The 57,671-nt window shown below is 37.8% G+C and carries 46 protein-coding genes, 3 pseudogenes and 2 riboswitches (2 of these 51 running past the window's edge); of the genes and pseudogenes, 18 read left to right on the top strand and 31 right to left on the bottom strand.

The window, feature by feature from the left end; all coding sequences use genetic code 11:
* A protein-coding gene (locus ESZ26_RS00875; RefSeq protein ID WP_146796224.1) for an LPP leucine zipper domain-containing protein crosses the window boundary here: on the top strand, positions 1 to 214 show its 3' portion. It extends 47 nt beyond the left edge of the window; 214 of the gene's 261 nt are visible here — the last part of the coding sequence; the start codon falls outside the window, past its left edge; the stop codon is at positions 212 to 214.
* 278 nt (positions 215 to 492) lie between these two features.
* Here ESZ26_RS00875 and ESZ26_RS00870 read toward each other — a convergent pair whose 3' ends face one another.
* The 13 genes from ESZ26_RS00870 to ESZ26_RS00810 all read right to left on the bottom strand — a co-directional run bounded on the left by ESZ26_RS00870 (position 493) and on the right by ESZ26_RS00810 (position 14,395).
* Positions 493 to 1,881, bottom strand: coding sequence for a cbb3-type cytochrome c oxidase subunit I (locus ESZ26_RS00870; protein ID WP_146796221.1), 1,389 nt, complete (start codon positions 1,879 to 1,881; stop codon positions 493 to 495).
* A 4-nt stretch (positions 1,882 to 1,885) separates the two neighbouring features.
* Positions 1,886 to 2,326 (bottom strand): c-type cytochrome, encoded by a 441-nt coding sequence (locus ESZ26_RS00865; protein WP_146796219.1) that lies wholly within the window; start codon positions 2,324 to 2,326, stop codon positions 1,886 to 1,888.
* Between the two features lie 135 nt (positions 2,327 to 2,461).
* Positions 2,462 to 2,842: a hypothetical protein gene (locus ESZ26_RS00860; protein ID WP_146796217.1), complete on the bottom strand. Its 381-nt coding sequence runs from the start codon at positions 2,840 to 2,842 to the stop codon at positions 2,462 to 2,464.
* Positions 2,843 to 2,926: 84 nt separating this feature from the next.
* A complete protein-coding gene (locus ESZ26_RS00855; RefSeq protein WP_146796215.1) occupies positions 2,927 to 3,181 on the bottom strand; it encodes a cytochrome C oxidase subunit IV family protein in 255 nt (84 codons plus the stop codon).
* 18 nt (positions 3,182 to 3,199) lie between these two features.
* A complete protein-coding gene (locus ESZ26_RS00850; RefSeq protein ID WP_223813303.1) occupies positions 3,200 to 3,838 on the bottom strand; it encodes a cytochrome c oxidase subunit 3 family protein in 639 nt (212 codons plus the stop codon).
* Positions 3,807 to 4,625, bottom strand: a complete 819-nt coding sequence (locus tag ESZ26_RS00845) for a CbbQ/NirQ/NorQ/GpvN family protein (protein WP_146796212.1) — start codon at positions 4,623 to 4,625, stop codon at positions 3,807 to 3,809. Before ESZ26_RS00845 ends, ESZ26_RS00850 begins: the two co-directional genes overlap by 32 nt.
* 115 nt (positions 4,626 to 4,740) lie before the next feature.
* The gene (locus tag ESZ26_RS00840; RefSeq protein WP_146796210.1) at positions 4,741 to 5,997 is read right to left on the bottom strand and encodes a hypothetical protein; all 1,257 of its coding nucleotides are present in this window, start codon (positions 5,995 to 5,997) and stop codon (positions 4,741 to 4,743) included.
* A gap of 188 nt (positions 5,998 to 6,185) precedes the next feature.
* A complete protein-coding gene (locus ESZ26_RS00835; RefSeq protein WP_146796208.1) occupies positions 6,186 to 7,526 on the bottom strand; it encodes a sensor histidine kinase in 1,341 nt (446 codons plus the stop codon).
* Positions 7,519 to 8,919, bottom strand: a complete 1,401-nt coding sequence (locus ESZ26_RS00830; RefSeq protein WP_146796205.1) for a sigma-54-dependent transcriptional regulator — start codon at positions 8,917 to 8,919, stop codon at positions 7,519 to 7,521. The genes ESZ26_RS00835 and ESZ26_RS00830 overlap by 8 nt, the downstream gene beginning before the upstream one ends.
* 80 nt (positions 8,920 to 8,999) lie before the next feature.
* Complete coding sequence (locus ESZ26_RS00825) at positions 9,000 to 11,423, bottom strand: FtsX-like permease family protein (protein ID WP_146796202.1); 2,424 nt, start codon at positions 11,421 to 11,423, stop codon at positions 9,000 to 9,002.
* Positions 11,424 to 11,431: 8 nt separating this feature from the next.
* Positions 11,432 to 12,166: an ABC transporter ATP-binding protein gene (locus ESZ26_RS00820; protein ID WP_146796200.1), complete on the bottom strand. Its 735-nt coding sequence runs from the start codon at positions 12,164 to 12,166 to the stop codon at positions 11,432 to 11,434.
* Positions 12,167 to 12,222: 56 nt separating this feature from the next.
* Complete coding sequence (locus ESZ26_RS00815; protein ID WP_146796197.1) at positions 12,223 to 13,479, bottom strand: efflux RND transporter periplasmic adaptor subunit; 1,257 nt, start codon at positions 13,477 to 13,479, stop codon at positions 12,223 to 12,225.
* A gap of 601 nt (positions 13,480 to 14,080) precedes the next feature.
* The gene (locus tag ESZ26_RS00810) at positions 14,081 to 14,395 is read right to left on the bottom strand and encodes a cupredoxin domain-containing protein (RefSeq protein WP_244947059.1); all 315 of its coding nucleotides are present in this window, start codon (positions 14,393 to 14,395) and stop codon (positions 14,081 to 14,083) included.
* Between the two features lie 448 nt (positions 14,396 to 14,843).
* On the opposite strand from ESZ26_RS00810, the gene ESZ26_RS00805 reads away from it, so the two are divergent.
* Entirely contained in the window at positions 14,844 to 15,518 is a 675-nt protein-coding gene (locus tag ESZ26_RS00805) for an alpha/beta hydrolase (protein WP_146796192.1), read from the top strand.
* Positions 15,519 to 15,594: 76 nt separating this feature from the next.
* Here ESZ26_RS00805 and ESZ26_RS00800 read toward each other — a convergent pair whose 3' ends face one another.
* Positions 15,595 to 16,956, bottom strand: a complete 1,362-nt coding sequence (locus ESZ26_RS00800) for a hypothetical protein (RefSeq protein ID WP_146796190.1) — start codon at positions 16,954 to 16,956, stop codon at positions 15,595 to 15,597.
* A gap of 17 nt (positions 16,957 to 16,973) precedes the next feature.
* Here ESZ26_RS00800 and ESZ26_RS00795 point away from each other — a divergent pair.
* Positions 16,974 to 17,252: pseudogene (locus ESZ26_RS00795) on the top strand (LysR substrate-binding domain-containing protein); the annotation flags it as partial.
* A gap of 20 nt (positions 17,253 to 17,272) precedes the next feature.
* Here ESZ26_RS00795 and ESZ26_RS00790 read toward each other — a convergent pair.
* Positions 17,273 to 17,749 carry a sensor histidine kinase gene (locus ESZ26_RS00790; RefSeq protein ID WP_146796185.1) on the bottom strand — a complete coding sequence of 159 codons (477 nt, stop codon included), beginning with the start codon at positions 17,747 to 17,749 and terminating at the stop codon, positions 17,273 to 17,275.
* Between the two features lie 3 nt (positions 17,750 to 17,752).
* Positions 17,753 to 20,959: a ligand-binding sensor domain-containing protein gene (locus ESZ26_RS00785; RefSeq protein WP_146796182.1), complete on the bottom strand. Its 3,207-nt coding sequence runs from the start codon at positions 20,957 to 20,959 to the stop codon at positions 17,753 to 17,755.
* A gap of 150 nt (positions 20,960 to 21,109) precedes the next feature.
* Between ESZ26_RS00785 and cobA the strand changes: the two are divergent.
* A pseudogene (gene cobA / locus ESZ26_RS00780) lies at positions 21,110 to 21,904 on the top strand (uroporphyrinogen-III C-methyltransferase); the annotation flags it as partial.
* A 34-nt stretch (positions 21,905 to 21,938) separates the two neighbouring features.
* Positions 21,939 to 23,534, top strand: a complete 1,596-nt coding sequence (locus ESZ26_RS00775; protein WP_146796179.1) for a cytochrome D1 domain-containing protein — start codon at positions 21,939 to 21,941, stop codon at positions 23,532 to 23,534.
* A gap of 396 nt (positions 23,535 to 23,930) precedes the next feature.
* Here ESZ26_RS00775 and ESZ26_RS00770 read toward each other — a convergent pair whose 3' ends face one another.
* The gene (locus tag ESZ26_RS00770) at positions 23,931 to 25,139 is read right to left on the bottom strand and encodes a lytic murein transglycosylase (protein ID WP_146796176.1); all 1,209 of its coding nucleotides are present in this window, start codon (positions 25,137 to 25,139) and stop codon (positions 23,931 to 23,933) included.
* Positions 25,140 to 25,291: 152 nt separating this feature from the next.
* On the opposite strand from ESZ26_RS00770, the gene ESZ26_RS00765 reads away from it, so the two are divergent.
* Positions 25,292 to 25,618, top strand: coding sequence for a DUF6172 family protein (locus ESZ26_RS00765; protein WP_146796173.1), 327 nt, complete (start codon positions 25,292 to 25,294; stop codon positions 25,616 to 25,618).
* Between the two features lie 24 nt (positions 25,619 to 25,642).
* Positions 25,643 to 26,500, top strand: a complete 858-nt coding sequence (locus ESZ26_RS00760; protein WP_146796170.1) for a PA4780 family RIO1-like protein kinase — start codon at positions 25,643 to 25,645, stop codon at positions 26,498 to 26,500.
* 10 nt (positions 26,501 to 26,510) lie between these two features.
* On the opposite strand, the gene ESZ26_RS00755 is transcribed toward ESZ26_RS00760, so the two are convergent.
* From ESZ26_RS00755 to ESZ26_RS00745, 3 genes are all read right to left on the bottom strand, one after another.
* Complete coding sequence (locus ESZ26_RS00755) at positions 26,511 to 27,281, bottom strand: pseudouridine synthase (RefSeq protein WP_146796167.1); 771 nt, start codon at positions 27,279 to 27,281, stop codon at positions 26,511 to 26,513.
* A 107-nt stretch (positions 27,282 to 27,388) separates the two neighbouring features.
* Positions 27,389 to 27,766 (bottom strand): hypothetical protein, encoded by a 378-nt coding sequence (locus ESZ26_RS00750; protein WP_223271690.1) that lies wholly within the window; start codon positions 27,764 to 27,766, stop codon positions 27,389 to 27,391.
* 107 nt (positions 27,767 to 27,873) lie between these two features.
* A complete protein-coding gene (locus ESZ26_RS00745) occupies positions 27,874 to 28,230 on the bottom strand; it encodes an EF-hand domain-containing protein (protein WP_146796164.1) in 357 nt (118 codons plus the stop codon).
* Positions 28,231 to 28,595: 365 nt separating this feature from the next.
* Here ESZ26_RS00745 and ESZ26_RS00740 point away from each other — a divergent pair, with 365 nt between their 5' ends.
* The 6 genes from ESZ26_RS00740 to ESZ26_RS00715 all read left to right on the top strand — a co-directional run bounded on the left by ESZ26_RS00740 (position 28,596) and on the right by ESZ26_RS00715 (position 36,703).
* Positions 28,596 to 30,083, top strand: a complete 1,488-nt coding sequence (locus tag ESZ26_RS00740; RefSeq protein WP_146796161.1) for a HAMP domain-containing sensor histidine kinase — start codon at positions 28,596 to 28,598, stop codon at positions 30,081 to 30,083.
* Positions 30,083 to 30,670 (top strand): hypothetical protein, encoded by a 588-nt coding sequence (locus ESZ26_RS00735; protein WP_146796158.1) that lies wholly within the window; start codon positions 30,083 to 30,085, stop codon positions 30,668 to 30,670. Before ESZ26_RS00740 ends, ESZ26_RS00735 begins: the two co-directional genes overlap by 1 nt.
* A gap of 2 nt (positions 30,671 to 30,672) precedes the next feature.
* A complete protein-coding gene (locus tag ESZ26_RS00730; RefSeq protein ID WP_280526038.1) occupies positions 30,673 to 32,082 on the top strand; it encodes a sigma 54-interacting transcriptional regulator in 1,410 nt (469 codons plus the stop codon).
* A gap of 14 nt (positions 32,083 to 32,096) precedes the next feature.
* On the top strand, positions 32,097 to 32,546 hold the full coding sequence (locus tag ESZ26_RS00725; protein ID WP_146796155.1) for a MarR family winged helix-turn-helix transcriptional regulator: 450 nt from the start codon (positions 32,097 to 32,099) through the stop codon (positions 32,544 to 32,546).
* Positions 32,547 to 32,953: 407 nt separating this feature from the next.
* A riboswitch (cobalamin riboswitch) is annotated at positions 32,954 to 33,124 on the top strand.
* 30 nt (positions 33,125 to 33,154) lie between these two features.
* Positions 33,155 to 35,218, top strand: coding sequence for a TonB-dependent receptor plug domain-containing protein (locus ESZ26_RS00720; RefSeq protein ID WP_223271689.1), 2,064 nt, complete (start codon positions 33,155 to 33,157; stop codon positions 35,216 to 35,218).
* Entirely contained in the window at positions 35,219 to 36,703 is a 1,485-nt protein-coding gene (locus tag ESZ26_RS00715) for a cadherin repeat domain-containing protein (RefSeq protein ID WP_146796152.1), read from the top strand.
* 713 nt (positions 36,704 to 37,416) lie between these two features.
* Here ESZ26_RS00715 and ESZ26_RS00710 read toward each other — a convergent pair.
* The 8 genes from ESZ26_RS00710 to ESZ26_RS00675 form a co-directional block, all read right to left on the bottom strand.
* Complete coding sequence (locus tag ESZ26_RS00710) at positions 37,417 to 38,256, bottom strand: cobalamin-binding protein (protein WP_146796149.1); 840 nt, start codon at positions 38,254 to 38,256, stop codon at positions 37,417 to 37,419.
* A gap of 41 nt (positions 38,257 to 38,297) precedes the next feature.
* Complete coding sequence (locus tag ESZ26_RS00705) at positions 38,298 to 39,794, bottom strand: cobyric acid synthase (protein ID WP_146796146.1); 1,497 nt, start codon at positions 39,792 to 39,794, stop codon at positions 38,298 to 38,300.
* Positions 39,794 to 40,396 carry a bifunctional adenosylcobinamide kinase/adenosylcobinamide-phosphate guanylyltransferase gene (gene cobU, locus ESZ26_RS00700; protein ID WP_146796138.1) on the bottom strand — a complete coding sequence of 201 codons (603 nt, stop codon included), beginning with the start codon at positions 40,394 to 40,396 and terminating at the stop codon, positions 39,794 to 39,796. Before cobU ends, ESZ26_RS00705 begins: the two co-directional genes overlap by 1 nt.
* Positions 40,393 to 41,229 carry an adenosylcobinamide-GDP ribazoletransferase gene (locus ESZ26_RS00695; protein WP_146796135.1) on the bottom strand — a complete coding sequence of 279 codons (837 nt, stop codon included), beginning with the start codon at positions 41,227 to 41,229 and terminating at the stop codon, positions 40,393 to 40,395. The genes cobU and ESZ26_RS00695 overlap by 4 nt, the downstream gene beginning before the upstream one ends.
* On the bottom strand, positions 41,230 to 42,312 hold the full coding sequence (gene cobT, locus ESZ26_RS00690) for a nicotinate-nucleotide--dimethylbenzimidazole phosphoribosyltransferase (protein ID WP_146796132.1): 1,083 nt from the start codon (positions 42,310 to 42,312) through the stop codon (positions 41,230 to 41,232). It abuts the gene before it with no gap.
* Positions 42,313 to 42,323: 11 nt separating this feature from the next.
* On the bottom strand, positions 42,324 to 43,343 hold the full coding sequence (locus ESZ26_RS00685) for a FecCD family ABC transporter permease (RefSeq protein WP_146796129.1): 1,020 nt from the start codon (positions 43,341 to 43,343) through the stop codon (positions 42,324 to 42,326).
* Positions 43,336 to 44,199: an ABC transporter ATP-binding protein gene (locus ESZ26_RS00680; protein WP_223271688.1), complete on the bottom strand. Its 864-nt coding sequence runs from the start codon at positions 44,197 to 44,199 to the stop codon at positions 43,336 to 43,338. The genes ESZ26_RS00685 and ESZ26_RS00680 overlap by 8 nt, the downstream gene beginning before the upstream one ends.
* 148 nt (positions 44,200 to 44,347) lie before the next feature.
* A riboswitch (cobalamin riboswitch) is annotated at positions 44,348 to 44,495 on the bottom strand.
* 73 nt (positions 44,496 to 44,568) lie between these two features.
* Positions 44,569 to 45,180: a histidine phosphatase family protein gene (locus tag ESZ26_RS00675; protein ID WP_146796126.1), complete on the bottom strand. Its 612-nt coding sequence runs from the start codon at positions 45,178 to 45,180 to the stop codon at positions 44,569 to 44,571.
* Positions 45,181 to 45,488: 308 nt separating this feature from the next.
* Between ESZ26_RS00675 and ESZ26_RS00670 the strand changes: the two genes are divergently transcribed.
* The 3 genes from ESZ26_RS00670 to ESZ26_RS00660 all read left to right on the top strand — a co-directional run bounded on the left by ESZ26_RS00670 (position 45,489) and on the right by ESZ26_RS00660 (position 50,227).
* Positions 45,489 to 45,836 carry a DUF2946 domain-containing protein gene (locus ESZ26_RS00670; protein WP_146796123.1) on the top strand — a complete coding sequence of 116 codons (348 nt, stop codon included), beginning with the start codon at positions 45,489 to 45,491 and terminating at the stop codon, positions 45,834 to 45,836.
* 96 nt (positions 45,837 to 45,932) lie between these two features.
* Positions 45,933 to 47,057: an efflux RND transporter periplasmic adaptor subunit gene (locus ESZ26_RS00665; protein WP_146796120.1), complete on the top strand. Its 1,125-nt coding sequence runs from the start codon at positions 45,933 to 45,935 to the stop codon at positions 47,055 to 47,057.
* A 14-nt stretch (positions 47,058 to 47,071) separates the two neighbouring features.
* The gene (locus ESZ26_RS00660; protein ID WP_146796117.1) at positions 47,072 to 50,227 is read left to right on the top strand and encodes an efflux RND transporter permease subunit; all 3,156 of its coding nucleotides are present in this window, start codon (positions 47,072 to 47,074) and stop codon (positions 50,225 to 50,227) included.
* 114 nt (positions 50,228 to 50,341) lie between these two features.
* On the opposite strand, the gene ESZ26_RS00655 is transcribed toward ESZ26_RS00660, so the two are convergent.
* The 3 genes from ESZ26_RS00655 to ESZ26_RS00645 form a co-directional block, all read right to left on the bottom strand.
* Positions 50,342 to 51,886 carry an EAL domain-containing protein gene (locus ESZ26_RS00655; RefSeq protein WP_146796114.1) on the bottom strand — a complete coding sequence of 515 codons (1,545 nt, stop codon included), beginning with the start codon at positions 51,884 to 51,886 and terminating at the stop codon, positions 50,342 to 50,344.
* Between the two features lie 341 nt (positions 51,887 to 52,227).
* Positions 52,228 to 54,309: an EAL domain-containing protein gene (locus ESZ26_RS00650; RefSeq protein ID WP_146796111.1), complete on the bottom strand. Its 2,082-nt coding sequence runs from the start codon at positions 54,307 to 54,309 to the stop codon at positions 52,228 to 52,230.
* A 271-nt stretch (positions 54,310 to 54,580) separates the two neighbouring features.
* Positions 54,581 to 55,603: a carbohydrate porin gene (locus ESZ26_RS00645; RefSeq protein ID WP_170246276.1), complete on the bottom strand. Its 1,023-nt coding sequence runs from the start codon at positions 55,601 to 55,603 to the stop codon at positions 54,581 to 54,583.
* A gap of 452 nt (positions 55,604 to 56,055) precedes the next feature.
* Here ESZ26_RS00645 and ESZ26_RS19605 point away from each other — a divergent pair.
* Positions 56,056 to 56,403, top strand: a pseudogene (locus ESZ26_RS19605) (two-component regulator propeller domain-containing protein); the annotation flags it as partial.
* A 51-nt stretch (positions 56,404 to 56,454) separates the two neighbouring features.
* A protein-coding gene (locus tag ESZ26_RS00635; protein ID WP_146796105.1) for a ligand-binding sensor domain-containing diguanylate cyclase crosses the window boundary here: on the top strand, positions 56,455 to 57,671 show its start. The gene runs 1,444 nt beyond the window's last position; only the first 1,217 of its 2,661 coding nucleotides appear in the window; it begins with the start codon at positions 56,455 to 56,457; its stop codon lies off the right edge, out of view.

Here is a 57,671-nt window from a genome sequence, read left to right as displayed (position 1 = left end):
AGGCTGTGCTAACACCGACGCTTTAGAAGCAAGTGTAAGTAGCCTAAACCAAAAGGTTGATACACTAACCAATAAAGTTAATGCCTTAACGGATGAAGTTGCCGATGTTAAAAGTCAGCAAACAATGAATACAGAAACAATAGAAGGTGTTAAATCATCTGTTGCTAATGCTAATGAACGTATGGATAACATTGCATCTAGCTATAAAAAATAACAGCTAGACCATAGGTCTATGAAATAAAACACGAGATTGATTATATCAGCCTCGTGTTTTTTTATGCCTGCTATTTAGTATCAGTAAACTATGATCAGTGACGTACACGGATGTACTCTTGTCTTGTAAGGCATGAGCCTGAGAAAGACCATCCTGAACATCGTCGCTCCTTGCTATCCATGGCATTACGACATACCGTTCATCCTGAACATAAAAACCAGTTACTTTTTAGTAACTGGTTTTATTTTCTGCTGATTAATATCAACTCATCGTGGTACTTAGCTAGCTATTTTTTCTTTGACCCAAAAACTTGAGATATAAGAGATTAAACCAATTAAGAAAAATACACCGGCAATTTCACGCAACCAATAAAATATCGCGAGTTTATCTTGAGTGACCATAAAGCTTAATGCTTCACCACTTTCTGGTATACGTTGTAACCAAACTTGCAAGACACCAGCACCTGTTAAGAATAAGGTGATGAAAACCATAGCAACAGTCATCAACCAAAAACCCCACATTTCACGCACTTGAGCACGGTTACAGTTAGCTTCACCGATACCACGTAACTTAGGCATTGCATATGAAATAATCGTCATTACGATCATCGCATAAGCGCCATAAAAAGCCATATGACCATGAGCAGCAGTAATTTGTGAACCATGAGTATAGTAATTAACCGGTGCTAACGTATGTAAGAAGCCCCAAACACCTGCACCTAAGAATGCCATGACTGACGTACCTAATGCCCAAAGTGTTGCTGCCTTGTTAGGATGTTCACGGCGGCGACGATTAACCATATTGAAGGCATATAAGACCATGGCAAAGAAAGGTAAAGGTTCTATTGCTGAGAATATAGAGCCCACCCACTGCCAGTACTCTGGAGTAGTTAACCAGTAAAAGTGATGACCTGTACCTAAGATACCTGAGATTAACGCCATGGCGATAATGACATATAACCATTTCTCAATAACTTCACGGTCTACACCCGTAACTTTAATTAACACATAAGCTAAAATTGCGCCCATGATTAATTCCCAAACACCTTCTACCCATAAATGAACAACAAACCACCAGAAGTACTTATCAAGTGCTAAGTTAGTTGGGTTATAGAATGCGAATAAGAAAAATACCGCTAAACCAATTAAACCTGTCATCAGTACCATGTTAATAGCTGTTTTACGGCCTTTTAAAATGGTCATACCTAAGTTAAACAAGAAGCCTAAACAAACAATAACAATACCAATTTTTGTGATGGTAGGTTGTTCAAGAAATTCACGTCCCATCGTTGGCCACAATTCATTTAAGGTATAATGAGCTAAAGTTGAATAAGGAACTAATAAGTAGCCTAAGATAGTGGCCACGCCCGCGGCGGCAAAAATCCAGAACAAAATAATAGCTAATTTAGGGCTATAAAGTTCAGTTTCGGATTCTTCTGGAACCATGTAGTAGGCAGCGCCCATAAAACCAAATAATAACCAAACAATCAGTAGGTTGGTATGCACCATACGTGCAACATTAAAAGGAATAGCGCCAGCAAGAAAATCACCAACAACATATTGTAACCCCATAACTAAACCAAATAGAATTTGGCCAACAAAGAGTATTAATGCAAAAATGAAATAAGGTTTTGCGACCGCTTGAGATTGATATTTTAAAGTATTCATCGCATTATCCTTCAATATTCGGTGGCCAGTCATTAGTATCTAACTCTGACGTCCACTTCAAAAATTCTGCTAAGTCATCAATTTCTTTATCGCTAAGATGAAAGTTTGGCATTTGACGACGCCCAGGGATATTTAACGGTTGAGCTTTCATCCAACCATTTAAAAAGGCTTTAAAGCCAGCTTCACCGCCACGGCGTTTATAAACATTACCTAGTTCAGGCGCAAAATAAGCTCCCTCACCAATTAATGAATGACAACCGATACAGTTATTTTCTTCCCAAAGTTCCTTACCGTGAGCAACAGCTTCGGTAATATTTTCACGGTGATCCCTTTCAGGCATCACTTTAGTGGTGTGGTAGGTCAAAGCTAGAAATATTAAGAAGAAGAATACACTTCCACCGTAATAAATATTCCGAGCCATGCCTTTAGTAAAACGCTCTGACATGGTGTTTTCCTTAGTAAAAACGATAATAAAGCGAGTGAATAGTAAACCGCTCTTAGATAAGGAGACTTGATTTCTATCAAGTTTTAAAGAATGTGTAATAATTTGTGACTAAAAAAAAGATAAGTATGCGTTACATCAAAAAAGTGGAAGTTTTTTTGCCATTGCCCTAGAAACATTTAGCATTCCCAGCAAGACAAAAGCGGCATGCATAGTAACAAAGTAAATGATCATCACCATTAAAGACACTTCAAAAGCATCAGTGGTCAGTAAGACAACAAGCGGAATAATGATGATAAAAAAACCGGCTAAAATAGACAGCTGAATGGAGCGGTATAGATGAATACCTTGCCAGCCTTTATGAGGCTTTTTTTTAATAAATAACCATATTAAAATTAAAAAAGACAGGCCAGGTATAAGTAATAAATTCATCAAAAATAATGATTGATAAATAATAGCATCTCGGCCATCTTTGGCTGAATGGTTTTCGCTCGATAACTGCTCAACTGAATTTTTCACATAAACCTCTCTTAACTAAAAGTAACACTATTGCTTGCGGCGATGATTGATCTTAAGAGAGAGCCCTCAACAGCTTAAACATCACTACAAAAGATAAATGACACAAATAACAGCCGGAATTATAAATACATAGCCAAGTAATAATAGCCGCCACATTTTAGGAGCTGTGCGTAGTTCCATGAACACATCTGTAACTTGCTGTCCTTTGAGGAAGACAATTAATAAGACCAAAGCGATTAAATACTCAGGAGTTTCTATAACCTGCCCGATATAAACAGAACTAAAGGTCAATATAATTAAAAACAGCCAACTTATAATGGTTTGTTTCAAAGTGATCATAGTGTCAATACCGCCTCTTTAAATAACATAGATAAGTGGAAACAAAATAATCCATAGCATATCAACCATATGCCAATAACTTGCACCCGACTCAAAGCCAGAAATGTCTTCTTGATAAGCGCCTTTTTTAGCATTTATGCCAATAATAAGCAGAATAACCATACCTAAAAGTACATGCATAAAATGGAAAAAGGTAATAAGAAAATATAATGTAAAAAAAGTGTTTGTCTCGATATCAATGCCAATGTTGAAAAGGAACTGATATTCCCAAATTTTTACCACCAAATAAACACAGGCAATAACTTGTGAAATAACGAGTAAGTTAATTGATCGTTTAACTTGATTAAGATGAATAGCGCGAACAGATAAAGCAATAAATAAGCTGCTGGTGATCAAGGCAATCGTATTAATTAAACCCGCAATCGGGTGAAGCTTAGCTTTACTGACGATGAACATATCACTATGTAGTTGTTCAGCAATAGCAAAACCAATAAAAAATATTGCAAATACCGTAAGCTCAGCAAGAATAAAAAACCACATGGCTAAATCACCCGGCAGTCTTTTATTAGCAAGCTTATCGATAATTTTTACCTCGAGAAGCTCAGGCACTGATATAGAAAGAGGACTATGACTCATCAAAGTAGATTCTAGCGACATCCATTAATGCATTAACCGTATCAATATCATCTGATAATGGCTCAGCTAAACAACAACGACAGACTTCAATAGGATCCATACCACTTGACATCATTTTAGCTGCATATATTAACAAACGAGTTGAAGCAACTTCATCGAGATCGTTCTTTTCTAAGCGGCGTAAAGCTTGGGCAAGCTCAACTAATTTAAAAGCCAAATGGGGGTCTACCCCTGCTTCTTTGATTAAAATTTCTTGTTCTAATTCTGCGCTAGGGTATTCAAAACGTAGTGCCACAAAACGCTGGCGAGTACTTGGTTTCATACCTTTTAATAGGTTTTGATATCCTGGATTATAAGAAACTACCAGCATAAACCCTGGTGCAGCTTCTATTAACTCTCCGGTACGTTCGAGGGGTAACACGCGACGATCATCAGCTAAGGGATGCAATACAACGGTTGTATCTTTACGAGCTTCAACGACTTCATCTAAATAACAAATACCGCCTTCGCGTACAGCCTTTGTTAAGGGACCATCTTGCCAATAGGTACCATTAGGACCAATTAAATGGCGACCCACTAAATCAGCAGCGGTTAAGTCATCGTGACAAGAAACAGTATAGAGGGGCTTATTGAGTTTTTCTGCCATATGGGCAATGAAACGCGTTTTACCACAACCTGTTGGCCCTTTAATTAATACGGGTAATTGATGGTGATAAGCATATTCAAATAAGGAAACTTCATTCTTTTGTTCTTGATAATATAAAGAATCGTCAGTATTTGTTGAAGGTTTAAGATTAACAGTGTTCATAAAAACTCAAAGGCGTAATTTAACTTAACGTTAAAGTACGCCCTAAATGAGTTAGCTGCAAATTTGAATGGACCTAAGTTGATTCCGATCAATTGAGCATGAAAATAGCGATTAATTAGCCAAAAATTGCGCGCATTAAACCGATAGCTTGTTCAACACTTTTACCATTTTTTACTTGAATAATAATTGAGTCACGTTTGCCCTGTAAGTACGCAGGAAGATCTTCTGAGGTAAGCGCTTTGTCCACTAATATTTCAGCTGACTCTTTACTACGTTTTTTAGGCGTAGCCTTTGATTTCGACTTTGCTTTGTTAAGCATTTTTTCACGTAACTTAATGTAGTTTGAATTTGGTGCTAAATCAGCATCAGCAAATAAAAACAAATCAATTAATACCGCACGATTTTTCCAAAGGGTCAGTTCACGATTTTCTTTGTTGCCAGCAACTTCATCTTGCTCGCTTTCTTCGCCCTCACTTGCAACGCTGTTTGCTTCAACCATTTCTGGCTGTGCCTGATGCCACCATGCGAATGTACGCATAGTACCAATCATGTCATGCCAGTAAGATGAAAAATCAGTGTTTTTTAGCTTAGCGATCGATAAGCCTTGGCAAAGAATATCAATTTTATTGTTGTTTAACGCAATGAATTGATCAGGTCTACGCATTGCTAACAAACGTGTTGCTACCGCTAAAGGTGCTTTTTCACCTTGAGCTTTTATTTGCGTATATTCTTTAAAAATTTGTTGAAAGTCATTAACAAAGCTTTGATAGTCGCTATGGCTTACCTCTCCAGTTAAAGGAATGTGCGCTAATGCCACATCAAACTTTTCTGGCGACTGTTCAAGCAAGGTATGAAAAACTTTTGCCCCTTTAGTGCCAGCAAACCATTCAACATCAAAATTATAAATGCTGTAGTCGTGCTGAGTTGTGTGTTTACCTGAAAAAGCTAAACGGTCTTCAACAATTAAGTCTGCTAGAGGTTGTTGACGAATTTCGTCAAGGTAATTTAATAAACGTAAACGTTCATCTAAGGCATGAATCGTGCTCTGTTGTTCAATAAAATTGGCAAATATAGACCAAGGAGCAATTCTAGCCATTTTAAACTGGCTAAGCGTAAAGCCAGCTTCAAGAATATCTTGTAGCTTCTTAAGCGGTAAAAGTTGCTCATCTTCTAAAAGATCCTTATTAAGTTCTTCACGACATAGTCGGGCTAACTCGCCACACCATCCTAGGAAATCCTCTGGACGGTCTGTCACTTTTACCGCCATTAAGTTTAAACTTAGTGGCGTGACATATTTAAGGGCATTTTGATAAACCTGATTTTCAGCATCAGACAAGGGCATATTAACCGGTGAAGATAACAACTTTCTCATGAAACTATATAAACTCCGTATAAGGAATTATTGCTAATAATACTGTTAAGCATAGACTAGAAATAATGTAGAAAAAGCGCGAATCGTACGCGCTTTTATTAAGGCATTGCAAATAATTGTATCGATTATAGCAAATGAGGGAGTGTTTTGTTGATTAAATCTGCGAAAATAAAAAGGGCTCACTAACTTTAATATTTAGGAAGCGATATTATTGCCTCTGCCCCAGCAGAATTCGCGTTGTTTTTTAAGGATAAAAGCCCACCATGATTAAACAGTATTTGCTTGCATAAGGCTAGACCAATGCCACTACCTTTTGGCTTTGTACTGTAAAAAGGCACAAATAAGTTATTTTTGTTAGCGATACCACTCCCCGAATCACAAATATGGATATGAAAATACTTATCATCCGTTTGGCAAAACACTGTAATAATTTTGTCTGTGTTGTTGTTAATTCCTTCCATCGCCTCTTTTGCATTTTTCAATATATTAATAAAAACTTGTTCAAGCTGCGCTTTATCTGCACTGATATTCACATAAGCTAATTCGATATATTTCTCTGGAAATAAAATACGGCAATCACTAAAGAGTGCAGCGCAATTGTTGATAAAACCTTGTAAAGCAAAAGTGCGTTTATTAGGCTCAGGTAAATGAGAAAGCTGACTATAACTGGCAATGAATAAACTAAGGGAGCTTGCTCGTTCATTAATAATATCTATACCCGTTAATAAAGATTCCCTATTTAACACTTTATGTTCATCTTGTAATGTAGTTCTCATTGATTGGCTAATACTGGAAATTGGTGTTAATGAGTTATTCATTTCATGACTTAATACGCGTAATAAACTTTGCCATGACTTTCGTTCTTTTTCTAATAACAACCGCTGTGCTGAGGTGATCAAAAAGAGTTGATGCTGCTTGCCTTCACTCAAAAAGTATTCTTTAAAGAGGAAATGCTCACCACTTAGCTGAGGTTGTTCAAAATCAATAATTCCGCTTTGTGCTTCACTGATAACTTTTCCTATCGCTAAGCTAGTGAACAATATGTGAGCTTGTTGTGGCATATTAATTTTTAATAGTTTTTGTGCTGAATTATTAGCCATAACAATACGGCCTTGTTCATCAACGGCTAATACCATCGCGTCCATTTGTTGCATTATGCGTTCAAGCAACTGTCGGCTTTCTTTCGCTTCAATTTTACTTAACGCCAATGTGTCGGCGAGATTGTTAACTAAGGTTAATAGTTCCTGAAAAGCTTTATTGTCTTGCTCTCGGCCACGTAAACTATAATCACCATCAATCATAGATTCTAGAATATTAGCCAAGGTTCTAATTTGTTGTTGAGAACGTTGCTGAGAAATCACAACAATAAACACCGCTATTAGCGCTAAAATAATAATAATAAAAGCAATTAAATAAGCTGAAACATTCGCTATAAAAAGTGCTGCTGTAGTAATAATCAAACAAGGCAAGCATAAAAAAAAAGCTAACAAGCTATGATCGTTTTTTTGTTTTCGTTGTGATTTAGTCAAGACCGTATTTACTCATACGACGGTAGAAGCCACTGCGGCTTAAACCTAAAGATTTTGCAGTTTCAGTGGCATTGCCCCGATGATGTTTCAAACGATTAATTAACGACAATTTTTCGATTTCATCTAGGGATAATGACGAATTATTAGCTAATTTATCATCACTATCTTCATCAAGTTCACTGGCAGAATGATGAATATTCTCAAGTAATAAATCACGTCCACCTATCGTTGTTTTTTTACACGTGAAAAGCAATTTTTCCATCAGATGGCTTAGCTCTCGAATATTACCCGGCCAAGTATACTGTTGTAATTTATCAATAGCTTCTAATGATAATTCAGGTGCAACAATATTATACTTTCCACTAAAACTTTGTAAAAAATGATTTGCTAAAGGTTCTATATCTTCAATACGTTCACGCAATGACGGAACGCGTAATTGAATAGTATTTAAACGGTAAAATAAATCTTGTCTAAATTGCTGTTCGCTGATCGCTTTTGCCAGATCGCAGTTGGTTGCTGAAATGATACGCACATCAGCATTAAGCGACTTGCTACTACCAACAACTTCAAATTTCTGATCTTCTAAAACTCGCAGCAACTTAGCTTGCTGAGCCATTGGTATGTTCGCGAGTTCATCTAAAAATAATGTCCCCTGCTCTGCCATTTCAAAACGGCCAACCCTGTTTTCTTTAGCATCAGTAAATGCACCTTTAAGATGACCAAACATTTCACTTTCGAATAAACTTTCTGGAATAGCGCCCATATTTACCGGGACAAATGAATTATCAGCTCTTGATGAACGCTGGTGCACATAAGCAGCTAACATGCTTTTCCCCGTGCCATTATCACCAGTCAGTAGGATACTCATATCACTTTGGGCGAGTTCTTCTAATGACGATAGTAATGTTTTCATCGCTAGAGATTGCGCAATAATGCCGGTACTTTCAGGGAAAGATTGCGAGCGAAGCAGTTTATTTTCTTGATTAAGTCGATTCAGTTTTTTATCGATACTCACTAATTTCAATTGCGTATTAATCGCGCTGAGCATACGCTCATTGTTCCAAGGCTTTTGGATGAAATCTTTTGCGCCAGCACGCATTGCATCAACGGCAATATCAATGGTTGCCCAGCCGGTCATCACGATAATAGGTAGGCTTTCATCAAATTGTTGAATAGCCTCGACTAACTGTAACCCTTCACTGCCCGAGGTAGTGTCTTGTTGAAAGTTCATATCAATCAAGACAAGATCAACACTTTCTCGCTTTAGGTTTTCCAAAACAGCTTCAGGCGTCGTCATCGCTAAAATGTCGAAATTTTCTTCCGATAACATATATTTTAAGCTGGCAATTATATTAAGGTCATCATCAGCGATTAAGATTTTTTTATTTTTCACAATATTTATATTTAGCCACTAAGGTTAGTTTGAGTATATCGCCCTAATCATAAGGGCGATAGTATTTACTTTATGCCGATTTATTCATAACGAAGTGCTGAACTTGGTTCCATTTTAACAGCACGTTGCGTTGGCGCATATATCGCTAACATGACAATAGCAGACAAACCTATAACCACGGTTATAGCAAGCACAATATATAAATAAGTAGGGAATAATCCTTCCGACATTTTATTAAAACCAAAGGACATTAATGCAAAAATTACTAAGGCTAAACCCAGTCCTTTAATTAATTGTTTCGCGCCTTGCTTTAAAAACATGTTAACAATACTTTTATCAGTAGCGCCTACTGCGCGCCTAATACCAACTTCATGAGTACGTTGTGCCACTGAATTCGCTGTTAAACCATAAATTCCCACAAGCGCTAACATCAAAGCAAAGAAACCCGTACCAAAAGTTATGTTAGACGTTAACTGCATCACATCACGCATCATACCTCTATTTTTCTCTGCCGGTTGTACCGCATAAAAAAGATCAATATTTCGGTCAATTTTATACAATGCCTGATAAAATATTTCTTCCGTGTTAATCAACTCCCCCTCTATTAAGTAATATAGATTCTGATAAGCCGTCATGAACTGTAACCCCGAAGTATAAATTTCGTCAGCACTATCAAGCTTGCCTAGCATAGATTTAGGATTCATACGATTGGTTACCACGCCAACAATAAATAGCTTTTCGTTTTTGTCATTTATCTTAAGTTGAAAACTTTTACCAATCACAGATTCTCCCGGCCAATACCGACTCGCCATCGACTGGCTGATCATAGCCACTTTACGGTTACCTTCTTTGTCTTGATGAGTAAAAAAACGTCCGTCAACCAGATCAACACCAATGGCATCGGTTTTCCCAATAACACTCAGCGTATCAATAGATGGCTTACTATTTTCATCGGTATAATCAAACCTCTCTAATGTTAATGGAAAGTCTCCCAACCAATTGTTCATCACTACATCGACAACTCGAGGATGGCTTTTAACATCGGCTATTAAGCTTTGATAAAAAGCAATTTGCTGCTGTGGTTCTGGATACTTATTTTCGGGTAGGCTGAGTCTAGCTTTCATTACATTAGTGTAATTGTCGCCAGTTTCTAAATTGACTAATTTATGAGAGATATAACCTGACATCGCGCCAACAAGCATTAATATCGCCACAAGAAATACTTGAGTCGTCACTAAAAATCTTGATAAACGCCCTGCTTTCTTCCCTTGTGCACCCCGTGTACCATCACGTAATGTGGTATTAATATCTTGATTTGCTGAACGCCAAGCAGGTAAAAATGATGATAAGAAAATTGTCACTAAAGTGAATGCGACTGCCATTAATAACGTTTCTTTGTCCATCCCCCAGTGCCACCAGAACACCAGCGTTTGGACATTCCATGAATGAAGAATAATATCAGTGTAATGTAAAGCTGCGCCAACAAGTAGAACGGATAAAACACCGCCTAATACAGTAATAATAATTCCTTCCCACATGAGCTGACTGACTAAACGATTATTTGATGCGCCTAAAGCCGCTCGTATTGCGGTTTCTTTTTGACGTTCTATAGAACGAGCAAGTAACAGATTGCCAACATTTATACACGCAAGCAAAAGGATCATTCCAGCAATAACATTTAAAAAGGTAAACATTATCGTACCTTCACCGCCCATTTGCGCAAAAGGGAACGACCATAAACGTACTGATTTATTACCTTTTTCTAAATTATACTGTGTGGCACTTTGTTGATATATCGTATTAATTTGCTGGCTTAGCGTTTGCTCTGCTTTAGCCTTACTCATACCCGGCTTAATACGACCATAAAGGTAGACATGATTAGAGTTATTCGCCATATTTTTTATCATTGATGGCTTTATGGGTAGCCAAATGTGGCTTGATCCTGGGAAGCGATACCCCTGAGGCATAACGCCTACAATTTCGGTGACAATATCATTAGCAATAATCGTCATACCAATGACATTTTTATTTGATGAAAAATCATTCATCCAAATTTGAGTACTGATAACAGCTACAGGAGAAGCCCCCGCTGCCATATCTGCAATTTGTAATGTTCTTCCTAAAACTGCTTTCGTGCCACTGAAATTGAGAAAACCTTCATCAACATAGGTGCCGTAAACATTTTTACCGCTATCTTCAAAAGACAATCGAATGTCTTTTTTATCATAAATGCCAAATTCACTAAATACCGTTTGTTGTTCCTTTATCATAGAAAATTCATACGAAGTGAGTAACTGAAAATCACCATTAAATTCTGCATTCACTGACAGCATAGTATCACCGTTAGGTAAGGGTAGATCTTTGTACATGGTTGAATATAAGAATGAAAAGGTAAATAAACTGATCGAAAGACCACCAATAAGCACCGCTAATGTCATCGCGGTAAATTTAGGCGATTTAAATAACAATCTAAAGGCATATTTTATATCGATAAATGTAGACATATTTTCTCCTAACCTACCGCTAATTCAGGAGCAGGCATTGCTTCCATGTTATTTTTGATATTGATATTGTCTGCAATTAAGCGTCCATCGAACATTTCTAAACAGCGATCTGCCCGTTTTGCCGAAGCGGGATCATGCGTCACCATACAAATGGTTGAACCTTCTTGATGAAGTTTGTCAAGCAAGGTTAATACGGCTTCAGCATTTTTTGAATCTAAATTACCAGTAGGTTCATCGGCAAGAATAATAGCAGGGTCGTTAACTAGCGCACGCGCTACGGCAACACGCTGTTGCTGACCACCAGAAAGCTGTGATGGAAAATGATCTTTTCGGTGAGACATCTCAACTTTCTCTAAGACTTGCTGTACTTTGGTTTCAACCTCACTTTTTGATAAACCTTTTTGGTAAGTTAACGGTAACATTACATTTTCAAAAACGGTCAAATCTGAAATCAAGTTAAATGACTGGAAAACAAAACCAATTTGTTCACTGCGAATTTTTGCCCTTTGATCACGTGATAATGATGAAACATCAACGCCATCGAGTTCATAACTGCCCTCTGTGGGTGAGTCAAGTAAACCGAGCAACGACAATAACGTAGATTTACCACAACCAGACTGGCCACTTAATGAAATATACTCACCTTTATTAATTATTAAGTTAACGCTATCAATAGCGCGTGTTTCTATTTCTTCGGTCAAAAATCTTTTACTGATTGTTTTTAATTCGATTAAAGTGCTCATTTTATTCCCTTTATTTTGTCTATTACTTATATCTTGTCTTTTTAAAATAATGATTGTTAGTTAATCATGACTTCTTGATGCTCTTGCCAACTAGAGGTGTCTGAAATAATAATTTCATCGCCAACTATTAAACCAGAAAGTATTTGAATTTGGTTCACTGAACTTTGCCCTAACTGTACACTTTGCTTTTGCGCAAATTCTTTATTATTAGTGAGTTTATATAAACCTGCATCGCTGTAACGAGGAGCAAATACAGGACGTTTAACATAAAGTGCGTCTGCAATATTACTCACTTCAATTAGCCCATCTACCGTTAAATCAGGGCGTGCATCATTGGGTAATTCACTACTGAGTTGTACATCAATTTGTACCATGCCAGCATTTACTGCTGGGTCAATACGAATAACTTCACCAAAAATTTTATTACTTCTGGTATCTACAACAACGGTTTGTCCTAATGCAATATCACTGACTTTATTTTCTTGTACTTGAAGTTCAGCAAAAAGTGAACGCTGATCAGCAATCAAAGCAACACTGCCTCCAACTTGAACTTGTTCACCCAAAGCAAGAGAAACTTGCTGAACCACACCATCAGTAGTAGCTCTAATGGCTAAAGCATCGACTTGATCCTTGATACGCTGATAATTATTTTCCACTAAACCTAAACGCGCTTGCTGAGCTGTTTTAGAGGCAAGTAAACTCGCTTTCATTTTTTCAACTTTTTGCTGTTGTGATAACCAGTATTGATTTTGTTGTTTAACGGATAATTGGCTGCGCTGATAATCAAGGGCTGATACTGTGGCATTTTTTTGTTCTATTAATTGCGTTTCTGCATCAAGTTTTAACTTGCTACTTTGGTAACTGTAATCAGCTTCAACAACTGAGTTTTCTAGATCAAGTAATTGAGATTCAAGTGCAATATAAGCGGCATAGTTTTCAGCCTTTTTTGCTTCAAATTCCCATCGGGCTTTCTCAAGCTCTCTATGTAATTCGGGATTAGAAAGTTGCATGAGGATCTGTCCTTTATCCACATGTGCTCCTGCTTTAACAAAGGCTTGTTCAACACGGCCAGAAACTTGTGCTGAAACCCAACGAATATAAACGGGCTTTAAAACACCGGTTGCGCGGACATTCACTTGAAAACGTCCTTGCTCAACAACAGCTGTAACCAATTCATTTTGTTTAACAATAAATGAAGCGTTTCCCATGAAACTTTTAAATTTGTAGGTAGAGAAGATGAGTAATATCACTACTGGCACGTACCAATATTTTCGCCACAAAGGTGTTGGTATTTTTTCTCTTTGTATATCCATACTTTTTATTACTACATTTTATTGAAAATAATGAAGTAGGTATTACAAGAGACATGCCAACAACGAACAAAACCTAAGCGGTTGTTATATAAGTATAAAGTTGACTTTTGTTTTTTTTGTGAAATGAACTTGTGCCGGAATCGACACAAGTTATAGATGGAAATGTTGCATTTATGGAACAGCTCAAAATTCGACTTAAAAAGTAACTTATTTTACAACAGTGACTAGCCCTTGCATTTTAGGGTGAGGACCGCACTCGTAAGTAAACTCTCCTACACCAGAAAAACTTCGCTGATAGCGTTCATTAGGAAAAATATAAACAGGTTCTTCTTTGACTAGTTGTTTAAACCATACGTTATGATAATCAACACGTTATTCAATTAACGCGTTATATAATTAACACCTTATTCAATAACAGTGACTAGCCCTTGCATTTTAGGGTGAGGACCGCACTCGTAAGCAAACTCTCCTACACCAGAAAAACTTCGCTGATAGCGTTCATTAGGAAAAATATAATCAGGTTCTTCTTTGACTAGTTGTTTAAACCATACGTTATGATAATCAACACGTTATTCAATTAACGCGTTATATAATTAACACCTTATTCAATAACAGTGACTAGCCCTTGCATTTTAGGGTGAGGACCGCACTCGTAAGTAAACTCTCCTACACCAGAAAAACTTCGCTGATAGCGTTCATTAGGAAAAATATAAACAGGTTCTTCTTTGACTAGTTGTTTAAACCATACGTTATGATATTGACGTTTTTCAATATTTTTCCAAATCACAGTATCACCGACATTAATGGTAATATGGGCAGGAATAAAATTTTTCTTATATATCTCTACAACCACTTCTTTTGCATAAACTGAAAATTGAATAAATAGTATTAACATAATCACCAATAACTTTTTCATTAGAATATCCTTACTTTTTAATTTGCAAAAAATTATTTAACCGTGCAGATTTTACCTTTTATATTTATGGCTAACCCTGTTCTATCTCAAGTTTATGAGCTTTACTTATTCATTAATTTTATGCAAAAAAACTACCAATAAAGGTTAATTAAGAAACGCTGGGGGTAAATATATTATAACTATTTTATGATGATGGCGAAGTAATGAGCACCTCATATATTGTCAATATTACCTCAGGAAAAACTAACTTTTTTGGCAATAGCGTTATTTTAAAAGAATCGATGAAACTAATGACATTGTCGTGAGCAACTTAATCATAAATTTTAAAGCAAGCGATGAAGAAAAATTAAAAAAATAATTAAAACCTTATTAAAGTAACCACTACAGGAAAGTGTCAGAGACTGTTATTATATTAGGCAATTAAACATCCTTAATATAAGTAAACTACATGCCAATAAAATCTTTAGCACGCGTCACTATAGATCCTAATTCTCCAGCAACTTCATGTGTTATTTGGCTACATGGGCTTGGTGATTCGGGCGATGGATTCGCTCCCATTGTTCCGGTATTAAATTTACCTAAAGATCATGGTATTCGTTTTATTTTTCCGCATGCTCCTGAGCAAGCGGTCACCATTAACCAAGGCTATGTAATGCGTTCTTGGTACGATATCAAGAGTATGGACTTGCATAATCGTGCTGATATGCCTGGCGTACTTGAATCTGAACAAGCGATTCATGCACTTATTCAACAGCAGGTAGATGCAGGTATTGCTGCTAATAAAATCGTGCTAGCTGGTTTTAGTCAAGGTGGTGTTATTAGCTTATTTACTGGTCTTAGGTATCCAAAAGCCTTGGCGGGTATTATGGCTTTATCATGTTATTTACCCACTGCAGATAAATTACCCGATAACTGTCACGCGGCCAATAAGCAAACCCCTATTTTGCAAAATCATGGCGAACAAGATGATGTGGTGCCAATGAGCTCGGGTAAAATGGCCAATCAACTACTGATTAATGCTGGATATAAGGCAAAATGGCAATCTTATCGTATGCCACACAGCGTATTACCAGAGCAACTTAGTGATATTTCAGCTTGGCTGGTGAATACCTTATTAAAGTAGCCATAGTTACTTGAGCTAAAAATAAAGCCGACATATTGTCGGCTTTATTGGTTTAGATCAGGCAGTCAATAACACATTAGTTATTTACCACTAATTCTATACTGCTGGTATCTTGCATAGAATTTTTGAATAACCCAGCCTCATCAAAAATCACGCGGTCTTCATAACCACTAAACAAGATTGCATCAGGGTTACGTCCAACGATTGCAACCTGCCCTTTATTATGAGCACCAGCTGCACCACGTAATAATTTAAAAATCACTACGCCATTTTCAGTACCTGGTACGCCAGGCATAGGTTCATTAGTAACAGCTACAACTTCGGTTTTCCCTAAGTAATGAGTGATTGATAATCGCGCATGAGCTTCAACACCAGAAAGACCTTTTTGTGAATCATTCAATAATTTCCACGCATCTTCGATAGGTAAGCTAAAAGATTTATGACCAATAATATCGCGATCACAAAAGAAATAATGATTTTCAATGCTATTACGCTTTAATTCACGTTGCATAATACGAATTGCTCCAGCGTCGTTACTTATACCTTTAATAAATGGCGCTTGGTTTTCAATAGAAATCCATTTACGACTTGCCAATTGCGATACCGCTCTTTCAGCACTTTCAACCCACACTAAACCGCCAGCAGGATTTTCAATATAATTGCCTTGCTCATCTTTTGCTAAGAATTCATCAGGATGATTAAAGTGCACCATAATACGAAAGCGAATGCCAGGGTACGCTGCGTGGAAATTATCCATCATGGCAAAAAATTCTTTATCGAAACGGTCAGGGAAAAAGGCGAGTTCTTTAGTACCTATACGAATATTCTCTATACCCGCATCAGCTAGTGCCGAAAACCATTGCGCCAAGTTTTTATTAAGTAGCACCATAGGATCGCCACCTGACATTAAAATTTCGCGTAGCTTTTCACGACCTGTTTCAGGATGAATACCACCATTGTCAGCAACAATTTTATTATGCTCATTAATATAGTTAACAAGTTCAGATATTTGTGCCAAACCTTTACGCTCGGCAGTTCCATTTTCTCGGGTGATCTCTTTTTTGGTAATCAACTCTTCGCGGTAACAAAATCGACAATGGGCAGAACATGTCGAGGCAACATAAATAAGGCCTAGCTCATATTTGTATATTAAGCCTTCAATTGGGCTATAGCTCATTTGATTACCAGGGTCTGGTGCACCTTGCATATCAAAAGTTTCAGCTGGGCTCGCTTTAACTAACGTTTGTAGTGGTAAACTATTTTTTGCTAAATCGTAATAATGACGGGTAATTTTTACCGGCATACGAGACTCAATATCTTGCTCAGTCCCTTTTATCGCGATCAATGCCTTCTTCTCATCTTCACAATAAAAATTCAACATATCCTCAGGAGCACGATCATCAAGAAACTTTTTTAAGCCATTGATGTTTAGCAACACGCCCTCAGGCCTGGCAAGATTGGTTTTTACAAAATGAAGCCAAACCACCAACCAGTCAGGGGATGCTATTTGAGCAAGTATCCATTATTGCTAAAGCAGCGACTGCAGAGTTAGGTATTGCATTACTGCCTAAATTTTTAATTCAAAGTGAGTTAGATAAAAAAGAATTAGTACCCGCGCTTGATTTACCGGTAACAAGCAGTTTTGGTTATTACTTAGTAACACCACATGAACAACTAACCTACCCACCCGTTGTCGCTTTTACAAAATGGTTGTTAAAAGTAGCTAAAGACTAGCCGTGTATTATCGAGTAGGTTTAGCCGGATTTTGGGAATTTGACAATAATCTCAATTCCTTCATTAACTTTTGACTGACATTGAATTTCACCTTTAAAAAGCTGAGTAACCAAATTAAAGACAATATGCATACCCAAACCACTACCGCCTTCATTGCGCTTACTGGTAACAAAGGGATCATAAATTTGTTTTAACATGCTTTCACTCATCCCCTTCCCGTTGTCAGCATAAATTATCTGCACATGTTTTTGCGTTTGAGCAAGGGTAATTATAATATTTCCCTCATCCATGTTATCAAAACCATGCTTTAGGGAGTTCTCAATAAAGTTACTCAGAATTTGAAATAAAGCACCTGGGTAAGTAGTAACAACAATGTCTTCAGAGCCTTTAATATTAACTGTAATATGCTTATCACGAAAATCAGTCCCATTAAATAAAGGTTTAAGAGAATCATGTATTTCATGTGCATAATTAGTTAAATTTATTTCACGCTTCATTTCTTAGCTCTGATCAACAGCAACTTGTTTAAAGTTACTAATCAGTACATTGGCTCGGTCTAGGTTTTTCAATACCATTTGATACCCCTTGCTCTGGGCTTCAATGGCTTTTTGTAAATCTACTTGTCGTAACGTTTTGTCCTTTAACATTTTTTCAACATCAAACAATGAGTCTTGGTTATGACTTATTGCTGTTATAGAAATACCTAAAGGCGTATTTATTTCATGAGCAACACCGGCAACCAGCCCTCCTAATGCAGCCATTTTTTCATTTTCGATCAAGCTTTTTTGCGCGTACTGTAATTGCAACAATGCTTGCTCAACTTTTTCATTTTTTGTAGATAATTCTTGAGTACGTTCAGCAACTTTTAGCTCTAGCTTTTCATTCATTTCTTCTAAAGAGTATTCATGTTCTTTTAAACGATTTATATCTTTAAAAGCCCCCGCTATTCGGGTCGCTATACCTTGCTCGTTTCGTTCAATTACTTTACCTTTATCTAAAACCCAGCACCAAATATTAGTTAAGTCCTTAACCCTAACAGGTATTTCAAAACTGTTACTGCCATGATAAATACATTGTTCAAGTAGATAGCTATATTCGGTTTGCTCATCAGGATGAATAAAGTTACCGATATTGTGGTGGTTAATCAGATTATCTTCTTGACCATAATCAATACGTGGAACAACACTATGGCGATACACCTGATTATTAACAATATTCCACTCCCATAATTCATCACCACTTGCCCAAAGAGAATGTTGCAAACGTTGTTGTAGTTTACTCATTGTTGAATTGGCAAGAAGTACTTTGTTGTAAATACGTTGTCTAATAATCCAAACAAGCAATAAAATTGCAAGTATCGTCAAAATATATAAAGTTTTACTTATCGTGTTCCACCACCATGGCGCTTCTAATGTAATGGGTAAAGTGAAAACCACAGATTTAACGCCTTGGGCATTTTGCACGTAACTTTCTAATTGATAACTTCCTGGTAGTAATTTAATTAAATTCACTTCCCTACTTTCATTGTCCATGGGAAGCCATTGCTCTGACAAACCTTTCACTCGGTAGAAGTAATTAAGTTGTTGGTGTGAGTAATCAAGCGATGAAAATTTAAATGAAACGATATCTTCCTTGGGGCCTAAGTTTATTTTTTTAATATATTCAGGTTGTAGTGTTGCTTTATCAGAAACTTTTATTTGATCAATTTTTTGACCTAAAATTGAAACACCTACTAAATAAAGCTTAGGAGCTATTGATTCTTCAACTACATTTTGTGAATAAAATTGATTAAAGCCATTGATACCGCCAATGAATACCTTGCCCTTTGGCGAAAGCCATCCTGCACCAAAGTTATATTCCGAACTTTGAATACCATCGCGTTCATTAAAATTCCTTACTGAAAAATTTAACGTATTAACACGTGACAAACCATTGCTCGACCCCACCCACATACTGCCTATTTTATCAAAAACCATTGTCCAAATTGCATTACTAGACAATCCATCTTCTTGTGACAATGTTCGTTCAACTTTAAAGTTTTGATCAATAATACTAATGCCTGCACCGCTGGCAACCCAAACACGCTGTTGCCCGTCACTGGTAAGAGTAAAACTTAAGTTAGACAATACACCTTCATTAACGGTGAGCTGTTCCAGTTTCTCTTTATGATATCGAAATACACCACGGCCAATACTACCAAACCACAAATCATCACCTTGCACTAACAAGTCAGTTAAGTGTTCGGGCATATTGTCAAATTCATTTAAGAAGGGCTGTAAACTTGTCGTCGACTGATCATACTTTACCAAGCCATGACCTCTTGATCCGAACAGTACTTCACCTTGATAGACTGCACTCATATTATACCTTAGTGATGGCGCATTACTGTTTTTAGGTGAAAATAGTGTCACTTGGTTACTATCAAAATTAAAACGAATCACGCCAATGTTTAGCGTAGTAAACCAAACATCTCCCTGAACAAAAAGAACATTGCTAATAAAAGCATTTTCTAACAACTTCAATGCAGGGTAGTAATATTCCGCTTTGTGAAATTTTTCATTTTCAAAAATAAAAGCACCATCAGAGGTTGCAACCCAAACTCTCCCCTGACCATCTAAGCTGAATCCCCTAACATCGTCTTCACTTAGTGGGGAGTCTGGGTAACTATATTGATTAATATGCCCTAATAATTTAACTGCATGACTCAAATAATTAATTCCACCAGCGTCTGTACCAAACCAGTAATTACTTTTAGCGTCAACAAGCACTGATAAAACAATGTTATCAGTGAGGCTTTTCAAATTAATATCTTGATGAACATGGCTTTCAAGTACTTTACCCTCATGATTTATGGCAAATGCACCATTATTAGTGGCCAGCCATATACGGTCTTTATCATGAGTAATGTCGTTAACGGTATTATTAAGTATCGGGGAGAGCGAAATATGAAACTTTTTGATGAATTTTTCATTCGTGATTTGGTATGAATCTACCCAGCCATCATGACGACCTGCAAAAAGTATCTGATTGACTACTTCAATGCTTTTTGTCGATTTATTGGTAAGTTGCACTAGTGTGCTTTTTTCAGTACTTTGTTTGAAAACGCCCTTCTCGGTAGCAAAGTAGACACTAGCGTTTACACTTTTTATATCTAATATTCGCATACCTGCAGATTCAGGGTAAGGGGTAATCAAATAGTCTTCAAAGGCTAAACTATACAATCCAAATCCCTCAGTTCCCACCCAGACTTTATTTGTGTCACAAGTAAGACTGATCACATTATCATCAGGAATAACATTATTAAACTGAGAAAGGAAAGAGGTAAAAACCCCAGAGTTATAGTTGTAAACGCTTAATCCCGTGCTGGTACCAATCCATAAATTATGGTTGCCGTCATCACATAAAGCCGTTATGTAGTTGCCTGCAAGTTGATCTTTTTGAGAAGGTTTCGCTTTATATTGTTTAAACTCGTAACCATCATATCGATTCAATCCTCCTTGTGTACCAAACCACATAAAACCAAGCTGATCTTGTGCTATTGCGAGCACAGTAACTTGGCTAAGGCCATCGCCTTTAGAATAATGAACCATCGACTGGTTAATATTAGCAAAAACAGGTTCTACAAGTGCTTTACTTGTTTGACTAGCATTAGCAAGACTAAAACTATTACTTATAAAAAGTAAGAATACAGCAAAAAACTTCAACAAATACCACCAAGTAACTATCTGTTATATTTAATAATAGCTTAAATATAGTACATGGAAGATAAAAGATATACTGCTAATAATATTCTATTTTACTAAGAGAAACCTTACTTTAGGGTTCTCTGAACATCTCAGCTTAAAGCTGGAGAAGTCGCTTTAGTTGGTTCAGGTCCTGGTGATGCAGAATTATTAACGATTCGTGCGATGCGTTTTATCGAACAAGCAGAAATAGCCATTTACGATCGTTTAGTCAGCGATGAAATTTTAGCTTTACTTCCTGAGAATTGTGAACGCTTTTATGTTGGCAAAGAGCAAGCAAAACATTGTGTTCCACAGGATAAAATCAACCAAATATTAGTAGATCAAGCGAGATTAGGCAAAAAAGTTTTACGCCTAAAAGGCGGCGACCCGTTCATTTTTGGTCGTGGCGGCGAAGAAGCTGAATTTATGCTTCAACAAGGAATAAGTTGTCATATTTGCCCTGGCGTAACCGCGGCTTCTGGTTGTACTACATATGCAGGTATTCCGCTGACTCATCGTGGTGTTGCACAAGGCTGTACCTTTATTACCGGTCATATGCAAAATAATGGACAATTAAATTTACCTTGGCAAAGTCTCACCTGTCCAACGCAAACAGTTGTTTTTTATATGGGCATTAATACCTTACCTAAAATTGCGGAACAGTTAGTAAAGCATGGCAGAGACATTAATACCCCCGCAGCACTTATTCGTAAAGGTACTCAGCCTGAGCAACGGACATATCGTGGCACCATAGGTAATTTAGCAGCCTTGGTTGAAAAATATAATATTACCCCACCGACCTTAATTGTCATTGGTGACGTAGTAAACCAACTTACCGAAAAGCAATTAACAACGCCTGGATTTTTAGACGCTAAAGATTATGTAGCAAAAGAAATGATCAATGAAGTCGTTGAAAAAATAGCGTAAATACTGAAACCTATGTTAGGGAACAAAGTCTAAAATGAAAATAGCTATATTACTTTTTACCGCCTTCGCATCTCTAACACTTTCAGCAACAAGCTTAGCGGACGATGCAGAAAATGATATAAATAAATCAGCGAAAAAACTGTACACGGCACATTGTCAAAGTTGTCACGGCATTGAACGTTTAGGAGCTATGGGCCCGGCTTTATTACCGGAGAACTTATCTCGTTTGCGTAAACCTAAAGCAACTAGGGTGATCAATGAGGGGCGTGTTGCTACACAAATGCCGAGTTTTAATCAAAAGCTAACTAGCAACGAAATAGCACAACTTGTTGATTATATTTATACACCCACCCAAGCCGCACTTAACTGGAACATCAGCGATATCAAAGCCAGTAACATTGTTCATTTTGACCAAAAGAAGCTAGCTGAAAAACCTGTCTTTGAAGCAGATATGATGAACTTATTTATTATTGTTGAATTAGGAGATCATTCAGCGACACTATTAAATGGGGATACATTTGAGCCAATTGATCGTTTCAAAACTCGTTTTGCCCTGCACGGTGGGCCCAAATACTCGCCTGATGGTCGCTATGTATTTTTTGCATCTCGAGATGGCTGGATAAGTAAATATGATATTTATAATTTAAAAACCGTGGTTGAAGTACGTGCCGCGATCAATACGCGTAATATTGCCATATCAAATGATGGTCAACATTTAATTGTTGGCAACTACCTGCCCAATAATGTAGTTATTTTAAATACGCGTGATTTATCACCGGCAAAAGTAATAGATACTATCGATAGCAATGGTGTAAGTTCACGGGTCAGTGCGGTTTATAATGCACCACCTCGCCATAGCTTTATTGTTGCCTTAAAAGATGTCAAAGAAATATGGGAAATTCCTTATAGCGACCAGGGTGGTGTTGAAGTATATAAAGGGTGGGCACACGATTATCGTAAAGACGGGGGTGAAGGCAAACTAGAAAGCTGGAAAGTGGAAGATCCGTTTCCTATACGCCGTATTGAAACCGATGACTTTATTACAGATTTCTTCTTTGACCCTCAATATATTAATTTAATTGGCACTGCGCGTAATAATCATAATGGGCAAGTGATCAACCTAGATACCAAGAAAAAGATAGCGGCAATTGCGCTAACAGGAATGCCCCACTTAGGCTCGGGCATTACTTGGGACTATCAAGGGAAAGCCATCTTTGCCTCTCCCAATATTAAAGAAGGTAAAATAACGGTTATTGACATGGATAACTGGCAGGTAATTAAAGAAATAAAAACTGAAGGACCCGGTTTTTTCATGCGCAGCCATGACAATTCCCCTTATGCATGGGCTGATGTTTTCTTTGGTCCTAATAAAGAAAAAGTACATGTTATCGATAAGCGTACCTTAGAAATAGTAAAAACTATTGCGCCATCGCCAGGAAAAAATGCTGCTCATGTTGAGTTCACCAAAGACGGTAAGTATGTGTTACTCAGTGTTTGGGATGAAGACGGTGAACTCATTGTTTATGATGCCAACACCTTAGCGATAGTAAAACGACTGCCGATGAAAAAGCCATCGGGTAAGTACAACGTTTATAATAAAACCCACTATGAGCGCGGTACCAGTCACTAAAATTCAAAAATTGTCGCCGATATAACAAACAAATTTGCGCGTTATGGGCTTAAATAGACGATAACATCAATGTTAAACATTTCGGGGGCGAAGAAGCAGTTAATGAGCATAACCATGCTCAGTTCTACCAAGCTGCTTCACACGACCTTCCTCATCCATTGTTGATATTTAATCGACCCGCCTAACCTTTTAATACGTCTCAATGAGCAAGTTGTTACTTAATTGAGATCAGCCATGAATATCTTCACAAAAGGTGACAAGAGCTAAGCGAACTTACCCCTGAATACCTGCTTTTATTAACACGGCGCTATTGGGAAAACCATCGGCAATTAAATCATGTTTTAATTGAGATCAGCCATGAATATCTTCACAAAAGGTGACAAGAGCTAAGCGAACTTACCCCTGAATACCTGCTTTTATTAACACGGTGCTATTGGGAAAACCATCGGCAATTAAATCATGTTTTAATTGATATAAACGAATAGCTTTTCGACTTTTTGGTCCCCAAATACCATCAGGTTTACCCACGTCAAACCCTAAATTATTCAGCTTTTCCTGCAGCGCTTGTAATTCAGCAGGCTTGTATAGTACCTCCTTATCTTGAGCACTTACCTTTAAGCCGCTAGCACCTTGAATACGGTTAGCTAACAAGCCAACAGAAAGTGCATAATTCTCAGATAAGTTCCATTTCATAATGACATTAAAATTAGGGTAGACTAAAAATGCAGGTCCACCCGCACCTGCAGGTAAGACCAACTCGGCATCAATTTTATAATCGGATAAAGCAGAGCCATTAGCACGTGTTACACCTAAAGCTTTAAAGGTTGCTAAGGGATAGAACTGATCAAACTCGACTTGTTGAAAAGCAAAGTTCTTTGGCAGTTGTACTTGTCGACCCCAACGCTCTTTTTCTAACCAGCCAATGCTATTTAAATAGTTAGCAGCACTCGTTAACGCATCCGCTTCACTTTGCCAGACATCAACTTTACCGTCATTATCGCCATCTAAAGCATACTTTCTCAACGCCGAGGGCATAAATTGCATATGCCCCATGGCACCAGCCCAAGAGCCGGCGAGTTGCTTGGTGGTAACCGTTTTATTGTCGAGTAAATAAAAAAGATCAAATAATTCAGCGGTAAAATATTGACTACGTCGTTCATCACAGGCCAATGTGGCTAAAGAGTTTAATACCGACATTTTACCTTTATTTCTGCCAAAGTTTGTTTCTAAACCCCAAAATGACACTAAATACTGTGCAGGAATGCCATATTTTTTAGACAATTTATCAAACAGCTCTTTATGCTCGGCTAATTTATTTCGACCGGTTTGGATATGATAATCAGTTAAGCGTAATTTTAAATAGTCAGCAAAGCTTTGACTAAATTCAGGTTGGCGTTGATCGAGTTCAATCACGCGTTTTATTGGTGCAAGCGCTGGAATAATATCATTAACAATATAACCTGAATAACCGGCAGATTGGGCCTTGACCTGCAAATTATCGATACATTGAGTAAAATCGTTATTGCCAGTAGCATTCACTACTAAAGGCAATGTCGTTAATGAAGCAAAAAATAACCGAGAGAAACGTTTAATAACGGATGACATAACAGAAAAACCTTATAAAAAATTCAAGAAAACATCAAAAAATATAACCAAGTTCACTTTAGCAAATAGTAACTGTCGCACCCAAGGAAAAATTAACGTAAAATGCAGATCATATGTAACAAATTCTCTTAACAATATCATTTAGGAACGTCATGAAAAAAACATTCAACATCACTCACCCAAAAATTAAAGTTGCTCGCTTATTTGAAGGTGTAAAACATGATGTGAAAAAATACATAAAAAGAGAAAGAAACAAGAAGCTGCCTGCTGGCGTTGATTTTTGGGATTTTGACTCAAAATATGGTATTACCGAAGCAGACGCAGAAGTTGTTCACTTATCTGCACTCAATAAACATATCGACGAAGCTGAAAAGCTTGGCTTAACTTCATTCTATTTAGAGATCGTCGTAAAAGAAGGTTTTCGTTCGGTAAAACCGCTTGCTGAAGACGAAGACTTCGACGAACTTGACGAAGAATAGCTTCAAAGCCGATTTAATTAAATAATGAAAATACCTAAAAGACTACAACCCTTGGTTGACGATGGACTGATTGACGAAGTAATCAGTCAATTAATGAGTGGCAAAGAAGCAACTGTATATATGGTGCGTTGTGGCGATGATATTCGCTGTGCCAAAGTATATAAAGAAGCAAATAAACGCAGTTTCAAAAAAGCAGCTCAATACCAAGAAGGTCGAAAAAGCCGTAATAGCCGTCGTGCGCGCGCGATGGAAAAAGGCTCCAAGTACGGCAGAAAGCAACAAGAAGATGCCTGGCAGAATGCCGAAGTTGAAGCCCTTTATACGTTAGCAGCAGCTGGCGTACGTGTGCCTCAGCCATTTGGTTGTTTTGAAAGTGTGCTGTTAATGGAACTGATCACCGACGGTGAAGGCGATGTTGCACCGCGCTTGAATGACATAATATTGCCAAGTGAACACGCGATTGAAGACCACCTTATCATGATGAATTATGTAAAAATCATGCTTTGTGAGGGCATCATTCATGGTGATTTATCAGAATTTAATGTACTGGTTGACGAATACGGCCCAGTTATTATTGATTTGCCGCAGGCGGTAGATGCCTCAGCAAACAATAATGCCAAAAGCATGTTACTGCGCGATGTTGACAATATTACTGATTATTACGCTCAATTTGCTCCAGAATTAGCACAGAGTAAATATGCTCAAGAAATGTGGGCCTTATATGAAAAAGCGGAATTAACACCAGAAACAGAATTAACAGGTCTATTTGAAGAAGATACTAAGTCTGCCGATGTTGATACGATAATAGAAGAAATAAAAGCCGCATTTGCTGAAGAACAGGAACGATTAGAACGTATTAGTGACGCTGATGAGATAGATTAAGCTAATCTTATCAGTTAGTAACAAGCGTTGTAAAAATACTAAGTACTTCATCATCAGTTAAAAATCGGCTATCGCCTTCAGCTAGATTTTCATCCAATAATAAGTTTCCGATGGCTTGTCGATGCAAGCCTATTACGGGATTACCAAACCGACCAAACATCCGCTTAATTTGATGGTAACGCCCTTCGATTAATTTAACTTCAGCCATGTATTGATTAGCTTGTTGGTCAACGTCATTACTTATAATGTTGAGTTTGGCCGGCTTAGTGGTGATATCTTCAAAGTCAAAATACATGCCTTTTGCGAAGGCGGCTTGGTAATCATCTGTTAGCGGATTTTGTAATGTGACTTGATAGCACTTCTCTACTTTATGCTCTGGGGACATAAGGCGTGCTGACCAACGACTGTCGTTGGTCAGCAACAGTAATCCAGAAGTATTTAAATCGAGTCGACCAACAATATGTAAATTGTCTTTTTCTTCGCTATCACTAAATAAATTTTGCTCGACAAGTAGGTCTATGACCGTTTTGTGTTGCTTGTCTATCGTCGCACTCACCACACCGATAGGTTTATTAAGCATTATATAGAGCGCAAGATTATCTTGTAAAATGTGACCATCGAGGAGTATTTTTGAAAACTTGTCGATGCGTTGACCAATATCATCTGCGATAACGTTATCTACCACTATCCGTTTTTTCGCTAACATCAAGCGCACAGCTCTGCGGCTAATATTACAATGTTCACTAATAAAACGGTCAAGACGAGCAGTGCTTAATGACATAAATAGGCATTCATTTTATCTGAGGATTAAGAATTCTTGATATTTCAGCGGCTTTTGATTAGAAAGATAGCGCAAACCTGCAGATAAATAAAAGATCAGTGCTCGGGTTAACGAACCAGTTTGAGTATAGTTGTCTGCTTAACCGCTGCAGCTACAACTTTAATCGGTTTAACATCGACACGTTCAGCAATGAGTTTATTATTTTTAAAGCGATCGAAATGAGCTTGTTTAACTTTCATTTGCTGACAAAACTGATGAAAGGCTTCATAATCTTTGCGGTTAAATTTTTCATTTTCTCGTGTTAACAAACCATCTATGTAGGCGTTGTCTCCGTTTACCGTTAAATTGGCTATCGCCGTATAGGGTTTACCGTATTCATCGACACGTAAAGCTCGTACAGTTTTTATTTCAAAAATCCAATCATCAACTTGTACAAATCGAGGCATTGACTCTATAGGTACGCCATCAGTGGGTTTGTTGCTCATAATAATTTTCGACTGCGTATTAAATAATAAAAAATCCAACTGTTTATTATTAACAGCTGGAAATTAGGGACTATGATTCTAGAGAAATATGGTTTATTTTTCAACCATTAATTGTTAATTTTTACAGCCGCAAGGTAGGTTTTTAGCTCGCTGGCACTGATTTCAGCGTCAGCATTTTTGTCGATGTCTTTAAAATGCTTAACTAATTTTTCATTTTTGCTGGCAATAACTTCTGCTTCATTAAGCAGTCCATTTTTATCATCATCAAACTTAGTGAGTATTGCCGGCGTACTTTTTGCAACATTGTCTACCGACAACATTTTAGTTGCCACTGGCTTAACAGCTGTCTGTTCAACAGTAGGAATATCTAGGCTTGCAACTTTATCTCCAGCATTGACAAAATACGAAGCTAAAGCACAAGTACCAACAAGTAGAGTCACTTTTGTTAGGCTAATAGAATTCATTTTAATTCCTTTATTTATAGAGTTCATGGGCTTATTTCAATTATTATAATAATATCATCAACGGCATTGCAGGAATCACACCAAAAACATAAGACACTGATTTAATTATATTAATAATGAAAAACAAACAACTAGAACAGCTAAAGTGTCGCTATTAAGCAACAGATAAAACAACCATAAATAAAGTTAAAAAATAACGTTATTAACAATGAACAAAATAATCTATGTAAAACAGTAACTAACTGATAAAAGCAATAACAAAAACCACTATAGTATGGTCTAGAGTACTGTCTCAAATAAGCGACACGCTTGTTTTTTATCTTAATAAAACTAAAATACGCTCCTGATCAATACTTGTGGTGTCTATGAAAAAATTTAGCTTGTCCAAACTTTTTGCAATAAATTTGTATTCGATTAGAAAACTAAGCATTTTAGGTTTTACTTTTGTTGCGCTTCCGTTGGTTATAGCGTTAATTTATAGCGCAAATCAAGTCACTGATCTTTCTCAACAAAGTACCTCCGCTATCTTTAATGTTGCTGAACTCGTTAAAACAAATCGTCAAATTAATTTTACCTTGGCAAAAATGGAACGTAGTGCGGGACAGTTTATCATTTTAAAAGATCAAGATTTATTGAGTGCTTATTTAAAAGACGAGCAAGTTATCTTAAAAGCATTGGCGAGTAACAACCTCTTTAAAAGCAATCCGAGTTTACTTCTACTCAACACAGAATTTTCTCAAGCAATTGAGTATCTGCATCGTTACTTAACGCGGCACCCCTTAGACGAATCGTCATTAACATTGTTACAAGGACAATTTACCCAACTGGTTTCGATACGAAAAAAAATAGCTGAACAAAGTAATAACTTACTGATATTACAAGTAGAACAGGTTAAAGATTCAGCCAACGAAGTTAGACACGGTATGCTGAAAAGCTTGCTTATCATTCCGTTTACCTTACTCATCGCCGCAATTTTTATTTATTTAATCACGAAACCGCTCAAGCAGTTGCTCGGTAAGATACATCATTTAGCATTAGGAGATTTTGAAAAAAAAGTCACCTTACATGGCTCACCTGAGATGAAAGAAATTGCTGACGCTTTAGAAGTGATGCGCAAGCGCTTACATGCACTGGAATTACAAAAATCGAGCTTTATTCGTCATATCTCTCATGAACTAAAGACGCCACTTGCCGCCATTAGAGAGGGAACAGAATTACTATACGATCACAGTGTCGGTGAGTTAAACACTGAGCAGCAAGAAATATCTAACATCATCCGTAGCAGTGTCACCCGCTTACAACGCTTAATTGAAGACTTGCTTGATTTCAATATAGTGCTCGACTCAACCAGTTTACAAGATACTGAAACTGTTGATTTATCATCCTTAGTTGCTCAGGTATTACAGCAGAGAAGTTTAGATATTAAACAGAAAAACTTAACCATTGACTATAAAAATCGCGCAATAAAACTTAAGGTCAATGCCAAACAATTAAGTGTTATTTTAGATAACCTCTTATCCAATGCGATAAAATACTCTTATGATAATAATGTTATTAACATTGACTGTTCACTTGAAAATAGTCAGTTGTCGATAACCGTTATTGACCAAGGCAGCGGAATAGTCAGTAGCCAACAAGAAAAAATATTCGATGCTTTTTATCAAGGAACACCGGCAAAAAATGCCAAGATAAAAGGTAGTGGTTTAGGATTAACCATAGTTAAGGAGTTACTGATGCGCTTAAATGGCACTATTAACATAACCAGTAACACCGGCAAAAATAGCGGCACGGCGATGACAATAACCTTGCCGAATGCTTTTCTACCAAAAACAACGAATGGAGTATCGGTGTAATGTTATGTTCATTTTATAAAATACTCAGTGTTATTTTTTTACTGTCATTACTGCCAGCGTTAACGGGTTGTCAGTTACTGCACATCGATGATAAAAGTCATCACGATGAGAGTAAAAGTGTTGATTATAGCCAATATTATTTATCTTTAATCGAGTTAAACGAAGCACAAATTGCCGATAAAATACATCAGCATCAATTAGCTTCGTTAGCTAATAGTGAGTCAATCAAGCAAGATAAAACTAACAGCGTAGAAACTATTGAATGGCAATTAAAATCAGTACTGTTTTTTGCCCTACCTCATTCCTCTGTTCATAATCCGTTTACCGCGAAAAGTAAATTAAATCAGCTGTCTCTGTTTGCCCTCAATAAAAACAATTTACGCCAAAGCGACGTTGCCTTTTTTAGTATGTTAAAAACACAACTCAATCAACAGATATTACAACTTAATGAACTATCGCAAGAGAAGAAGGTGCAACAGCTCATTAAACAAGCCTATCAATTTCAACAACAACAATTAGAAATGTTACAGCAGCAAATCAATCAACTAAGAAAAATAGAGCATAATATTAATGAGCATGGGCAATAAAGATGATGGCTTTAACAAACAGCAAAAAATTCGATCAACAAAAAAATGAGAAAATACTGCTTGTTGATGACGATCCCAGTTTATTGAGATTGCTTGGTATCCGATTATCCGCAGCGGGTTATCAAATAGAATCAGCAAACAGTGCCAAAATGGCTTTAGGTATTTTAGAAACGTTTCATCCGCAATTAGTGATCAGCGATTTACGTATGGAAGGTATGGACGGCATGGCACTTTTCGAAAAAATCCGTCAACAACAGCCTAATTTACCAGTAATCATTATGACCGCCCACGGCACAATACCCGATGCCATTAGTGCGACTAAACAAGGCGTGTTTAGTTTTTTAACTAAACCTTTTGAAAGCCAAGAATTACTCTCGACTGTGCAAGAAGCCATTCGCTTACAACCACAAAATAGCACTCATAATACCGACAAAAAAGCCGATCTTTGGCGCAAAAAAATAATTAGTCGAAGTGCCGTGATGTCTTCACTGTTACAACAAACTTATCAAGTCGCCCAAAGTGATTTTAGTTTATTGATCCACAGTCCAAGTGGCACAGGTAAAGAGCTACTGGCAAAAGCCATACATTTAGCAAGTAAGCGTCACCAGAAAAAATTTACGGCGATTAACTGTGCAGCAATACCTGAACAATTACTCGAGTCTGAGTTGTTTGGGCACTGTAAAGGCGCTTTTACCGGGGCAGATAAAAATCATCAAGGACTTTTCCAGTCAACCGATGGTGGTACGTTATTTCTTGATGAGATCGGCGATATGCCGATGAGCTTTCAGGTAAAATTATTACGCGCTTTGCAAGAAAAAGAAGTCCGCCCAGTCGGCAGTACTCAGTCAGTAAAAGTGGATGTACGTATTATTGCCGCGACCCATAAAAACTTACAACAAGCGATTATAGATAAAAGCTTTCGTGAAGATCTTTACTACCGCTTAAATGTCGTGGAACTGACTTTACCTGCTCTGTCTGAACGACGAGAAGATATTCCTTTGCTCGCCCAGCACTTTTTAACTGTAGCGATAAAAAGTACCACACATAAAATAAACGGCTTTAGCCAAGCCGCGATGGAGATTTTAATTAGGGCTGAATGGCCCGGTAATATTAGACAATTACAAAATGTGGTTGAGCAATGCGTCGCTTTATCTACCGAGCCGTTAATTAGTGAGAGTTTAATTAATAATGCTTTACGTAATGAAAGTGCACAACTGCCTTCTTTTCAAGAAGCGAGAGAGCAATTCGAGCGTGACTACTTAGCAAAATTACTGAAAACCACCGAAGGTAATGTTTCACAAGCCGCAAAAATAGCGCAGCGAAACCGAACAGAATTCTATAAACTATTGAAAAAGCATCACTTAAATGCCGAATCATTTCGAGTGGATAACAACATTCCTTCACAAGCATAGCTGAGTATAGTTAAATGATGAAAAGTTTACACTTAAGCAATTTTTTTCCTTATCAGCTCACGCAACTGCAAGCAAAAGTCAGTGATAACATTGCTGACATTTACACAGGAAGATTTGAGCTTTCTCGTCAAGAATGGCGCGTGCTAGCCAGTTTAGGTAACGGAGAATTATTATCCGCAAAGCAAATAGGCGAACAAACTAACTTAGAAAAAATGCCGGCGAGCCGTGCAATAGCAAAGATGCAAACTCAAGGGTTATTGATTAAAAACACCGATAAAGCCGATAAACGCTCTTCGCTGTTAAAATTGACGGCACAGGGTTTGGCTACTTATCAACAGTTAATACCTATGGTTTTAGCCAGAGAGCAAGAACTACTGTCGGTATTGAATGCTGAAGAAAAAAACCAACTAACTGATATCATTGAAAAATTAATATTAAAATCCATGGAGATAGCAAATAAATAACAACGACTATCGGCGCTGGCAATGCTCAACCAGACTCTCGATTAAAATGCCTAAACAAGCTTAACTGAAAATAAAGTGATAATAAAAGCCTACACCAAAACATAGGTTTTTTAGTTGCCATTGATCGACTCGTTATTAATTAAAAAGAATACCTTGGCGTGACTCAAAAGTGACTACTGTCAAAAAAGCGTCCACATCATTGTTAATGCCATTAGATGAAAATAGCTAGTGCTACAAATTCTTTCCCCTTGATAGATTACGCTTTTATGTCTGGTTCCCCGAGGAGAGGTTTTTATAAATCTAAAATAACAGTGCTTTAAAACCGGCCGAACGAGCCAAGCTAACTAGCCATGCACTATAGATTTAATACTCTAACTGTTGACAAGCTATATTAATAGTCTCAAAATGACGACCATAATTGATTAGGTGCTCAATATTTATACTTTAACAAAGTATAAATTAGAGATAATCGGGAAGTTAGTACATGCTATGCATAATTCTAACGCTGCCCCCGCAACGGTAATACTTTACGCTAGGTAAAGTTAAGCCCGGAGACCGGCCTAAATAATATCGAATGACTTGCAGTGCGGTGGGCGCTACGGAATTTAATGACCTTAGCAATAGCTATTTGTCATGATCCTTCCGTACCTCCCTCAAAATTTTTTGAGGTTATTATTTTTTCTTATTTACGAAATATCTTTGTTCTTTTGCCCATTGCCATGCCTGTATTTGCGCAAGTAGAAGACGTGTCAACTGATGATATAGAAGTCATTGAAGTTGTTAATGACCAGTCATTTAATACACCTAATTATCAAGTTTTGCATCGCGAAAGCTTTGTATACTCATCGCAAACGCTTGCCGATATTTTACAGTCAATAAATGGCATTCAAATTCGCCAAATAAGTGGAATTGGTAATCCTGTCTCGGTTTCAATTAGAGGGTCAAGTAGCAAACAAGTGCAACTTTATATTGATGGTCAACTTATTAACGATAGCCAATTTGGTGGTTTTGATTTAAACCAGATACCCACTGAACAAATTGAAAGTATTGAAATCAGTAAAAATCAAGCGATTGGTACCGGCGCTACCCCTATAGGTGGTGTTATTCGCATTAACACTTACAACCCCACTGAAGACTCAAGTAAATTAACCTTTGCCACGGGATCATTTGGCTATCAAGAAGTTAATGCGCTTTATAATAAAGCATTTAAAACTCACAGCCTCTCTTTTGGTGGTCATTATGTTAACAGTGACAACGATTACGACTTTATCATTCCAGCGGGCTTTAGTAGTAGTGATACGTCTGATAAACAAGCATTAAGAAATAATGAGTTTACAAAAAAGTCTTTTTTTATAAACGATATATTCCAATTTAATCAACATCAGATCAGAGTCAATGTTCAATATAACGATCAAGAAAAAGCACTGCCTAATTACCAGAACAATTCCCCTGAAAATAATTCTACATTAACTTCTGACAACTTACGCTATAGCTATCAGCATCAATGGTTAAGTAAATCATCTTGGTTAAATTCAATTGAATTTGAAGCCTACGCTGAAAATAAAGATGAGCGTTATATTTCCAGTCCCGACTCGATAAAGCTTGATATCAATGATTATCAAACAACAAAAAAACATATTGGCTTTAAGCCATTACTGACCTGGAACGAATTTAATCTAGTGCCATTCATTAGTTTTAATAAACAAAATTTCAGCTCTGTGAGCGAACACAACGGAAAACCAACACAATGTAATGGTATAGCGTCTTGTGATATTTCAGCAAAACAAGCACAACTCAACATAGGCTCTCGCCTTGAGTGGCAACCCGAGGCACTGCCGATAGAAGCGTATGCCTTGTTCAGTAACCTACAAGAGAAAAACTCAAACATCGCGATTAATCAATCCAGTGCCGCTAAGTTTGTAGCTAATGATAATTATCAAACGACTGAAGTAGGGTTAAGCTTTAAGCAAGGTAACCTAAAAGTTACCAGTAACGTAAGTCATGGTGTCAGAACACCGACATTGTATGAATTATTTGGTGATAGAGGCTCCTTTAAGGGTAATGATAATTTATTGCCAGAACAAGCAAAAACACTCTCAATGGGTGGACAGTACCTTTACAAAAACTTGTCTCTATCTTCGTCTATTTACCAACAAAAATTAGAAAATTCAATTGTTGCCATTTTTAATTCAAGTAATGTCGGTAGCTATAGAAATGTCAGTAATGCAGATTTGTTAGGCATTGAAATTCAAACAAATTATCAATTATTAACACAATTATCTTTTGCGCTACAAGCCAATATTATTGATAGTGAAACCACATCAAAATTTGTCGCCTTTAATAAGAAGAAACTACCCGGTATATATCACCAGCAGTACAGCGTAGCGTTGAAATACCAGGTAAATTCCACATGGAACATGTCGTTTAAAGTAAGTAAAGATAAAGACTTGTACTTCAATCTCATTAACAGAATTCAAAATAATAACGGTCATGTAGGTAATGGTAATCCAGCCAACCGCACCGTATCAGATTTTTCAGTCAACTGGAAAAAAGGCAAACATAGAATATCTTTTGCCGCCAATAATTTATTTAACGATAAATACCAAGATCTTGCAAATAGAACATCGCAAGGTCGCAGCTTAAAAATAAAATACACAATTAAGGGATTTTAAATGTTAACTAGCTTTAAAAAACACATATTACCATTAAGTTTAGTACTGAGCTCTGTTGCTCTTGCCGGCTGTGGTGGAAGTTCAAAAAGTAATGTCGCACCAATAGTTACCGGTGAGAGTAGCCCAACGATAGAAGAAAACACCACGTCAGTTGGCACTTATAGCGCTACTGATGCCAATGGAGACGTTATAGTACTTTCACTGACTGGTAATTCAAGTGCTTTATTTAGCATCACACAAAGCGGTGAATTAAGCTTTATAGATGCTCCTGATTTTGACAACGGTGAAGTAGGTCCTTTCGCTGTTACTATTGTTGCAACGGATGACGGTAAAAAGAACTTAACGGGTGAATTGGCTATTCAAGTGAGTGTCGGTGATGTGAAAGACACGCCATCATTTGCGGTTGTTCAAACAGTTGCACCTGATTTTTCAGGTTCAGAAGTTGTTACCTTAGACCCGATTACAGAGCAAGTCACTGAAGGCTACTATATTAAAGATGCTTCTGACTATACTGTTCGTAGCTACAATAAAGACGTTTTTCACATTGGTCGTTATAACATTGATGCTATCTCAAAATATAATGCTGATGCACTTGATACAGAAGTTTGGTCATATACAACCCAAGATACCGGCGACTCAAATACTCGCAATCCCTATGATTTAGTGTCGGTAAGTGAAAGCAAAGCTTATCTCTTACGTTACGGTTCAGACAAAGTTTGGATTGTTAATCCTCAAGCCACACAATTTGAAGATTTCAAATTAGGTGAATTAAATCTTGCTAGCTACATCGCTGATAACAATAGTAATGGCACACCAAACCCTGCCTCAGCGACAATTGCTGATGGTAAACTGTTTATCGCTATGCAGCGTTTATCAGACTCTTTTTCACCAAACACAGCTTACGTTGCTGTTTTTGATACCGCGACAGACGAAGAAATTGAAACAAATGCTGATGCAGATGATAACCTTAAAGGTATCCCGCTTCAGGGCCTAAACCCACTGAGTCATAGCATAGTGAGTCAAGGGGATACGGTATATGTTACAACTCGTAACTCATATAGCAGTTCTGAATTAGCTTTGAGTCGCATCGAGGCGATTGCGACAAGTGATTATAACTTGAGCAGTGTTTTATCTGCTGCCGATATTGAAAATAATACCGGTGCTTTTATTGGTTCAAGCGTCGTTGTATCCAAAACAAAAGGCTATTTTGTTGCCAGTGAAACATTTTTTACGCCAAGTTATTATGAGCTTTCAACGGTATATACCTTCAATCCAACAACGGGTGTTATTGCTAATGAAAAGATAGCGGATACGGGTACTGAACAAATTAGCTATATCGCGTTAGATGCTGCAAACTTTCTTTGGCTTAGTGTAAGTAATCCAGAAAATCCAGGCGTTGATGTTATAAATACTGAAACTAACCTTAAAGCGTTACCAAGACTTGCAACAGAATTAAACCCGTCGGCAATTGCCTTTATTGAATAAGATTCGCTCAAAGGTAAGACATTAAGAAATAATTTAATATAGGGCGCATGATTATGCGTCCTTTTTTATTTTTACTCACTGCTTGTATCGAGAAAATTTATCGCCTTTGGCCATGCTGCCTTTATTATCATATGGCTATAGCTTAATAAAACCTGAAAAATTAATAATTATTTTAGTCAACAAAACCCAATCATCAATAATAATGAATACCGCCAAGGTATTTTAATTGCGTGCGCTGTGGCTTCACGTTAGATTCATCGTTAAGCCGAATCATTATCGATTTTATTTTCAAGCAGGCTAATCTTATCCCATCATTTATATTAAGTGCTAGCTAGCGCAATGCATAAAACATTAGGATTGCATTCACCTGCTTCAAGTCGAGAACTACCTTATTTAGCGTTATATCAAGTGTCTAGTGCAGTTAACTTGCCAATGACTTTTTACTTCTTATAATGCGGCTATGGCCGCTACGCCTAAAGACCTTATAAAGCACCTTAGTATTTTTACAGTTCTCCTCAATATAATATCAACAGTTAAATGATGATAACCTTGTCGTGTAAATTACAGAGTATTGGAGTTAAATTAAGCTCAGTAATAAACATGACTCCTAGTGATAATTAACATTGTGCACGCCGTGTAAAATTATCATGGGCTTCTCCTATCATTGACTTAGCTGCTAGATAAGTTATCTCTCAGTTAACTCGATTGAACAGCTACCTTTGCTGATCAATTTTTTCACACATATCTGCAATACCACTTAACATCCGGGTACTAAATCTATGTAATAAATCTGCGTCAACGTGAATAAACTTATTGTTTTTCACCGCGGGTATTTCTGGCCATTTTTGCCAGTCAATAATGGGTTGTGGTTTATCAGAATTTTCATCTGGTAAAATCATTAAGTGCGGCTGGGCAACAATAACGTTTTCTGTGCTTATCTTTGGATAAGGCGTCGGGTTGTCCTTAAAGACATTCACTCCTTGGCACACTTCAATTAACTGGTTTATCCAAGTTGTGCCGTTAATGGTCATCATTGGCTCTGACCACAATTGATAAAAAACCGGAATGGCTTGTTTAGTTTTATTATCAAGTCGTAATTTTTTTAAGCGTTGTTCATAAGCTAACGCGACACGTTCTGCCTGTTGTTGATGTCCGGTTAAACCGCCAAAATAGCGTAATTCAGTGGCAACATCAGCAATATCTACCGGATTACTAAAAACAATTTTTAGTCCTAAGCGTTTCATTTTATCAATGTCACTTTGCGAGTTCCCTGATTTCCAAACAATAACCAAATCAGGGTTTAACGCTAAGAGCTTTTCTATTTGCATACCGTGATAACTGCCAACACGCGGTATATCTAGCGCCGCTTTAGGATAATCAGAATAGGCAACCGCACCAACGATTTTATCGCCAGCACCAATATCAAATAACATTTCAACGATATGTGGCGCTAAGGCAACGATGCGCTGTGCGGGTTGCTCAGCAAAACTTTTAGCGGCTATTGCCATCAGCAATAAACTTATCGCCACGAGCGATAAAAATCTTTTTGTCATTTTATTAAACCTTTTGCTTGTTAATATACGCATTTCCAGCGCTATGGTTTGGTCGTTTTGCTGTTGTTGATAATATCTTCAATCGCTGATATTTTTAAGTGTTGTTGGCAAACAGTAGCCAAACGTTCAAGTTGCTGCTCTCGGTGTTCATCAAGATTAATGGTCTGCTCGATGTCATTGTTACTGTCTAACCAGTCAACTAATAATTGGGTCGCTGCCCCTTCATCAAAAATACCATGGAGGTAAGTACCTGCTATTTGGTTGTCATTTGAAACACAGCCATCGCTACTCTGACTGTCACTTTTATTGAACAACACAGGCACAGGCATTTTATTGTCATTAGCGGTCATGGTAGAGACACCACAATGAATTTCATAACCTTTGACCTGACACTCTTTACCGCCTAAGGTCATAGTGGCGGAGACTTGTGCTAATTTTTTTTCTGCACTTAATTCTGTGGTAAGTTCGAGCAAACCTAAGCCTGTTATCGCCTTAATACTTGACTCAATACCTTCAGGGTCGGTGATAGTGTGCCCAAGCATTTGATAGCCACCGCAAATACCAAACACTTTACCTCCGTAGCGCAAATGCCGTTCAATATCGATTTGCCAACCTTGTTCTTTAAGATATTGCAGATCAAAAATAACATTTTTACTGCCTGGTAAAATCACTAAGTCACAATTGTTTATCCGCTCGCCCATTTTGACATAACGTAAATTTATCTCAGGGTTCAAGCGTAACGTATCAAAGTCGGTATGGTTACTAATGTGCGGTAATAAGGGTACAACAATATTTATTTTGGCTTGTTCAACCTTATTTTCAATCGCAACGGCGTCTTCAGCGTCAAGCGCTAAATCGTGCAAATAAGGTAAGACCCCTAAAACTGGCTTGCCGGTTTTCTCTTCTAACCAATCAAGCCCAGACGTTAATAAGTTAATGTCACCACGAAAGCGATTAATAATAAAGCCTTTCACGCGGTTTTGCTCTGAAGGTGATAATAGCTCGAGTGTTCCTACTAAGTGAGCAAAAACACCGCCTCGGTCGATATCAGCAACAAGAATAACAGGGCAATCAACCGCTTCGGCATAGCCCATATTAGCAATATCATTAGCGCGTAAATTTATCTCTGCTGGGCTACCTGCCCCTTCAACCATTAGCAGCTGAAATTCTTTTGCTAAACGGTGATGAGATTCAAGTACAGCGTCCATCGCCACTTTTTTATAATCGTGGTAGCTGGTCGCTTCCATATTAGAAATGGCACGACCATGAACAATCACTTGTGCCCCCGTATCACTGTTGGGTTTAAGTAATATCGGGTTAAAATCAACACGTGGTGCAATCTTCGCGGCCACGGCTTGTAGTGCTTGCGCACGGCCAATTTCACCACCATCGCTGGTAACGGCACTATTTAAAGCCATATTTTGTGGCTTAAACGGTGCAACTTTACAACCTAAATTTACAAATACTCGGCATAAACCAGCAACCAAGGTACTCTTTCCAGCGTCAGAGGTGGTGCCTTGCACCATTAATGTTTTCATTAATTTTGTTGTGCCGATATTTTACTTATCAACACCTCACTTTTTAAGGTCAGCGGTAACCCAGCGATGACAAAATCGACTTGTTTGGCTAGTGTTGCTAGCTCTTGATGTAGCCAACCGGCTTGGTCGACAAATTGTCGCGACAACTCGCCCATAGGTACAATGCCATGCCCAACCTCATTACTGACAAAAATAAGTTTTTTTGATTGATAAGCGCTGGTATCGCTAATAAATAGTGTTAAAAAGTCGATAAACAGTGACTTTTGTTGTTGATAAAACTCGCTATTTTGATGGCACAAACAATTACTTAGCCACAGTGTTAAGCAATCAACCAGCACACAATCACTAGTTTGTAATGCTTGTTGAAGTGCCTTAGCTAAATACAATGGCGACTCAAGCAGTTGCCAATGTTGAGGACGCTCGTCTTGATGCTGTAAAATACGTGCGCTCATTTCTTTATCATGGGCTTGCGCTGTAGCAAGATAACATATCGTTAGCCCTGCTAATTCAGCCTGTTTGGCAATATTTTCAGCGAGGCGCGACTTTCCTGAGCGTGCCCCACCTAAAATTAAATGAAGTGTATTAGCAGGGCTAGTTCTCATAAGCCTGCCTCCGTCAAAAATGTTGTCGCTGGAGAGGCTAAGACCAGTAAAATAATATAAACAGCCACTTCTAAAATTTGTTGCGCCGCCCCTAAACAATCACCAGTAAAGCCGCCTAACTGACGATTAAACCAAACTATTAATAAAAAACGCATCAGCCATAAGCACCCCATGAGTACCAAACAATGCACTGCTGGTAATAAGCTAAACATCACCACAGCTGCGGTGATTAATAAGATTAACAAACCTTTTAAAGATAGATGCTGCGCTAAAGGTTTAACTTTTGATTGTGCATCTTCGCTAACATAAGCCATGCTAAAGATTAAACTGGTACTGACGGCTCGACTTAAGGTGTGCGCTATAACCAATGCCATAGAGAGTGCTAATAAAGGATTGCTACTATGGCTACTTAATAACACTAAACTCTGATATTTGATCATTAAAATGAAAAATAAGCTCGCGGCGCCATAAGTCCCTAAACAGCTATCTTTCATAATGTTTAGCTTTTGCTCAACGGTCCAACCACCACCAAAGCCATCCCAAACATCCGCCCAACCATCTTCATGAAAAGCGCCAGTAAGCAATAAGCTCGCCGCCATAGAAATAAGTACCGCTAAAGGAATAGGTAGAAAACTCGCCAACAATACTAAAATAGAGGCGGTTATCACACCGATAAATAAACCAATTAAAGCAAAATATCGGCTCGCTTGATGGAGCATTTCAGGTTTTACCACCTCAGGTAAACGCACCGGTATCCGGGTAAAGAAACTCAAAGCAAGTAACAGCAAATAATATTGTTGTTGGCATTGTTGCCAACGTGATTGCTTCGTCATTTAATTTTCAACTTTGTTATTGTTAGCATCAGTAACATCGGTCACTTGTGCCTGAGTAAAGCTTGCCATATCATTATAAAAAGCCGCAGCCGCTTGAATTAAGGGTAGTGCTAATGCAGCGCCTGTGCCTTCCCCTAAGCGTAAGCCTAAATTTAATAGTGGCTTAACCTGCAAATGGCTAAGCATTTTTTGATGACCTTGCTCGCCCGAACAATGGGCAAAAATCATATAATCTTTAACATTTGCATTGATATCAATAGCGAGCATAGCGGCGGCAGTACAGATAAAACCGTCAACAACAACCAGCATTTCTTGTTCGGCCGCCGCTAACATAGCAGCAGTGATTTGCACGATTTCAAAACCACCTAAAGACGCTAAAATTTCTTTAGCACTGTTGAGATTTCCTTGATGAAGCTCTAATGCTTGTTCAATGACCTGTTGTTTTATTTTTACTATTTCGTCACTAACGCCAGTACCTCGACCAACACATTCACTGGCTGGAATGCCGATAATAGCCGCCATAATCGCGGCCGCTGAAGTGGTGTTACCAATCCCCATTTCACCAAAAGCGATTAAGTTACAGCCTTTTTCATGAACTGATTTGACCAAAGCAGTCGCTTTTTCAAAACCGAGTTCAACTTGCGCTAGGCTCATTGCTGGCGCGATATTTAACGGTGCAGTAATATTACCTAAACGTTGATTGATAACGCCTAAACAATTATCGGTTGGCGATAAAACACCGGCATCTACCACACTTAACTGCCAACCAAGCTGCTTACAAAAGACATTGATTGCCGCTCCTCCACTGGCAAAATTAGCCACCATTTGTGAGGTTACTTCACTGGGTGCAATAGAAACACCTTGCGCTGCGACGCCGTGATCGCCAGCAAATATGAATAAACTAGGATGTTTAATACTCAATGATTGTTGACCAGTATTTACTGTTGATAACTGCACAGCGGCAATAATTTTAGCAGTATCTTCTAGTTGGCCTAATGCGCCAAGTGGTTTAGTTTTTCCATCGATAGTCGCCTGGATCTGTTGATTAAACACATCAGTTACTTTTTTAATAGCAAAGTTCATCAAGAGCTCCTTTACGCTTTATTTTTGCGGAAGTACAACAAGGATAAAAAGAATAAACTACCCAAGGCAGAAGTGATAACACCTACGGGTAGTTCTTGGTTTTCCAGTACCACTCTAGATAATACATCTACCCAAATCATAAAAATACCACCAACTAAAGCCGTTAACATAATGCCAAAAACAGTGCCTTGAGAAACGAAAAAACGTACAATATGGGGAATCATTAAACCAACAAAACCTATACCACCACACAAAGAGACTAACGTTGCGGTGATCAGTGAACTCAGTACCAGCATCACTAAGCGAAAACGATTAACATTAATACCTAACGTTGTTGCACTTTCATCCCCTAACAACATCGCATTCAATTGGCGTCGATACGCTAACATCATAATGACACAACTAATAATAACGACCGCAGGAAACCATAAAATTGACCACTGTGCACGTGAAAAACTACCCATAGTCCAAAATAATATCGCCGTAACCGCTTGTGGGTCGGTATGATAAAGTAACAAACTGGTAAACGAGCTAAATAAAAACGATAACGCTACACCTGCCAAGAGCATAGATTCAACTTGTTGACTTTGCCGACGACCAGATATCATTAGCAACATTAGCATCGCCACTAAACTGCCCGCAAAAGCCGCAACAGGTGTAATCACAGAAATAGTGCTGCCCAGTAAAACAATAGATATAACGACTCCTAAAGAAGCACCTGAAGAAATACCAAAAAGATAAGGGTCGGCTAATGGGTTTCGCGTTACCGTTTGTAATATCAGCCCAGAAACCGCTAAACCACAACCGGCTAAAAAAGCTAAAATGGCGCGCGGCATGCGTAATTCCCAAATAATTCGCTCATAAAAAATCACCTCGCTGGCGTCTTTATCTGTTGAGAAACTGGCCAGTAAACTTGTAATAACATCGCTAAAACTGATATCTGCCGCACCTAAAGATAATGACGCGATAAAGCTGATGACACCAAAAGCTAAGGTCAAAAAAATAATACCCGAATGATTAACTTTAAACATGAGGTAACGCTCTACTTTCTGCCGTTTTTTCTTTAATATCGTAGCCATAGAAATAAGAAATATGAGGAACCTTATGCTGGGGATGAAGAGAGACTTGCGCGCAGACACCAAATACATTTGACAACATCTCAGAGGTGATCACTGCTTGTGGTGACCCTTGCTCAACCAGTTTACCTTTATCTAACACCAGCAGTTGATCGCACATCGCACTGGCAAGATTTAAGTCATGAAAAGACGCAATAACCGTAATGCCTAGCGATTTAGCTAATTCAATAACCTGAATTTGGTAACGAACATCAAGATGACTGGTTGGCTCGTCCATAATAAGTAAGCTGGGCGTTTGCACGATAGCACGAGCTATAAGTGCGCGTTGTTTTTCTCCGCCGGATAAATGTTCAAAATTTTGTAAGTTTTTATCCGCTAAGCCAACCTGCTTAATTGCACAGTCGATTTTGAGTCGGTCGCTGGCTTGTTCACGGGTAAATAACCCCTTGTGTGGCAATAAACCCAGCGCAACAACGTCATGTACGGTTAAATTAAAATGAGTGGGTGTTTCTTGTAAAACCACCGCGATATCTTGCGCATACTGATAAGCGTCGTATTGTTGCCAAATATCTTGTTGATTAAATTGTACTGAACCTGAATCGGGTTTTACATAGCGATATAAGCAGCGGAGTAAGCTAGACTTTCCTGCACCATTAGGCCCTAGAATACCGGTAAAGCTGCCTTTTTTTATGGTGAAAGAAATATCATCTAAAATAAGCTGGCTGTCGGCATGCCAAGAAAGATGCTGCACTGAAAGCAATGCTGTATTAGCGGTATTTATTGCTGAGGATTGAGCCTTGCTACTATTCAAAAATTGCTACTCACATGCGATGGACACTTAATGAGCAGCAAACACAGCACAATCAATCTCTTAGTATATAAAAATAATGCAAGAGTAGACAATACAATGTTCGAGTAAACCCGCTCGACTTTGTTGGTTATGCCTATCATTTTGATAGGCAAATGACTCTAAATTAATGGGTATCCTGACTTAAGCTTTATGGTTATTAAATACCAAGAAAAGGCTTTTACAGTTGCGGGTACAGTTGCGGTTTTTCACCACATTCCCACATTAAAAATGAGTTATATAATGTTGTTCGAAGATTATCGTCTGCTCACTAAAAATAGCAAGGTTTAATTGCCAATAACACCCAATTCATTGACTTATCGGGGTTACGTATCACCACACTATTTTTGGCCAATCAACGCCACTATCATCGGTATAAATATTAATTTTCACTAACCCCGCATAAGGAATATCAATATGACTCATGTGAACCGTGCCCGGTATGGGCAATTTAAGTACTCGCGCAATTAAATGTTTAATCACGCCGCCATGCGCAACCACCAAGGTATTCCCCTCGGGTGCATCTGCAAGCCATTGTTGCCACCAAGTATCGACACGCTCGACAAAATCAACCATAGTCTCACCATTAGGCGCAGTATGTTGCCAAGGATTTTGCCAAAAGTCACCCAATGAAGGCTGCAGAGCACTGGCTTTTATCTGCCACAAGGCTTGATAGGTTTCTCCATCCCAATCACCAAAATTCATTTCTTTAAGGTTATCGTTTAATAGGAGATTGATGTTTTTTTTCAATGAATATGCTTTGGCAAACACCCTGCAACGTTGCAGAGGTGAACTGATACAAGAGGATATTTCAGGTAATTTTTGGCTAACATCCCACAGCTGTTGCAAGCCCTTGTTAGAAAGCGCGACATCAGTTTTACCGGCTAAAATACCAGGAGTAGCAATTTCACCATGTCGTAATAAATATAAAGTGCGCTGTAGCAAAGTCTTACCTCTTAATGTATATCGCGTTCAAAAGTCATAGCCTAACCTTAAATTCAATATTGCGTAAGCATTTAGTAAAAAATCGTCAATACCAGCTTATCAACACCTTGTTTTAATTAGTTATTACTAGATACAGTAATAAAAAAAGTAACGACAGATATTAATAAAAAGCCGGTTAGCCATCGATTTTATTGATTACTTCTCAACAAAGCGACCCTATGCCCCTTAGTGGCGACTTATTGACTAAAAACATTATTTAGCTTAGCATTCGCTGGTCTAGATGGATAAATTAAAAGAATACGACAATAATGAAAAAAACTTGGCTTAGCTTTTTAATAGTACTATCGATTGCCTTGCAGTCGTTTGTTGCTGTGGCTAATTCAGGCGATAATCATCAGCTTAACGCTCAACATTTACAAACTGAACATTCTCATGAAGTTGATAATCAAGCGCGATTTAACACAACCTCTGATACTGAACATAACGTCAAAGATTGTCATCATTGTGGGCACTGTCAAGGTTCACACAGCCAATGGTTTTTAACAAACAAATCAACCTCCATTATCACTAAGCTATTAATTCCCAATCAATACTTTTATCTTATCGATATCGATATCAACTTCATAGAACAACTTATACGTCCCCCGATCGCTTAATTTAATTTTATAACAATTTTTCGCAACAACTTTACTTAACACTAAATATTGAATTTAGTGTTGTTGCAACGTTTACCTTTAAATTAAGAGATAACAATGATCAACACCAATAAAAAACCAATGCTATTAAACCTACTGAGTGTTTTATTTTATGGTTTAACCACCTTAGCTCCTCCTGCTCTTGCTGTAGAAATTACCGAAGATACCCACAAAACAGCCGTTAGCTTCACCACCGCACAATTAACACTCGCAAGTATTAAAGTATCGATGTTAACACCCAAAATTTTTGCTCGACGCGTTTATGCTCCTGGAGAAATAAAAGCAAATGGTTACACCAGTTATATTGTTTCACCACGCACAGAGTCGGTAGTGATAAGTCGTCATGCGACCTTAGGTGAACATGTTGAAAAAGACCAACCCTTAGTCACTTTATTTAGTGAATCTGTTGCTGCAGCACAAGCTAATTATCGAGTAACGTATAGTGAATGGCAACGGGCAAGCAAGTTAAGTAAGGGCACGTTAAGCGAGAGCCTTTTGCTAAAAAGTGAAACTGATTACATCGCCGCTTATAGCCGTTTAACCGCCTTTGGGCTAACAAAAAATGCCATTGAAGATATTGTTAAAAACAATTCGTCAAACTTAGGTGAATATACCTTAGTAGCGCAGCGCGGAGGAGCGGTATTAAGTGATAATTTTTCACAAGGACAACGAGTCACGCCCGGTGAACAAATTATGATTTTAGCTAATGAAGAGAACTTATGGGTCGAAGCGCGTGTTTCGCCCAACAAAAAATTGAACTTACCTGCTGGGACAAGGGCTGAAATAGAATTTGCTGGCCAAACTTATCATGCCTTGGTTATTCAAGAAGCGCACACAATCGACCCAGCGACCCGTACTAGAATTGTTAGGTTGTCTGTTGAAAATAAAGATGATTCATTGCACTCAGGGATGTTTGTAGATGTTAATTTTCAATTTGACACACAAACTGCCGTAATCGCAGTGCCCGAAACAGCCTTAATGCGCGGGACTGATGGTGACTGGACTGTTTTTGTTGAAGACCACCCGGGTGAATTCGAGGCTGTTGAAGTTGAATTAGGTCAGCCTTTAGGCAATTATCGCCAAATCATCGGTATTGCCGCCAACACAAGAGTGGTTACCCAGGGTGCCTTTTTTGTCGCTTCAGAAATAGCGAAAAGTGGATTTGATCCGCACGGCCACTAATAAGGAATAACACGATGTTAAATAAAATGATTGATTGGTCGATAGATAATCGCCTACTGGTAATTATTGCACTTATTGCCACCATGGTAGCCGCTATTATTGCCATCCCAAATTTAAATCTAGATGCATTTCCTGATGTCACTAATGTTCAAGTAGCGATAAATACCGAAGCACCTGGCTTAGCCGCTGAAGAAGTAGAGCAACTCATCACCTACCCGATTGAAGCGGTGATGTATGCTTTACCTGATGTTGAACAAGTACGGTCAATATCAAAAACGGGGCTCTCTGGCGTTACGGTGGTTTTCAAAGAAGGCACCGATATATATTTTGCCCGCCAATTAGTTTTTGAACGACTACAAGCGGCAAAATCGCTAATTCCTCAAGGCGTTGGTTTACCTGCAATGGGACCTAATACCTCAGGTTTAGGCCAAGTCTTCCAGTACTTACTCATTGCTGATAAAGAGGCTGGTTATAACTCAATGACCTTAAGAAGTTTAAATGATTGGCTAGTGAAATTATTGGTTATGCCGGTAGATGGTGTAACCGATGTTTTATCTTTTGGCGGAAGTGTTCGTCAATATCAAGTCAATATTGAACCCAGTAAATTGCTTTCTTATCAGTTAAGCCAAGATGACATAGTTACCGCACTTGAAAACAATAATGCCAATGTGGGTGGTTGGTATATGAACCGAGGACAAGAGCAATTAGTTATTCGAGGCACAGGTTGGTTTAATAGTGGCGAAGCGGGATTAGCCGACATTAAGCAGGTGCCGGTGAAAACAGTGTCTGGCACGGTAGTCACTATCGCAGATCTTGCCAAAGTAACTTTGGGGAATGAAATTCGCCAAGGCGCGGCGACCATGACACGCAGAAACAAAAATGGCGAAGTTGAACGTTTGGGTGAAGTCGTCTCAGGTATCGTATTAAAACGTATTGGTGCAAATACCAAAGCCACCATTGACGGTATTAACGCTAGAATACCCATGATTAATCAAGCCCTACCCAAAGGTGTGCGCTTTGAGCCTTTCTATGACCAAGCTGATTTAATTACCCAAGCGGTTAATACTGTTGTTGAAGCACTTGCCTTAGCTTTTATATTTATTGCTGTGATACTCGCCTTATTTTTAATGAATTTAACGGCAACATTTTTGGTGTTAATTTCGATTCCTATCTCGGTTGCTATTGCGCTAATGGTGATGTCTTGGCTGGGCTTGTCGGCTAATTTAATGTCATTAGGCGGGATTGCGGTCGCAATAGGTATGTTAGTTGATGGCTCGGTGGTGATGGTTGAAAACATCTTTAAACATTTAAACCACTCTGGAGATCTCCTCGATAAAAAGAGCCAGCAACAAGATATCCCACGACAGTTAAAGGCGGCAGGAAAAGAAGTTGCCCGTCCAGTATTTTTTGCCGCAGCCATTATTTTGGTGGTCTTTACACCGCTATTTAGTTTTGAAGGCGTTGAAGCTAAACTTTTTCAGCCAATGGCTATTAGCATTATCTTAGCGGTAATATCTGCCATCCTAGTGGCTCTTTTTGTCGTGCCTGCGCTAGCAACGTTTATGTTTAGCAAAGGCGTAAAACAAAAGGAAAGTTTTATATTATTGCCTTTGGACAAGCTCTATCGAAAAAGTCTTAAAGCCGCAATGAAACGCCCTAAGGTTGTGGTATTTACGTGCATAGCATTACTGGTTGCCGCTATATCATTAGTTCCCCAAATAGGCACAGAATTTGTACCCGAACTTGAGGAAGGCACCATTAACTTAAGGGTCACTTTAGCTCCGTCATCGAGTTTGGAAACAGCGTTAGCAGTAGCGCCTATCCTTGAAGAAAAGTTAATGGCGTTTCCTGAGGTAACCTACGCACTCAGCCGTATTGGCCGGGCTGAAATTGGTGGCGATCCTGAACCCGTTAATAACATTGAAATATACATAGGGTTAAAACCCGTATCACAATGGCGTAGTGCTAAAAGTCGCATCGAATTGCAAACGTTAATGGCAGAGGAACTTAAACAATTTCCTGGCTTACTGCTTAATTTTTCACAGCCAATTGCGACCCGTGTTGATGAATTACTTTCTGGGGTAAAAGCGCAACTGGCGATTAAATTATTCGGTCCAGAGTTGTCCATACTCGCCAGTAAAGGCGAAGAAATTACCGCCGCGATAAAACAGGTCAAAGGCGCGCGCGATGTCGCATTAGAGCAAATAGCAGGAGAAGCCCAATTAGTGATAAAACCTAAAAGACAGCAACTTTCTCGTTTTGGTTTGTCGGTTGGTGATGTTATGGATGTGATTAAAAATGGCATTGGCGGGGTTAGTGCTGGGCAAATAATCAACGGTAATGAGCGCTATGATATTTATGTCAGATTGGCAGAAAAATATCGCAACAGTCCTGAAGCGATTGCCGATCTTCGTTTACAATCACCAACCGGTGCTTGGGTACGTTTAGGAGATATCGCCACCATCACCTTTGAGTCAGGTCCGCCACAGGTTCGCAGAGACAATGTGCAACGCCGAGTCGTTATTCAAGCAAATGTACAAGACAGAGATATGGGTAGTGTTGTTACTGATATTCGTGAAGTAATTGCCAGTACAGTAGACTTACCCGCCGGTTATTCTGTGGTTATTGGCGGTCAATTTGAGAATCAACAACGTGCCCAACAGCGGCTATTACTGGTGGTGCCACTCTCTTTGGCATTAATTGCTTTGTTACTTTATTTTGCTTTTGGCTCATTGGGTCAAGCGATGCTGATTTTAGTTAATGTACCCTTAGCGGTTATTGGCGGCGTGTTCTCGCTTTATATTAGCGAACAATATTTATCTGTGCCAAGTTCTATTGGTTTTATTACCTTGTTTGGTGTTGCTGTGCTCAATGGTGTTGTTATGGTTGAGCGGATAAACCAGTGTGTCAAAGAAGGTTTAACGACGTCACAAGCAGTTTTCGACGGTGCGACATCGCGACTACGTCCGGTATTAATGACCGCGATGACTTCTGCTTTGGGGCTGATCCCGATGATGATGTCTAATGGCGTGGGTGCAGAAATACAACGCCCTCTTGCCAGTGTTATTGTTGGCGGACTGGTAACCGCCACTTTTTTAACGTTATTTGTCTTACCTGTTTTATATAGCTTCTTCTCTACAGCGAAAATTAAACAACTTATAAAAGCTTGATGTCTTAAAATACCCTCTGAACAAACACTTATTCAGAGGGTATGTCATTTAACAGTAAATATGCTTAACAGATAAACTATCAATGACTGTTGGTAGAGCAAGACTTATCTAGGTTTACTGATCAAATTTGTAGTCACTATGATTGATCAAATAATGTTTAAATTCTTCTAATGGCAGAGCTTTTGTGTAATACCAACCTTGGCCAAATTTAATATCCATTTTCAGCAATTCATCTACTTGTAATCTGTTTTCAATACCTTCAGCAATAATACTTGCCTCTAGTTTCTCCGCTATTGACACAATATTTGGTATTAACGTTGATCGGATTGACCCCGTTTCAACCTCATCTATAAATGACTTATCAACTTTTAAGGTATCAATATCTAACAGTTTTAGTTGAGATAAATTAGAGTAGCCGGTACCAAAATCATCAATAGAGATTTTAATACGACTTTTTGACAGCACTTCTAAGGTATTGCCCACCTTACTATAATGTAACTCTTCATCTTCTGTTACCTCAAAACAAACTTCAAGATTAGGCGTTATATTTTTTAATAGTTCCACACCTTTGAGAATATTACCGTTATTGATATCTTTGGGATAAACATTAATGGAAAGATAAAATGGCTCATTAATAATTTGAATATCTTTAAAATCATCAATGGCTTGTAAAATAAGGTCTTGCGTCATCAACCAAGACATATCTAATTCACCGACCACTGAAATAAATTGATCAGGATAAAGGGGGCCAATATGGTCTTCAAATCGAGCAAGCAACTCACAGCCAATAACTTTACCGGTTTTTAATTCAACAATAGCCTGATAATGTGGCTTAATGCCTTTGAAAGATAAGGCTAATTTTATTCTTCTTTTAGTACTATAAATGTAACTATAAATCGATTGATAAGCATGTAAGGTAGCCACACCTGAAATCAAAGAAATAAACAGTAAAATTAAAAAGACAGGTCCAAGTTGAAATTCTGAAAAGTTTCTCTGCTCAATAGCCACGCAGATCAACCCTTTCGGACCACAAAACTCAAAAGAGTGCGATAATAATCCTGAGCTAAAATAGGGCTGACTACTTGTTGAGTTTTTTTGATATATTCCAGTTTCACCAAAAAGATGAATGATTTTTTCACCTTTGAGCGCTAGCAGTTCATAGCGGTTAAATTTTCTGTGTTCATACAAAATCCCTTGAAATGACGCCACTAGATTGTAATTGTCCTTACGGATAATAATACCTTGTACCGTCCTATCAAAAGTGACTAGCTTATGATTGAACCAAAACTCATGACCGTCCAGCATAAAGTCATAACGAGGTCCTTTGATTGGTTTTTTTAAGATGCCTATGCCAGTGGTACAGGTTAATACACCATTTTCTAGGAAACCAATATCCCTGATATCATTTGATTCAAATTGAGATTTTCGCATTGCTAATAAATTTTCATCAGAGCAATAAGTAAAGTTCTGGCTATTTAATGACTCTATAACACCATATCCATAGGTTGTGGTATCCACTAAATCACTAAGTATATTTTCTCCTTGCTCGAAAAGCTGACTTTTTAAGATGTTGGAATAGATGTAAAATATCACCGTTAAACTAATAATTATGCCACTTAAAAACGCCAAATACTTGGTGATCGAAGCCATTTCCTTCATATACGCAACCCCAATTCAATTAATAACGTAATGATAATAAAGATTTTAATATTTAGTTATAGGTTACTTTTTATAATAATACTAGCCGTCAAATGATTAGTCATCACTAGTGTTTTGTCCATGGCGAGTCTCTATATATTTTGAAGAAAAGAAGGTTTCTTTAGGATTAACGCACAATTAAAAAATTTACTTTTTAATCAGCACTTTACAAAAGAAACAGTGAAGTGAGCACGTTAAAATAACCTGGGTTAACTGTAAGGCTGAATAAACCAACAAAAGACTGGTTGTTGTGCTGATGTAATACTATTGACGGCGTTTTCCACCTTACAATAATGTCAACGTTAGGGTTTGTAGTGAACTGAAAAATCAAGTAATTGCTCTGCTGGTTTTGGTCGACTAAAATAATATCCTTGCACGAAATCACAATCTAATTCCGTTAATAAAGTAAATTGTGATTGAGTTTCAACCCCCTCAGCAACAACGGTCATGCCTAAACTATGTGCCATGACGATAATGGTTTTCACTAACTGACAATCGGCCTCATTTGTTGTAATACCGTGAATAAAACTTTGATCTATTTTCAGCACATCAAAAGCATATTCTCTTAAATAGCTTAACGATGAATACCCGGTACCAAAGTCGTCCATTGATAGGTTGATGCCAAGTTTTTCAATTTCAATTAAGGCATCATGAATATAAGATTGACCACTCATTAATACCCCTTCAGTAATCTCAATCTCCAAGCTACTTGGAGTAATATTTGACGCATTAAGACAGTCTTTGATGAAAGTAAGTAGACCTAAGTCTCTGAATTGACGAGGAGATATATTGACGGCCATGGTATATTTTTTATGCTGACTCGTTTGCCATACATTTAAAAATCGCAGTGCTTGTTTAATAACAAACCGCCCTATTGGCACAATGAGACCCGTGTGTTCGGCAATAGGAATAAATTCACCGGGTGATATGTTTCCTAAAGTAGAATTATGCCACCTTAATAAAGCTTCTACCCCAATAATATTGCCACTCTTAACATCCAATTGAGGTTGGTAATATAACTCAAATTCATTTCGCTCTAACGCACCATGCATTTGCTCTTCAATTTCGAAACGGCGCAGCATAACGGTATTCATTTCTTTAGTAAAAAATGAATAGGTATTACGCCCTAAAGATTTTGCTTCATACATTGCTGTATCAGCATTGCGTAATAAATCAGAGCTAGAACAGCCATTTTCAGGATACATAACAACACCAATGCTCAAGGTAAGTATTAATTCTCGACCATCAATTCTAAACGGTTCTCTAAAGGTTTTAAGGAGATTTTCAGCAATGATGACCGCATCATGATTATTGGTAATACCTCGCAGTAGCACTATAAATTCGTCCCCCCCTAAGCGACCAACCGTATCTTCTTTTCGGACCACTTTATTGAGGCGCTGCGCCGAATTGACCAGTATTTTATCACCCATCTCATGACCTAATGAGTCATTAACTTTCTTAAAATCATCTAGATCAAGAAAAAGAATGGCGATTTTCTCCTGATTTCTTTCGGCTTCAATAAGCATTTGTGACAAACGGTCCAGTGATAAAAAACGATTAGGTAATAAAGTTAAGGTATCAAAGTAAGCTTGGTTGCGTATTATTTCAGCCGATTTGTATTGTTCGCTAACATCTCGAATAATGGTCACTATTTGGTTATATTGTGCCAAGTAGCTCATTCTGGCTTCAAAGTATGCTAATCCATAAGGCATATTTAGCTCATATTCAAAAGTTATTATCTCTTCTTGCTGTAATGTTTTAGCAATATGAGTTTCAAATTTTTTAACGACCTCACTAGGTAATACATCCGTCATCCGTTTGCCAACAAACTTCGTCGGTGAAACGTAGAGATTTTTTTGTTCACTTGCACGATAATCAATAATAGTCCCATCAACTTCCATTAAAAAAAATAAATCAGGGATAGCATCAATAATGGTTTTAAGCATATGGTCTTTGAATAGCGCTTGCGACTGAGCATACTTAACATCTGCTAAATTAACGTCAATACAATACATTTGTTTTTTATTATATTGATTAGTAAACAACACATGACTTGAAAGGACACTAATATCATTGCCATTCTTATGCGTTAAGGTGATCTCTGCAGCAGGAATTTCTATGCCTTTATTTATCCAATCACTGTGCGCGGCAATCACTAACTTGCGCATAGCAGCGGGGATAATTAAATCTTCTAGTTTTTGTCCATATGCTTCTTGCTTGGTAAAGCCGTAAAGTAACTCACTGCCAATATTCCAATAAATGACTCGCCGATTTTCATCATATCCTTGCACAGAAACAACATTCACTGCATCAAATAATTGATGCAGTGAATCATTGGTAACATATTGTTGGGTCGCTATCGTGTTAGCATTCTTTAATATCATATTAAGCAAAATCCAAAAAATCATTCTATTTTAGAATAGACCCCCAACTGTCGATTTAACAGCTAAAAATAGAATTAAATTTGAACGCTATCAAAGTATTAATAGCTATAGACAATTAGAACAACAGCCACTTTATAGTAAAGCACTCTGGTATTAATATTATTTTAAAGCGCGATAACGTACACCTAAACAATTAGACAATACGTTTGACCGGCAAGAGAAGAGTAATATTGAAGATTAGAACATCTTGCTCTGGTGATTTATATAGTCACTAAAATTGAGCGCTTAAGCGTAAAGTAAAGATGACCAAATCGCCCATTAATTTATTTCCAGAAGGTGATGAAATAAATTGCAAATCAGGTTTGATATTTATCTTGTCATTTAACGGATATAAATAAAATAACTCAGTGACTTGCTCACTCGCTGCTGCCACAACATCCGCTTGGGTGAATCCTAAACCCAAGGTATCTTCTTCACTGAAAAGACCTTGGTAATTTACGCCAATACTAAAATGCTTTTCTATAATAGCGACTTTTTTCTTTGCTTGTCCCCATTGCATAAAGGCACTGAATTTTTCATTAAAGTAATGATCAACCGCGATATAAATATCTGTTGCGCTTGCCGAGACTCGATCGCTATTTTCACGATGTGAATGATTCCAAACACCCAGTTTCACCGAACTATTACCTTGATAGTGCCACTGTACTTCAGCAATAGAAAAAAAGTCATCAAAGTGATTATACTTAGCACTACTCTCGTAATAACCAAGTCGAGTGGTTATCGCTGAATTTAATTTATATTGGCTATAAAGACCCATGCTTGGCTGAGGATAGGTGGGAAGGCCTTGAATTGTTGGACTCACCCCCATAGAAGAGTTAATAAATTCTTGACCATATTTGGTGTTCGCAAAGTCACTATTGGCGTCCATTTGTCCTAACTTAACAAATAACTTTTCACTTAGTTCAACCGCCAAAATAACTTCAAAGGCGTGATTAAAGTCTTTTTCATCAATATTACTAAATCCTTGAATATCACCGGCAATATCAGAACCTTGTTCACCACGTTGCAGCGCATAACCAACAAAAATATAACTTTGCTTGCCAATAAGGCTAGTTAGCTTTGTTTCAAAGCCAACGTTGAGTAAGCCACGTATAACAGGTTCAGTAAAGGTATTATTATCAATAAAAGAGCTGTCAACGGTAATGTCTGAACTAAACCTTGTTTCTAATGCTTTAACTTCGGTTGTGGCAATAGTTATAAAAAAGAGTGTGATTGAAGATATTTTATTTAACATTGTTTTCAGCAAAATTTTGGTGCTCATCTTTTAGAGACGTTTTATCAATTTTTTTAATTATACACAAATTAATTAATGAGTAACGTTCAATTAATTAAACGACTGGCGAAATCGATAACCTTAATACCGTAAAGGTTTTACGCTATAAGTCAGTTAAAAGGCTAAAATTAGTTTTTAGGTCAAGCAAGTGATAGTTGCAATGTATGGAAAGTTTGCTAAGGTCTTCATGGTGTTTATCTTTAGTACAATAGCGATAATTTAAGCTGCGCTGTTGGAGTTGTTTGTTAATTCAGTTTTTTAACACTATGACTACAAATAAAACATAAAATTAAAAACTATAATGACAAGCTTGCCCGATAAGTCCTGTTAACATAAGGGAGCATGTAATCTGGTACTAAGTTCCCTTTTGTGGCGGTATTTTAGTAAATTTAAGCCAGTCTTTTTGATAACGGATATCGAGACGTATTATTACTATTTGTAAGCTATTTTTTAAAAAAATTACTCATAAAGTCATTCAATTAGCTTTATTAACTATTGTTATATTTTCTTCAGTATCAGTTCACGCTCAACAGTATCGTTTTGCGTTACTGAATGTTCAAGATGGCCTTCCTTCGCTGAATATCAATAAAATATTCCAACAAAGCAATGGTTTTATTTGGCTTGCAACGGATGCTGGAGTTAGCCGCTTTGATGGTAAAGCATTTCAGCATTATAAATTCTCTCCTGGTAGCCCACGTCACATAAGCCACAATTTTATTACCGACATTATAGAAGACAGTACCGGTAATATTTGGTTAGCAAGTGAACATGGACTAAATAAAATCCTCCCCGATGGCAATGTTGTCATTTACTTGCAAGACGCTAAAAATCCTAATAATTTACATTCAAACTGGACCGTATCTCTGCATGTTAATCGTCAAGACGAATTATGGATTGGCACTGGTAGCGGTCTAAACTTATACAATAAAACAAAGGATAACTTTGAGTTTATACCTTATTTTTCAAATGGTAATAAGTACCAGGTCACTATTTACGCCATTGTAGAAGATAAACTGGGACGCATATATACCATAACATCTCACGGTCTAGCTTTATTAGATAGAGAGCAAATGATTTTACAAGCTGTGGTAACCGATAATGCCGAACACACAGCGCTTCTTAGTAAAGTAACGATGACTGCGGTTACCGATAGCCAAGGTATACTTTGGATGGGCAGTGAGGCAGACGGTCTTATTTCATATAACCCTAACACGCAGGTGGTTAAAAACTTTAAGCATGCCCCAGATAACATCGATAGCCTTGCAGATAACAGCATTTATACTTTAGCTTTTAGTGAGCAAGGTGATTTGTGGATTGGTCACTCCTATAAAGGAATAACAATATTTACACCGAAAACAAATACTTATCAACATATTAAAAATCAACCATTTTCTCTTGCTAGCCTTCCTTCTAATATGATCACCCACATATTTTTTGATCGTTCAGGTATGGTCTGGATCTCCACCGACAATGGTATAGCCACTTATAGCCCATATACGAGTGCAAGCTATATCTATCGTAAAAAACCAAACAATAAAGGTCTTTCAAGTAATTTGATTAACCACATAGTCGTTGACAAAAATATCGCATGGTTAGCCACCGGGCAAGGCCTTAATACCCTTAACTTAGAGACCAATGAAATTAGTCATATAGATTTAGATGGCCTGACTCAATATCAATATTCTCATGATAGCATTTGGAATATTGCTCGAATAAACAACGAACTCATCTGGTTATCATCTAATCAAGGTGTCAGTTTGTTTAATCATCAAGCCAATACCTTAAGTCACTTTGATAATTCAAATGGCAACTCGCAAGGCTTTCCAAATAACGAATTTTATACACTCACCCAAGATAAAAACAATGAGATGGCGGTATGGATAACCGGCTATATAAACGTTGGATTACTTTTGTTTGATCAAGAAAGTGGCATCAATAAACAATTTCTAAATAACGAAAATAATAAGTATTACGATGAAGGAAACTTTACCTATCAAACCGTTATCGACGATAACGGTTCTATGTGGAT

The sequence above is a fragment of the Colwellia hornerae genome, assembly GCF_007954355.1.
GTDB classification, from domain to species: domain Bacteria; phylum Pseudomonadota; class Gammaproteobacteria; order Enterobacterales; family Alteromonadaceae; genus Colwellia_A; species Colwellia_A hornerae.
The sequence above is the reverse complement of the archived record's forward strand: the minus strand, read 5'-3'. Positions and strand labels throughout refer to the sequence as shown.

Bases quoted from the DNA above. Each gene is read 5' to 3' on its own strand.
- ESZ26_RS00870 (WP_146796221.1), bottom strand. From the start codon at position 1,881: ATGAATACTTTAAAATATCAATCTCAAGCGGTCGCAAAACCTTATTTC.
- ESZ26_RS00865 (WP_146796219.1), bottom strand. From the start codon at position 2,326: ATGTCAGAGCGTTTTACTAAAGGCATGGCTCGGAATATTTATTACGGT.
- ESZ26_RS00855 (WP_146796215.1), bottom strand. From the start codon at position 3,181: ATGATCACTTTGAAACAAACCATTATAAGTTGGCTGTTTTTAATTATA.
- ESZ26_RS00850 (WP_223813303.1), bottom strand. From the start codon at position 3,838: ATGTCGCTAGAATCTACTTTGATGAGTCATAGTCCTCTTTCTATATCA.
- ESZ26_RS00845 (WP_146796212.1), bottom strand. From the start codon at position 4,625: ATGAACACTGTTAATCTTAAACCTTCAACAAATACTGACGATTCTTTA.
- ESZ26_RS00840 (WP_146796210.1), bottom strand. From the start codon at position 5,997: ATGAGAAAGTTGTTATCTTCACCGGTTAATATGCCCTTGTCTGATGCT.
- ESZ26_RS00825 (WP_146796202.1), bottom strand. From the start codon at position 11,423: ATGTCTACATTTATCGATATAAAATATGCCTTTAGATTGTTATTTAAA.
- ESZ26_RS00820 (WP_146796200.1), bottom strand. From the start codon at position 12,166: ATGAGCACTTTAATCGAATTAAAAACAATCAGTAAAAGATTTTTGACC.
- ESZ26_RS00815 (WP_146796197.1), bottom strand. From the start codon at position 13,479: ATGGATATACAAAGAGAAAAAATACCAACACCTTTGTGGCGAAAATAT.
- ESZ26_RS00810 (WP_244947059.1), bottom strand. From the start codon at position 14,395: ATGAAAAAGTTATTGGTGATTATGTTAATACTATTTATTCAATTTTCA.
- ESZ26_RS00805 (WP_146796192.1), top strand. From the start codon at position 14,844: ATGCCAATAAAATCTTTAGCACGCGTCACTATAGATCCTAATTCTCCA.
- ESZ26_RS00790 (WP_146796185.1), bottom strand. From the start codon at position 17,749: ATGAAGCGTGAAATAAATTTAACTAATTATGCACATGAAATACATGAT.
- ESZ26_RS00775 (WP_146796179.1), top strand. From the start codon at position 21,939: ATGAAAATAGCTATATTACTTTTTACCGCCTTCGCATCTCTAACACTT.
- ESZ26_RS00770 (WP_146796176.1), bottom strand. From the start codon at position 25,139: ATGTCATCCGTTATTAAACGTTTCTCTCGGTTATTTTTTGCTTCATTA.
- ESZ26_RS00765 (WP_146796173.1), top strand. From the start codon at position 25,292: ATGAAAAAAACATTCAACATCACTCACCCAAAAATTAAAGTTGCTCGC.
- ESZ26_RS00760 (WP_146796170.1), top strand. From the start codon at position 25,643: ATGAAAATACCTAAAAGACTACAACCCTTGGTTGACGATGGACTGATT.
- ESZ26_RS00755 (WP_146796167.1), bottom strand. From the start codon at position 27,281: ATGTCATTAAGCACTGCTCGTCTTGACCGTTTTATTAGTGAACATTGT.
- ESZ26_RS00750 (WP_223271690.1), bottom strand. From the start codon at position 27,766: ATGAGCAACAAACCCACTGATGGCGTACCTATAGAGTCAATGCCTCGA.
- ESZ26_RS00745 (WP_146796164.1), bottom strand. From the start codon at position 28,230: ATGAATTCTATTAGCCTAACAAAAGTGACTCTACTTGTTGGTACTTGT.
- ESZ26_RS00740 (WP_146796161.1), top strand. From the start codon at position 28,596: ATGAAAAAATTTAGCTTGTCCAAACTTTTTGCAATAAATTTGTATTCG.
- ESZ26_RS00735 (WP_146796158.1), top strand. From the start codon at position 30,083: ATGTTATGTTCATTTTATAAAATACTCAGTGTTATTTTTTTACTGTCA.
- ESZ26_RS00730 (WP_280526038.1), top strand. From the start codon at position 30,673: ATGATGGCTTTAACAAACAGCAAAAAATTCGATCAACAAAAAAATGAG.
- ESZ26_RS00725 (WP_146796155.1), top strand. From the start codon at position 32,097: ATGATGAAAAGTTTACACTTAAGCAATTTTTTTCCTTATCAGCTCACG.
- ESZ26_RS00720 (WP_223271689.1), top strand. From the start codon at position 33,155: ATGACCTTAGCAATAGCTATTTGTCATGATCCTTCCGTACCTCCCTCA.
- ESZ26_RS00715 (WP_146796152.1), top strand. From the start codon at position 35,219: ATGTTAACTAGCTTTAAAAAACACATATTACCATTAAGTTTAGTACTG.
- ESZ26_RS00710 (WP_146796149.1), bottom strand. From the start codon at position 38,256: ATGACAAAAAGATTTTTATCGCTCGTGGCGATAAGTTTATTGCTGATG.
- ESZ26_RS00705 (WP_146796146.1), bottom strand. From the start codon at position 39,794: ATGAAAACATTAATGGTGCAAGGCACCACCTCTGACGCTGGAAAGAGT.
- cobU (WP_146796138.1), bottom strand. From the start codon at position 40,396: ATGAGAACTAGCCCTGCTAATACACTTCATTTAATTTTAGGTGGGGCA.
- ESZ26_RS00695 (WP_146796135.1), bottom strand. From the start codon at position 41,229: ATGACGAAGCAATCACGTTGGCAACAATGCCAACAACAATATTATTTG.
- cobT (WP_146796132.1), bottom strand. From the start codon at position 42,312: ATGAACTTTGCTATTAAAAAAGTAACTGATGTGTTTAATCAACAGATC.
- ESZ26_RS00685 (WP_146796129.1), bottom strand. From the start codon at position 43,343: ATGTTTAAAGTTAATCATTCGGGTATTATTTTTTTGACCTTAGCTTTT.
- ESZ26_RS00670 (WP_146796123.1), top strand. From the start codon at position 45,489: ATGAAAAAAACTTGGCTTAGCTTTTTAATAGTACTATCGATTGCCTTG.
- ESZ26_RS00665 (WP_146796120.1), top strand. From the start codon at position 45,933: ATGATCAACACCAATAAAAAACCAATGCTATTAAACCTACTGAGTGTT.
- ESZ26_RS00660 (WP_146796117.1), top strand. From the start codon at position 47,072: ATGTTAAATAAAATGATTGATTGGTCGATAGATAATCGCCTACTGGTA.
- ESZ26_RS00655 (WP_146796114.1), bottom strand. From the start codon at position 51,886: ATGAAGGAAATGGCTTCGATCACCAAGTATTTGGCGTTTTTAAGTGGC.
- ESZ26_RS00650 (WP_146796111.1), bottom strand. From the start codon at position 54,309: ATGATATTAAAGAATGCTAACACGATAGCGACCCAACAATATGTTACC.
- ESZ26_RS00645 (WP_170246276.1), bottom strand. From the start codon at position 55,603: ATGTTAAATAAAATATCTTCAATCACACTCTTTTTTATAACTATTGCC.